This window comes from Ruegeria sp. AD5, from assembly GCF_056542345.1.
In genome coordinates, this window is record NZ_JBQFZR010000001.1 from 615,815 (window position 1) to 673,177 (window position 57,363).

Annotated in this window: 53 protein-coding genes, 1 tRNA gene and 3 pseudogenes (2 of these 57 only partly in view); 33 read left to right on the plus strand and 24 right to left on the minus strand. The window is 54.4% G+C overall.

Annotation, left to right across the window (positions count from 1 at the left end):
* The 5 genes from ACR0JG_RS03135 to ACR0JG_RS03155 form a co-directional block, all read left to right on the plus strand.
* Positions 1-681, plus strand: the 3' portion of a protein-coding gene (locus tag ACR0JG_RS03135) for a ribonuclease E/G (RefSeq protein ID WP_480567488.1). 342 nt of this gene lie to the left of the window's left edge; the window shows 681 of its 1,023 coding nt (coding positions 343-1,023); its start codon lies beyond the left edge, outside the window; its stop codon occupies positions 679-681.
* Positions 678-860, plus strand: a complete 183-nt coding sequence (locus tag ACR0JG_RS03140) for a DNA gyrase inhibitor YacG (protein WP_170402469.1) — start codon at positions 678-680, stop codon at positions 858-860. The genes ACR0JG_RS03135 and ACR0JG_RS03140 overlap by 4 nt, the downstream gene beginning before the upstream one ends.
* Positions 861-939: 79 nt before the next feature.
* Positions 940-1,014, plus strand: a tRNA-Phe gene (locus ACR0JG_RS03145).
* A gap of 345 nt (positions 1,015-1,359) precedes the next feature.
* Positions 1,360-2,961 carry an ATP-binding protein gene (locus ACR0JG_RS03150; RefSeq protein WP_480567490.1) on the plus strand — a complete coding sequence of 534 codons (1,602 nt, stop codon included), beginning with the start codon at positions 1,360-1,362 and terminating at the stop codon, positions 2,959-2,961.
* 466 nt (positions 2,962-3,427) lie between these two features.
* Positions 3,428-3,562: a hypothetical protein gene (locus tag ACR0JG_RS03155; protein ID WP_480537039.1), complete on the plus strand. Its 135-nt coding sequence runs from the start codon at positions 3,428-3,430 to the stop codon at positions 3,560-3,562.
* 473 nt (positions 3,563-4,035) lie between these two features.
* Here ACR0JG_RS03155 and ACR0JG_RS03160 read toward each other — a convergent pair whose 3' ends face one another.
* Both ACR0JG_RS03160 and ACR0JG_RS03165 read right to left on the minus strand, forming a co-directional pair.
* Positions 4,036-4,791, minus strand: a complete 756-nt coding sequence (locus ACR0JG_RS03160; protein ID WP_480569007.1) for a xylulokinase — start codon at positions 4,789-4,791, stop codon at positions 4,036-4,038.
* Positions 4,768-5,472: pseudogene (locus ACR0JG_RS03165) on the minus strand (FGGY family carbohydrate kinase); the annotation flags it as partial. The gene ACR0JG_RS03160 and the pseudogene ACR0JG_RS03165, both read right to left, overlap by 24 nt.
* Before the next feature lie 121 nt (positions 5,473-5,593).
* Between ACR0JG_RS03165 and ACR0JG_RS03170 the strand changes: the two are divergent.
* The 8 genes from ACR0JG_RS03170 (at position 5,594) to ACR0JG_RS03205 (ending at position 14,148) form a co-directional block, all read left to right on the plus strand.
* Entirely contained in the window at positions 5,594-6,619 is a 1,026-nt protein-coding gene (locus ACR0JG_RS03170) for a LacI family DNA-binding transcriptional regulator (protein WP_170565216.1), read from the plus strand.
* A gap of 95 nt (positions 6,620-6,714) precedes the next feature.
* Complete coding sequence (locus ACR0JG_RS03175; RefSeq protein WP_170392705.1) at positions 6,715-8,019, plus strand: ABC transporter substrate-binding protein; 1,305 nt, start codon at positions 6,715-6,717, stop codon at positions 8,017-8,019.
* Positions 8,020-8,128: 109 nt separating this feature from the next.
* On the plus strand, positions 8,129-8,995 hold the full coding sequence (locus ACR0JG_RS03180; protein WP_170392706.1) for a carbohydrate ABC transporter permease: 867 nt from the start codon (positions 8,129-8,131) through the stop codon (positions 8,993-8,995).
* Positions 8,996-9,007: 12 nt separating this feature from the next.
* Positions 9,008-9,838 carry a carbohydrate ABC transporter permease gene (locus ACR0JG_RS03185; protein ID WP_010443328.1) on the plus strand — a complete coding sequence of 277 codons (831 nt, stop codon included), beginning with the start codon at positions 9,008-9,010 and terminating at the stop codon, positions 9,836-9,838.
* Positions 9,839-9,849: 11 nt separating this feature from the next.
* On the plus strand, positions 9,850-10,854 hold the full coding sequence (locus tag ACR0JG_RS03190; protein WP_480567491.1) for an ABC transporter ATP-binding protein: 1,005 nt from the start codon (positions 9,850-9,852) through the stop codon (positions 10,852-10,854).
* Entirely contained in the window at positions 10,851-11,624 is a 774-nt protein-coding gene (locus tag ACR0JG_RS03195) for an L-iditol 2-dehydrogenase (protein WP_170392708.1), read from the plus strand. The genes ACR0JG_RS03190 and ACR0JG_RS03195 overlap by 4 nt, the downstream gene beginning before the upstream one ends.
* Positions 11,624-13,123, plus strand: a complete 1,500-nt coding sequence (locus ACR0JG_RS03200) for a mannitol dehydrogenase family protein (RefSeq protein ID WP_480567492.1) — start codon at positions 11,624-11,626, stop codon at positions 13,121-13,123. The genes ACR0JG_RS03195 and ACR0JG_RS03200 overlap by 1 nt, the downstream gene beginning before the upstream one ends.
* Positions 13,124-13,539: 416 nt before the next feature.
* A complete protein-coding gene (locus ACR0JG_RS03205; protein ID WP_480567493.1) occupies positions 13,540-14,148 on the plus strand; it encodes a histidine phosphatase family protein in 609 nt (202 codons plus the stop codon).
* Positions 14,149-14,578: 430 nt separating this feature from the next.
* Here the strand turns inward: ACR0JG_RS03205 and ACR0JG_RS03210 are convergent, their stop codons facing one another.
* From ACR0JG_RS03210 to ugpB, 5 genes are all read right to left on the minus strand, one after another.
* The gene (locus ACR0JG_RS03210; protein ID WP_480567494.1) at positions 14,579-15,529 is read right to left on the minus strand and encodes a glycerophosphodiester phosphodiesterase family protein; all 951 of its coding nucleotides are present in this window, start codon (positions 15,527-15,529) and stop codon (positions 14,579-14,581) included.
* Positions 15,529-16,584 carry a sn-glycerol-3-phosphate ABC transporter ATP-binding protein UgpC gene (ugpC, locus tag ACR0JG_RS03215; protein ID WP_170392711.1) on the minus strand — a complete coding sequence of 352 codons (1,056 nt, stop codon included), beginning with the start codon at positions 16,582-16,584 and terminating at the stop codon, positions 15,529-15,531. Before ugpC ends, ACR0JG_RS03210 begins: the two co-directional genes overlap by 1 nt.
* 3 nt (positions 16,585-16,587) lie before the next feature.
* Positions 16,588-17,424, minus strand: coding sequence for a sn-glycerol-3-phosphate ABC transporter permease UgpE (ugpE, locus tag ACR0JG_RS03220; RefSeq protein ID WP_155150595.1), 837 nt, complete (start codon positions 17,422-17,424; stop codon positions 16,588-16,590).
* Positions 17,425-17,444: 20 nt separating this feature from the next.
* Complete coding sequence (gene ugpA, locus ACR0JG_RS03225; RefSeq protein WP_155150415.1) at positions 17,445-18,326, minus strand: sn-glycerol-3-phosphate ABC transporter permease UgpA; 882 nt, start codon at positions 18,324-18,326, stop codon at positions 17,445-17,447.
* Between the two features lie 61 nt (positions 18,327-18,387).
* Positions 18,388-19,698 carry a sn-glycerol-3-phosphate ABC transporter substrate-binding protein UgpB gene (gene ugpB, locus ACR0JG_RS03230; protein ID WP_480567495.1) on the minus strand — a complete coding sequence of 437 codons (1,311 nt, stop codon included), beginning with the start codon at positions 19,696-19,698 and terminating at the stop codon, positions 18,388-18,390.
* A 181-nt stretch (positions 19,699-19,879) separates the two neighbouring features.
* On the opposite strand from ugpB, the gene ACR0JG_RS03235 reads away from it, so the two are divergent.
* Entirely contained in the window at positions 19,880-20,782 is a 903-nt protein-coding gene (locus ACR0JG_RS03235) for a LysR substrate-binding domain-containing protein (RefSeq protein WP_480567496.1), read from the plus strand.
* Between the two features lie 505 nt (positions 20,783-21,287).
* Complete coding sequence (locus tag ACR0JG_RS03240; RefSeq protein ID WP_480567497.1) at positions 21,288-22,124, plus strand: TauD/TfdA dioxygenase family protein; 837 nt, start codon at positions 21,288-21,290, stop codon at positions 22,122-22,124.
* A gap of 328 nt (positions 22,125-22,452) precedes the next feature.
* Here the strand turns inward: ACR0JG_RS03240 and ACR0JG_RS03245 are convergent, their stop codons facing one another.
* On the minus strand, positions 22,453-23,208 hold the full coding sequence (locus ACR0JG_RS03245) for an isochorismatase family protein (RefSeq protein ID WP_170597516.1): 756 nt from the start codon (positions 23,206-23,208) through the stop codon (positions 22,453-22,455).
* 27 nt (positions 23,209-23,235) lie between these two features.
* Positions 23,236-23,682, minus strand: coding sequence for a VOC family protein (locus tag ACR0JG_RS03250; protein ID WP_170425024.1), 447 nt, complete (start codon positions 23,680-23,682; stop codon positions 23,236-23,238).
* Between the two features lie 70 nt (positions 23,683-23,752).
* Between ACR0JG_RS03250 and ACR0JG_RS03255 the strand changes: the two genes are divergently transcribed.
* Complete coding sequence (locus tag ACR0JG_RS03255) at positions 23,753-24,649, plus strand: LysR family transcriptional regulator (RefSeq protein ID WP_480567498.1); 897 nt, start codon at positions 23,753-23,755, stop codon at positions 24,647-24,649.
* Between the two features lie 231 nt (positions 24,650-24,880).
* On the opposite strand, the gene ACR0JG_RS03260 is transcribed toward ACR0JG_RS03255, so the two are convergent.
* A complete protein-coding gene (locus tag ACR0JG_RS03260) occupies positions 24,881-25,798 on the minus strand; it encodes a LysR family transcriptional regulator (RefSeq protein ID WP_480567499.1) in 918 nt (305 codons plus the stop codon).
* Between the two features lie 103 nt (positions 25,799-25,901).
* On the opposite strand from ACR0JG_RS03260, the gene ACR0JG_RS03265 reads away from it, so the two are divergent.
* From ACR0JG_RS03265 to ACR0JG_RS03285, 5 genes are all read left to right on the plus strand, one after another.
* A complete protein-coding gene (locus tag ACR0JG_RS03265; protein WP_480567501.1) occupies positions 25,902-26,861 on the plus strand; it encodes a tripartite tricarboxylate transporter substrate binding protein in 960 nt (319 codons plus the stop codon).
* A 69-nt stretch (positions 26,862-26,930) separates the two neighbouring features.
* A complete protein-coding gene (locus tag ACR0JG_RS03270; protein ID WP_480567502.1) occupies positions 26,931-27,398 on the plus strand; it encodes a tripartite tricarboxylate transporter TctB family protein in 468 nt (155 codons plus the stop codon).
* 6 nt (positions 27,399-27,404) lie between these two features.
* A complete protein-coding gene (locus ACR0JG_RS03275) occupies positions 27,405-28,919 on the plus strand; it encodes a tripartite tricarboxylate transporter permease (protein ID WP_480567503.1) in 1,515 nt (504 codons plus the stop codon).
* The gene (locus ACR0JG_RS03280) at positions 28,912-30,027 is read left to right on the plus strand and encodes a lyase family protein (RefSeq protein WP_480567504.1); all 1,116 of its coding nucleotides are present in this window, start codon (positions 28,912-28,914) and stop codon (positions 30,025-30,027) included. The genes ACR0JG_RS03275 and ACR0JG_RS03280 overlap by 8 nt, the downstream gene beginning before the upstream one ends.
* A 56-nt stretch (positions 30,028-30,083) precedes the next feature.
* Entirely contained in the window at positions 30,084-30,965 is an 882-nt protein-coding gene (locus ACR0JG_RS03285) for an SDR family oxidoreductase (protein WP_480567505.1), read from the plus strand.
* Here ACR0JG_RS03285 and ACR0JG_RS03290 read toward each other — a convergent pair.
* From ACR0JG_RS03290 to ACR0JG_RS03300, 3 genes and pseudogenes are all read right to left on the minus strand, one after another.
* Positions 30,962-31,324, minus strand: a complete 363-nt coding sequence (locus ACR0JG_RS03290) for a LysR substrate-binding domain-containing protein (protein ID WP_480567506.1) — start codon at positions 31,322-31,324, stop codon at positions 30,962-30,964. The two genes, ACR0JG_RS03285 and ACR0JG_RS03290, sit on opposite strands and share 4 nt — an antisense overlap.
* On the minus strand, positions 31,260-31,601 hold the full coding sequence (locus ACR0JG_RS03295; protein WP_480567507.1) for a LysR substrate-binding domain-containing protein: 342 nt from the start codon (positions 31,599-31,601) through the stop codon (positions 31,260-31,262). Before ACR0JG_RS03295 ends, ACR0JG_RS03290 begins: the two co-directional genes overlap by 65 nt.
* Positions 31,602-31,604: 3 nt before the next feature.
* A pseudogene (locus ACR0JG_RS03300) lies at positions 31,605-31,781 on the minus strand (LysR family transcriptional regulator); the annotation flags it as partial.
* A 189-nt stretch (positions 31,782-31,970) separates the two neighbouring features.
* Between ACR0JG_RS03300 and ACR0JG_RS03305 the strand changes: the two are divergent.
* Positions 31,971-32,207, plus strand: coding sequence for a chlorhexidine efflux transporter (locus ACR0JG_RS03305; protein WP_480567508.1), 237 nt, complete (start codon positions 31,971-31,973; stop codon positions 32,205-32,207).
* Positions 32,208-32,265: 58 nt separating this feature from the next.
* Here ACR0JG_RS03305 and ACR0JG_RS03310 read toward each other — a convergent pair whose 3' ends face one another.
* Complete coding sequence (locus tag ACR0JG_RS03310; RefSeq protein ID WP_480567509.1) at positions 32,266-33,300, minus strand: hypothetical protein; 1,035 nt, start codon at positions 33,298-33,300, stop codon at positions 32,266-32,268.
* Positions 33,297-33,596, minus strand: coding sequence for a hypothetical protein (locus ACR0JG_RS03315; RefSeq protein ID WP_170402481.1), 300 nt, complete (start codon positions 33,594-33,596; stop codon positions 33,297-33,299). The genes ACR0JG_RS03310 and ACR0JG_RS03315 overlap by 4 nt, the downstream gene beginning before the upstream one ends.
* 374 nt (positions 33,597-33,970) lie before the next feature.
* On the opposite strand from ACR0JG_RS03315, the gene ACR0JG_RS03320 reads away from it, so the two are divergent.
* Positions 33,971-37,063, plus strand: a complete 3,093-nt coding sequence (locus ACR0JG_RS03320) for a hypothetical protein (protein ID WP_480567510.1) — start codon at positions 33,971-33,973, stop codon at positions 37,061-37,063.
* Positions 37,064-37,289: 226 nt separating this feature from the next.
* On the opposite strand, the gene tcuB is transcribed toward ACR0JG_RS03320, so the two are convergent.
* The 3 genes from tcuB to ACR0JG_RS03335 are packed head-to-tail and all read right to left on the minus strand — an operon-like array spanning position 37,290 to position 40,436.
* A complete protein-coding gene (gene tcuB, locus ACR0JG_RS03325; RefSeq protein WP_480567512.1) occupies positions 37,290-38,360 on the minus strand; it encodes a tricarballylate utilization 4Fe-4S protein TcuB in 1,071 nt (356 codons plus the stop codon).
* A complete protein-coding gene (gene tcuA / locus ACR0JG_RS03330; protein WP_170565291.1) occupies positions 38,350-39,744 on the minus strand; it encodes an FAD-dependent tricarballylate dehydrogenase TcuA in 1,395 nt (464 codons plus the stop codon). The genes tcuB and tcuA overlap by 11 nt, the downstream gene beginning before the upstream one ends.
* Before the next feature lie 11 nt (positions 39,745-39,755).
* A complete protein-coding gene (locus ACR0JG_RS03335) occupies positions 39,756-40,436 on the minus strand; it encodes a GntR family transcriptional regulator (RefSeq protein ID WP_170565294.1) in 681 nt (226 codons plus the stop codon).
* Between the two features lie 78 nt (positions 40,437-40,514).
* Here ACR0JG_RS03335 and ACR0JG_RS03340 point away from each other — a divergent pair, with 78 nt between their 5' ends.
* Positions 40,515-41,579, plus strand: a complete 1,065-nt coding sequence (locus ACR0JG_RS03340; RefSeq protein WP_170818921.1) for an AbrB family transcriptional regulator — start codon at positions 40,515-40,517, stop codon at positions 41,577-41,579.
* Here ACR0JG_RS03340 and ACR0JG_RS03345 read toward each other — a convergent pair.
* The 5 genes from ACR0JG_RS03345 to ACR0JG_RS03365 all read right to left on the minus strand — a co-directional run bounded on the left by ACR0JG_RS03345 (position 41,548) and on the right by ACR0JG_RS03365 (position 47,192).
* A complete protein-coding gene (locus tag ACR0JG_RS03345; RefSeq protein WP_480567513.1) occupies positions 41,548-42,528 on the minus strand; it encodes a D-2-hydroxyacid dehydrogenase family protein in 981 nt (326 codons plus the stop codon). The two genes, ACR0JG_RS03340 and ACR0JG_RS03345, sit on opposite strands and share 32 nt — an antisense overlap.
* Positions 42,525-42,761, minus strand: a complete 237-nt coding sequence (locus ACR0JG_RS03350; protein WP_480567514.1) for a hypothetical protein — start codon at positions 42,759-42,761, stop codon at positions 42,525-42,527. The genes ACR0JG_RS03345 and ACR0JG_RS03350 overlap by 4 nt, the downstream gene beginning before the upstream one ends.
* Positions 42,762-42,812: 51 nt before the next feature.
* Positions 42,813-43,901 (minus strand): 4-oxalomesaconate tautomerase, encoded by a 1,089-nt coding sequence (locus tag ACR0JG_RS03355; protein ID WP_480567515.1) that lies wholly within the window; start codon positions 43,899-43,901, stop codon positions 42,813-42,815.
* 92 nt (positions 43,902-43,993) lie between these two features.
* Positions 43,994-46,024 carry a tripartite tricarboxylate transporter permease gene (locus ACR0JG_RS03360; protein WP_480567517.1) on the minus strand — a complete coding sequence of 677 codons (2,031 nt, stop codon included), beginning with the start codon at positions 46,022-46,024 and terminating at the stop codon, positions 43,994-43,996.
* Positions 46,025-46,103: 79 nt separating this feature from the next.
* Positions 46,104-47,192 carry a type 2 periplasmic-binding domain-containing protein gene (locus ACR0JG_RS03365; RefSeq protein ID WP_170402506.1) on the minus strand — a complete coding sequence of 363 codons (1,089 nt, stop codon included), beginning with the start codon at positions 47,190-47,192 and terminating at the stop codon, positions 46,104-46,106.
* Between the two features lie 139 nt (positions 47,193-47,331).
* On the opposite strand from ACR0JG_RS03365, the gene ACR0JG_RS03370 reads away from it, so the two are divergent.
* The 9 genes and pseudogenes from ACR0JG_RS03370 (at position 47,332) to ACR0JG_RS03410 (ending at position 57,031) form a co-directional block, all read left to right on the plus strand.
* Entirely contained in the window at positions 47,332-48,000 is a 669-nt protein-coding gene (locus ACR0JG_RS03370) for a response regulator transcription factor (protein WP_480567518.1), read from the plus strand.
* 53 nt (positions 48,001-48,053) lie between these two features.
* Positions 48,054-49,364 carry a sensor histidine kinase gene (locus ACR0JG_RS03375; RefSeq protein WP_480567519.1) on the plus strand — a complete coding sequence of 437 codons (1,311 nt, stop codon included), beginning with the start codon at positions 48,054-48,056 and terminating at the stop codon, positions 49,362-49,364.
* A 190-nt stretch (positions 49,365-49,554) separates the two neighbouring features.
* Entirely contained in the window at positions 49,555-50,676 is a 1,122-nt protein-coding gene (locus ACR0JG_RS03380; RefSeq protein ID WP_480567520.1) for an aromatic ring-hydroxylating oxygenase subunit alpha, read from the plus strand.
* Positions 50,673-52,199, plus strand: coding sequence for a choline-sulfatase (gene betC / locus ACR0JG_RS03385; RefSeq protein ID WP_480567521.1), 1,527 nt, complete (start codon positions 50,673-50,675; stop codon positions 52,197-52,199). The genes ACR0JG_RS03380 and betC overlap by 4 nt, the downstream gene beginning before the upstream one ends.
* Positions 52,200-52,231: 32 nt before the next feature.
* Positions 52,232-52,999 carry an SDR family NAD(P)-dependent oxidoreductase gene (locus ACR0JG_RS03390; protein ID WP_480567522.1) on the plus strand — a complete coding sequence of 256 codons (768 nt, stop codon included), beginning with the start codon at positions 52,232-52,234 and terminating at the stop codon, positions 52,997-52,999.
* Complete coding sequence (gene kce / locus ACR0JG_RS03395; RefSeq protein ID WP_170395496.1) at positions 52,999-53,931, plus strand: 3,5-dioxohexanoate:acetyl-CoA acetone transferase; 933 nt, start codon at positions 52,999-53,001, stop codon at positions 53,929-53,931. Before ACR0JG_RS03390 ends, kce begins: the two co-directional genes overlap by 1 nt.
* A 40-nt stretch (positions 53,932-53,971) precedes the next feature.
* A pseudogene (locus tag ACR0JG_RS03400) lies at positions 53,972-55,359 on the plus strand (aminobutyraldehyde dehydrogenase).
* Positions 55,359-56,099: an SDR family NAD(P)-dependent oxidoreductase gene (locus tag ACR0JG_RS03405; protein ID WP_480567523.1), complete on the plus strand. Its 741-nt coding sequence runs from the start codon at positions 55,359-55,361 to the stop codon at positions 56,097-56,099. Before ACR0JG_RS03400 ends, ACR0JG_RS03405 begins: the two are co-directional and overlap by 1 nt.
* A complete protein-coding gene (locus ACR0JG_RS03410; RefSeq protein WP_480567524.1) occupies positions 56,099-57,031 on the plus strand; it encodes a 3-hydroxyacyl-CoA dehydrogenase NAD-binding domain-containing protein in 933 nt (310 codons plus the stop codon). Before ACR0JG_RS03405 ends, ACR0JG_RS03410 begins: the two co-directional genes overlap by 1 nt.
* On the opposite strand, the gene ACR0JG_RS03415 is transcribed toward ACR0JG_RS03410, so the two are convergent.
* Positions 57,009-57,363: the 3' portion of a GlxA family transcriptional regulator gene (locus tag ACR0JG_RS03415; RefSeq protein WP_480567525.1), read on the minus strand. Its footprint extends 677 nt past the window's final position; the window shows 355 of its 1,032 coding nt (coding positions 678-1,032); its start codon lies beyond the right edge, outside the window — the gene reads right to left on this strand; it ends in the stop codon at positions 57,009-57,011. The genes ACR0JG_RS03410 and ACR0JG_RS03415 overlap by 23 nt on opposite strands.

Sequence of the window (57,363 nt, forward strand, 5' to 3'; positions counted from 1 at the left end):
AACATCTCGCGCCGTATCCGTGATGAAGATATGCGCGACCAACTTCTCGAAATCGCGCATGAGCAAATGGGAAACAGCACGCACGGCCTGATCCTGCGCTCGTGCTGTCAGATGGCGGATGCAGATGAAATCGCTGAAGATATCTCAGCCATGTTGGCACTTGCCGAGCAGGTATTGGCTGATACGGGCAGTGAACCAGAATTGCTGAGCGAGGGCGATGGTCCGCATATCCTGGCCTGGCGTGATTGGACGGACCCGGCCGAGGTCGTGACCACATCCGGCGGATTTAAGGACCACGGTGTCGTTGATGCGCTCGATACAGCAAAGGGGATTTCCGAAACGCTTCCCGGTGGAGGACACCTCTATATCCAACCGACCCGCGCGCTGGTTGCGGTGGATGTGAACACCGGCGCCGACACATCTCTCGCGGCGGGAACCAAAGCTAACTTCGCCTGCGCCAAAGCCCTGCCGCGCGCCCTGCGCGTGCGCGGGTTGGGGGGGCAGATCACTCTGGACCTTGCACCGATGCCCAAGAAAGACCGGAGGGGTTTCGAATCGGCCTTGCGGGCGGCATTCAAGTCCGATCCTGACGAGACGATCCTGGCCGGTTGGACCCCGCTTGGCCATTTCGAACTACAGCGCAAACGTGGTCGTATCCCATTGACGGAGATCCTGAAATGAGCTGCCCGATCTGCGGAGAAGATACCCAGCAGGCCTTTCGACCATTCTGCTCCAAACGCTGCGCGGATATCGATCTGGCAAAATGGCTAAACGGTTCTTATGCGGTGCCATCGCAACGTGAAGAAGACGCCGAGACGACCTCGGAACCAACCGAAAGCCCCACGTCCCTCCCGCATTGAAAAAATGTCAAAAAGCCTCTGGACACCGCCTGTGGCAAGTCATAGAAGGCCTCCACCCAATGGCAAACGCCATTCCCGTGCCCGGGTAGCTCAGGGGTAGAGCAGTGGATTGAAAATCCTCGTGTCGGTGGTTCGATTCCGCCCCCGGGCACCATTTTATAATTAAATCAATTACTTACAGATTTTGACGTACGTAAGATGACGTAAAGTTCGATTCCTCTCAGTAGAATCGAACCACCGACAAATCTGTATGGAATCCACGCCCAAACAACTTGAAATCTTTAGTGTTAGGCTTGTTTCAAGATTCAATTTCGGTGCGCTCACATCGAGCAAGGACGAGCGCTTTGCAGTCTTCGTCTTCTAGCTTGACCTTTTTGGGTGCCCGAACATTACATATTCCTGTTTTGGAACATGTCGCTACAATCTATGGCTGTGTTTGTATTGAAGTTTGAAAGCTAAAATGGTTTTCTCAGCAAAGTTTTTAGGAGTGATTTGAGAAGTGGCTGACGTATCGCGGAAAGAGTTTTTTGATAGAATTGACGGAACTCCTCAGAAACGCATGTTTCTCTCCATCATGGCAGACTACGACCTGCCAACGGCAATCTGCGAATTGGTCGACAACGCGATTGACCATTGGATCGCTACAGAAAAGTCTGAGGGTACTGCAATTTGGTTGTTCCTTGACACAGAGCGCCAACTAATAACGGTACGCGATAATGCGGGCGGCGTTCCTGTTGATCAGATGAGGTTATTGATCGCGCCAGGAGCTACCCGTTTGTTCGATTCAGGAAACTTGATTGGCAACTTCGGAGTAGGTGGAAAAAGAGCCAGTGTTGCGTTGGGGGAGCAGGTCGCAATCACATCTCGTTTCAAGAAGCAGGGTAGTTACCAACTAGAAATCACGAAGGACTGGTTAGCAGACGAGGACTGGAGAATCGACGTGAGTCGTGTTCCCAACATTGATCCCAACACAACAAACGTCAGAATTTCTGAAGTTCGTCAGGGCTTTTCTCAGCAAGATCTAGATGAATTGTACAACCATTTAGAAGCGACTTACTCTAGGTTCATCAAAGAGGGCTGCCAGATATTCTTGAACGGCACCCCCGTGGGAGCAACGACTTTCGACACTTGGGCTTATCCGCCGGGCCACCCCCCTAGGCAAATGAGTTTTGACGTCGATCTAGCTGACGGTAAGCTTCTTAAAGCCAAGGTGACCGGCGGACTAATCAGAGATAGAATCCCAGAAGCCGACAACTACGGAGTGTATTTCTACTGCAACGGGCGACTAATACTGAAAGAACTTAAGACTAGAGATGTCGGTTATTTCATTACTGCAGAGGCGGGTGTGCCGCACCCAGATGGATCGCTTTGCCGGGTAATCGTAGAACTCGACGGTTCAGCGGAACTAATGCCTTGGAACAGTAGTAAAAACGGAATTAGCTTCAGTCATCCTGCTTTTACGCAAGTCAGACCTAGTATTATTGAGTTGGTGACGTACTTTTCCAAGTTGTCACGACGTTTTAAGAACAATCGGGACGAAGGGGTTTACCAGCACGACTCCGGTGCCGTCGAACCTCTAACGCCAACCACCAAAGCATCTAAAAAGCGTTTGGTTTTACCACCGATTAAGCGGGAACCAAAGCTATCCTACTCGCAGAAGCTATTGCAGCTAAACCAAGGCACTATGGCCAGAAAGCCTTGGACCCTGGGATTGGTTGAAGCTATGGGCATGATCGACGTAGCACTTGATCAAGGTTTTGAGACAAAAAATAGAGCCGCGTTGATACTTCTTGATAGCAATGTCGAAATTGGAATGAAGGAATACATTGTAAACAACACGGCTCTGTTTCCACCTCACAAATACAAAGGGAACACGCTTACGGACATACTCACAAACCGAACCAAAGTCCTGAATGAAGTCAAAGGGCATCTAAGTATTGATACTAATACGGAAGCCAAGCTGAAATATTTCTACGGACTTCGAAACAAATTGATACACGAACGAGCCTCAGTCCAGATTCTGGATCGAGATATAAATGAGTATAGAGGGATCGTAGAAAAACTGCTTCGGGAGATGTTCGGGGTGCGCTTTCCAAGATAGACCCATCGCATCGATGGCAATGCAAACAGAACCTACACACACCAATATCGTCACGTTTGCATATATGCAGAGGTTCCCACTCTCTTACAGCATAGTTTTTGTTCTTGGAAGGCAAGCAAGTTTCAGGCACCGTTCTGCTTTACGTCACCCAAAAGCTTGAGGATCACTGTTCGGCTAAAAAGACGTAAGAACGACGTAAAGCTTGAAATTCCGATGTCTAAGTGCTTGAATTAAAACGTTGCAGATTCCGCCCCCGGGCACCATTCCCAACAGGTAAGCTACTGTTTCCCTTCAGCTTTAACTGGAGCTGACCAAGGGCGTAGTACATGCTGGAGAACAAAACCGTTCCCTTCTCATTTGTGAATGCAGAGGTCTTCTACTTTACACGACGGGTCCCGAAGGACCTCGATCACCACTAGCTGCAGAGAAGTGTTGCTTTCCGGCGGTCTCCGAGCGACTCAATGCGATGGCTGAACTCGTAAGGCTGGGGATTCCCGTCTCGGCGAGGCTGCAGCCGCTTGTACCGGACAACGAAGAAGACGCGGCAAAACTAATTCGCGGATTCGCTGATTGTGGTGCGAAACACGTTTCGGTCGAGTAATTGAAACTGCCTATCGAAAAAAATGCTTCGCAGTCAAAAGTGTTGGAAAGAGTTCTTCCGAGCGCCCGAAAAGACTACCAATCACGGCAAGCGGATCGCGCAGGTAGGGAGTATGTGCTACCGCCTGAGCACAAGATTGAAGGCCACGAGTATCTATCAACAACCGCCAAGAAACATGGATTAATCTATGGCTATGCCGATAACGAGTTTTTGCTTCGCAACCCCTTTCGCTCTTGCTGTAATGGTGCAGATTTGTTCCTGAGGGGCTCTGGGTCTCTAACATCACGCATTTCATTGTGATCAAGATAGCCATAGCTCAGCCCAAAACTCAGATCCGCAGCACCTAATCCTACCGAAAATTGACGGCATGATCTGCACCTCCCATACGTCGATCCATGTCATGCCTATTGCTTCACCGACGCAGGTCCATCTAGCGCGGGGGACGATCTAAATACTGATGATTATTAGTGCGATCAATTTACACCTTTAACCGCAGAATAAAGTCGGCGGAATTTCATCAACCGCTCGGAAAGTGCAGCCATTTCAGCGGGTTCAAACCCTTCGGTTGTGGGCGGGTGATATGCCAAATCGGCTTTCGTCAACGCGCCGAGACCACACGCCGCGAGCCGGGCTGCGCCATATGCCGGACCGGAATCCGCCCCATCAGATCGTACAATGGGTTTTCCAATCACCGTTGCGATCAAACCAAGCAACAATTCTGATCGGCTGCCGCCTCCTATGGCGGCCAATTCGGGCAGGTCGTCAATTGTGTCACCAAAACTGAGCGCTGCATCGGCAAAGCAAAACGCAATTGCCTCAACTACAGAGCGGCAGATGTCAGCACGCGTTGTTGAGTCCTCCAGTCCAAAGAAACTGGCCCGAATACGTGGGTCTCCGTGCGGGCTGCGTTCACCCGTCAGATAGGGCAGAAAAATCGGAACGCGATCACCGTTGACCGTTTCAGCAAGCGCGACAACTTCGGTAGAAGTCAGCCCCAACTGATCCCCAATCCATGAAATGGGCCTTGCCCCGTTCAGCATCGCAGCCATTTGATACCAACGATCGGGCAGCGTGTGTGCCAAAGCATGAACATAGCTTTCAGGGTTAGGCTTATAACTTCGATTAGCCACAAATAGCTGACCGGATGTCCCGAGTGAGATGAACCCACGCCCTGGCTCGGTAGCACCCAATGACACCGCCCCTGTTGCCGCGTCCCCTCCTCCGGTCACGACGGGAATACCGGGTTTCAGCCTTGTCTCTGCCGCAGCTCGCGCGGTCACTTTCCCAACAACCGTTTGACCGTCGAATACTGGCGGTAACCAGTCGGGCTTTACAAATGTGGCTTCGGCGACAGCGGCATTCCATTTGCGCGACGCCTGATCAAGCCACATTGTTCCGGCCGCATCGGACGTATCGGTTGCCAATTCTCCATGCAGGCATAAGCCGATGTAGTCTTTGGGCAGCAGGATATGGGCAAGTCGACCGTAATGTTCGGGCTCATGTTGTCTAAGCCATGCAATCTTAGGTGCGGTAAAGCCTGGCAAGGGCAGGACACCCGCAATCTGTCCAATCTGTGGTTCGGCCGCACGCAGTTCATCACACTCGCGTGCTGATCAGCTGTCATTCCAAAGGATCGCCGGGCGGATCGGACGCAGATCGCGGTCCAGCAAAACGGCACCATGCATTTGACCGGACAATCCGACGGCCTTGATTGCGGACAATCCAATTCGGCCTACAAGTTGGTTCAAAGCGTCTACTGTCGCCTTCCACCAAAGGTCCGGGTGCTGCTCAGACCAGCCGGGCTGGGGTGAAGATGTCTGTATCCCCACCGAAGATGTCGCGAGAATCCGGTCCCTATCCGCGTAGGCAAGCTTGACAGCCGAAGTTCTGATATCGATCCCGAGATACACTCAAACCCCTCGCCCCGTTCAACTACTCGGAGACCGTCTGGCTATTGATTTTTTAGCGCGCGCAAAGAATATGTAAAGATACGATAAAATCAAGGCGGCTATGATCCGCAGGCAGACTAGCATGACCAAGATTAAGAATATGGAAGAGTTCGCGGCCCTCAGCGGCATTTCGCGGCCCACAGTATCCAAATATTTCCATGATCCCGAAAGTGTTCGCCCGACGACAAGGGCGCGCATCGAAGAAGCGCTCGAACGGTTTGATTACCGCCCTAACATTTATGCGGTGAACCAGAACCGAAAGCTGACCAAGAATATCGGCATCGTCGTACCCTATTTGTCTGACCCTTTCTTTGCAGAAATCGCACGGTATCTGGAACAATCCTGCATCGCGGCGGGCTATCGACCGTCTCTCTTCAGCTCACATGGCGAGCAAAAGCTCGAGAACGAAATTCTGGACGGCCTGCAATCCCTGAAACCCGCCGGGGTTTTGCTAGCCCCTTTGGGGCGTATCTCGGACCGATCCGCGATCGAGAAATTCTGTGCCAACGTGCCAACGGTCTTATTTGACAGTAACCTGGATGGTTTGGGGGCTGCCTTTGTTGGATCGGACAATTTCAGTTTTGTGTCACAAACGGTCGAATACATGACCCGCACGGGCGAACCGCCATCTTTCTTTGAAATGCGTACGCCTGCGAATCCGAACGCCAACAAACGTCGAAAAGCCTATGTTGAGGTGATGGAGCGTCTCGGGTTCGAGCCTCATATCATCAAAGTCGACGGCATAGGCTGGGCATTTGAAGAAATCGGTCACCGGGGCGCGTTGAAAGTTCTGGACGAGCGTCAATTGAGGACGAATTCAGTTCTATGCAGCAATGACCGACTCGCAATTGGCTTTCTTGCGGCCTGTTACGAACAGGGGATTCGGGTCGGACGCAAGAACGATTGCACGCTGCGCGTGGCCTCAAATGACGATCATCCGTTCGCAAAATTCACCTGCCCTTCTCTGACCACAGCTGCGCATGACTACGACAACGTGGCCGGAAGAAGTGTCGAAACGCTGTTCGAACTCATTGAAAATGGGGGAGAATTTGAGACACGAACAGAAACCCTTTTCCCTGCGCGGCTCGTATTAAGGAATTCGGCATAACTCGATAATTTTAACGCGCGTAAAGTTTTTATTGACGGCGCGACAATTTACGCTCTACGCTCTCTGCACGACATCCAAGCTCAGGGAGGACAGGGATGTATCTGAAGCACGCACTTCGCGCGGCGACTGCATTGACATTCGTCGCTACGGCCGCAGCCCACGCGCAATCTATCACGATCGCCACCGTGAATAATGGCGACATGATCCGGATGCAGGGCTATACTGACAAATTCACCGAAGCGACCGGTATCGACGTCGAATGGGTAACGCTGGAGGAGAACGTGCTGCGTCAGCGCGTCACCACCGACATCACGACCAAGGGCGGTCAGTTCGACATCATGACCATCGGCATGTACGAGACGCCCATCTGGGGCGCGAATGGCTGGTTGGTTCCGCTAGATGGTTTGTCCGAAGACTACGATGTCGGGGACATTCTGCCCGCAATGGCGGGGGGCCTAAGCCATGAAGGGACGCTGTACGCAGCGCCATTCTATGGTGAAAGCTCGATGATCATGTACCGCACTGACCTGATGGAACAGGCCGGCCTTGAAATGCCCGACGCGCCTACCTGGCAATTCATCCGCGAAGCTGCCGCTGCAATGACGGATCGGGACAATGACATCAACGGTATCTGCCTACGTGGCAAGGCTGGTTGGGGTGAAGGCGGCGCCTTTATCACCGTGACAGGCAATTCCTTCGGCGCGCGCTGGTTTGACGAGGATTGGAAGCCCCAGTTCGATCAGCCGGAATGGAAAGAAGCGCTCACTTTCTTCGTCGACATGATGAATGAATCTGGCCCGGCGGGCTTCGCCACCAATGGGTTCAATGAAAACCTGTCGTTGTTCCAGCAGGGCAAGTGTGGCATGTGGATCGACGCAACCGTCGCGGCATCCTTCGTGACCAATCCTGACGACTCGACAGTGGCAGACAAGGTTGGTTTTGCACTGGCACCGAACTCGGAAGGCGTAGATAAACGCGCCAATTGGTTGTGGGCCTGGGCGCTAGCGATCCCAGCGGGCACGCAGCAAGAGGACGCGGCAAAGCAATTCATCGAATGGGCGACCTCGAAAGACTACATTGAGTTGGTGGCCGAAAATGAAGGCTGGGCCAATGTGCCGCCGGGCGCGCGAACCTCGCTCTATGAGAACCCGAACTACAAGGAAGTTCCCTTTGCGAACATGACCTTGGAGTCGATCCTGATGGCCGACCCACAGAATTGCTGCGCACAGCCGACGCCATACACGGGTATCCAGTTCGTCGCGATCCCCGAGTTTGCCGGTATCGCTACGCAAGTAAGTCAGGAGTTCTCGGCAGTTTATGCCGGACAGCAGTCAGTGGACGAAGCACTCGCCAAAGCGCAGGCCTTCACCACCGAAGAAATGGAAGCCGCAGGCTACTGAGGCATCCCTCCCCGGCGGGCGGGCAGAGGTCTGCCCCCCGCTCTACCCTTCCACAACTCGCGTTTTTCTCGCAGGCTTTGCTTATGCCTGAACAGAGAGGGTTTGCGTCATGGCAACTCAACATTCCCGATCCGTCGCGCGCCTGATGATGGCACCCGCAGTGGTCCTGCTACTTGGCTGGATGCTCGTGCCCCTGACGATGACGCTGTATTTTTCCTTCAAGAAATATCTGCCCCTTCGCGGTGGCGACTTGGGCTGGGTCGGGTTCGACAACTATGTCCGGTTCGTCTCGTCCAGCTCCTTCTGGCCCGCTGTGCAAGCGACGTTGATGATCGTAGGTGGCGTCTTGGTGATCACCGTAATTCTGGGCATTCTACTAGCGATGCTGCTGGATCAACCCATGTGGGGTCAGGGCGTTGTCCGTATCCTCGTGATCGCTCCCTTCTTTGTCATGCCCACCGTGTCTGCGTTGGTGTGGAAGAACATGTTCATGGATCCTGTGAATGGGTTGCTGGCCCATCTATGGCGCTTTTTCGGGGCCGAGCCGATCTCATGGCTATCCGAGGCCTCGATGACTTCGATCATCATGATCGTCTCATGGCAGTGGCTGCCCTTCGCGACGCTGATCCTGCTGACCGCAATTCAGTCACTGGACAGTGAACAGCTGGAAGCAGCCGAAATGGATGGTGCGCCAGTCCTGAAACGCTTTTATCACATCGTCCTGCCACATCTGAGCCGCGCGATAACCATCGTGATCCTGATCCAGACGATCTTTCTTCTGTCGATCTTCGCCGAAATCTTCGTGACCACCGGCGGCGCCTTCGGCACCCGCACCCTCACCTACCTGATCTTCCAGCGTGTGCTGGAAAGCCAGAATGTCGGCCTCGGATCAGCCGGAGGTGTCTACGCCATCATCCTTGCCAATATCGTTGCGATCTTCCTGATGCGCATCGTCGGCAAAAACCTGGACGCGTGAGGAGGAACGACCATGGCCCGCGCCGTCACATCCCGTCGTAAATCGCTGAACACCGCCCTTGCCTGGGCCGTTGGTCTGCTGATCTTTTTCCCGATCCTCTGGACGATCCTGACCAGCTTCAAAACCGAAGCTCAGGCGATCGCCAGCCCACCGCTGTTCCTGAACTTCGATTGGACGCTTGAGAACTATGCAATCGTACAGGAACGCTCGGATTACATGCGGTTCCTGTGGAATTCGGTGATCATCGCAGGTGGATCAACCATTCTGGGCGTGATCATCGCAGTGCCCGCAGCATGGGCCATGGCCTTCGTGCCGTCCAAGCGTACCAAGGACATCCTGCTGTGGATGCTGTCCACCAAGATGCTGCCCGCGGTGGGTGTTCTCTACCCGATCTATCTGCTGTTCATCCGGTTGGGTCTACTGGACACACGCGGAGGGCTGGTCGTGGTGCTGATGCTGATCAACCTGCCGATCATCGTCTGGATGCTTTACACCTATTTCCGTGAAATCCCCGGTGAGATTCTGGAAGCCGCCCGGATGGATGGTGCCACGCTGAAAGAGGAAATCCTCTATGTGTTGACACCCATGGCCGTGCCCGGCATCGCCTCGACCGTGTTACTGAACTTCATTCTTGCCTGGAACGAGGCATTCTGGACGCTCAACCTGACTGCCGTTGACGCAGCGCCGCTTACCGCATTCATCGCCAGCTATTCCAGCCCCGAAGGCCTGTTCTTCGCCAAGCTCAGCGCGGCATCGACCATGGCGATCGCACCAATCCTCATCCTTGGCTGGTTCAGCCAGAAACAACTTGTCCGCGGCCTGACTTTCGGCGCTGTGAAATAAGGAAGACGACTATGGGACGTATCCAACTCAAGTCAGTGACCAAAAGCTTCGGTGACGTAGAGGTCATTCCACCACTAGATTTGACTATCGAGGACGGTGAATTCACCGTCTTCGTCGGGCCCTCTGGTTGTGGCAAGTCCACGCTGTTGCGGCTCATTGCGGGGCTAGAGGACATCACTTCGGGCTCCATCGACATTGATGGCGCGGATGCAACCGACGTACCGCCCGCCAAACGTGGTCTGGCGATGGTGTTCCAGTCTTATGCTTTGTACCCGCATATGAGTGTGCGCAAGAACATCGCCTTTCCCTTGCGTATGGCCAAGCTGGATCAGGCCGAAATCGACAAGCGGGTCGAAGGCGCAGCAAGCGTTCTGAACCTGAGCGATTATCTCGACCGCCGCCCGGGGCAGCTTTCAGGTGGGCAACGCCAGCGCGTTGCCATTGGTCGCGCCATTGTTCGTGAGCCCGCGGCATTCCTGTTCGACGAGCCCCTTTCAAACCTAGACGCGGCGCTGCGCGTCGGCATGCGGCTGGAGATCAGCGAACTGCACGAACGTCTGGCGACAACGATGATTTACGTGACGCACGATCAGGTTGAAGCCATGACAATGGCCGACAAGATCGTCGTGCTTCAGGCCGGTGTGATCGAACAGGTCGGCAGCCCGCTTGAATTATATCGGACGCCGCGCAACTTGTTTGTTGCAGGGTTCATCGGCTCGCCCAAAATGAACTTCATCGAAGGACCAGAGGCGGCGAAACACGGCGCACAAACAATCGGTATTCGCCCGGAACACATCGCGGTTTCGGAAACTGAAGGTGAATGGTCCGGGATCGTTAGCGTTTCAGAACACTTGGGATCGGACACCTTTTTTCACGTCCACGAGACCGGCCTGGCCGAAACCATAACCGTCCGCGCAGATGGTGAGGTCGGCTTCGGCCATGGGGATCGAATTCACCTGACACCGCGTGCAGATGTCATCCATCGGTTTGATGCGAAAGGCTTGCGGATCGAATGACACGCTTGGCAGGCAAAACCGCCCTGATCACCGGGGCTGCGCGAGGCATCGGATTGGCCTTTGCCAAAGCTTATGTTGCAGAAGGCGCGCGTGTTGCCATCGCCGACATCGACATCCAGCGTGCGAAAGACGCCGCCGCAGAATTGGGTCAGGTTGCATTCGCCATCGAGATGGACGTGACAAACCAACAAAGCATAGATGAGGCCGTCGCAAGAGCCGCTACACATTTCGGCCCTATCGACATTCTGATCAACAATGCGGCAATCTTCACCGCCGCCCCAATCGTTGAGATTGAGCGGGAAGACTACAACCGCGTGTTTGACATCAACGTCTCGGGTGCTTTGTTCACGATGCAAGCGGTCGCCCGGCACATGATCGAGCACGGGACCAAAGGTCGGATCATCAACATGGCATCTCAGGCTGGGCGAAGGGGGGAACCTTTGGTCGCGGTTTACTGCGCCAGCAAGGCGGCGATCATATCGCTGACCCAATCGGCAGGGCTGAACCTGATCGCTCATGGGATCAACGTGAACGCAATTGCTCCGGGTGTTGTTGATGGCGAGCATTGGGACGGCGTTGATGCGTTCTTTGCAAAACATGAAGATAAACCGCTCGGCCAAAAGAAACGCGAAGTGGCGGCAGCTGTTCCCTATGGGCGGATGGGTCGCGCAGAGGATCTGACCGGGATGGCTGTGTTTCTGGCCTCTGACGAAGCCAGGTACATTGTCGCCCAGACATATAACGTCGATGGCGGAAACTGGATGAGCTGATGAACCCTGTGGCAAACGCAAATCCTGCAGTACATCTAAGGCGAGATAACCTTTCAAACCTGCCGACAACTGTCAGGACCCCATCTTACAGGTGCTCGGACCTGACGCCCGGCATTGTCCATATCGGTCTCGGGAATTTTCACCGCGCGCATCAGGCTTGGTATATCCACCAGTTGATGCAGCAAGGTCAGGCCCACGACTGGGCAATCATCGGAGCCGGTGTGCGAAGCTACGATTCCGAGATGCGAGGGCGTCTGCTGGCGCAGGACTGCTTGACGACATTGATCGAACTGGACCCGAAAGGGATGTCCGCCCAGGTAATTGGTCCGATGATCGACTATCTTCCGGTCGAGGCAGGCAATGCAGCGTTGATCCGTAAGATGTCCGAGCCTTCCATCAAGATTGTGTCTTTGACAGTGACCGAAGGTGGATATTACCGAGATGCCAACACGGGTGCCCTCGACACAGATCACCAAGAAATTCTTCATGATGCAGCAAATCCAAATCAGCCGCGCACGGCCTTCGGTGCGATCATTGCGGCGCTCAAGCAGCGCAGGGCACAGGGCATCAAACCCTTCACCGCGCTGAGCTGCGATAACCTTAAGGATAATGGCGTGATCCTGAGGAATTGCGTTGTCGGTCTAGCACGCCTGTCTGACCCTGCTCTGGCCGACTGGATAAACCAGAACGGCGCATTCCCCAATTCAATGGTGGATTGCATCGTGCCCGCTACAACAGACCAAGTGATATCACAATGCCACGCACTTGGCGTCGATGACCAAGCACCCGTATCGCACGAGAACTATCGCCAATGGGTGATCGAGGACGATTTCTGCGCGGGGCGCCCACCCCTGGAACAGGTTGGCGTCACGCTGACGCGTGATGTCCAAAGCTATGAAACGATGAAACTGCGCATTTTGAACGGCGGTCACCAGTTGCTTGCTAATGTCGGCGAAATACTTAATGTCCCGACAATTTCGGATTGCATGCAGGACCGGGATATCCTGGCGTTTTTCAGAAAGGTCCAAGAAGAAGAAATTCTGCCTCATGTCGCAGCCGTCCCCGGTGCGACTGCAAATGAATACCTTGAGCAGGTTGAGACCCGATTTGCAAATACGGCCATTCACGACACGACGCGCCGGGTTGCTTTCGATGGATCGGCGCGACACCCCGGGTTCTTGCTGCCGTCACTTCGCGATGCACTTGCGGCAGGCTTTTCCATAAGCGGGCTCGCGCTGGCCGAAGCTTTCTGGTGCCGGATGTGTGCAGGATACCGTGAAGATGGCTCCGAAATCGCCCCCAATGACCCCCAATGGGAGAGTCTACAGAAAGCTTCGCTGGCGTCCAAAGACGATCCAGAACTCTGGGTCGGCCAGCAACACTATAGCGATGCTTGCGCCCTCGGCGCAGACTTTCCCAGAGCTTTTGCCTTCTGGCTAACTACGATCTGGAAACACGGCAGTCGGGCAGCTATCGCGGAATATATCAATCGCGGTTGAGCCCTTTTCTGAACGCGCTTTGCAGAGCAGGGTCAGTCGCCGATACGAATATCGAGCGACACAGTTTCAGCCATCCGGCCTTAGAGAAGCCGTTGATTTTGATACGACCCCAATACCCACTACGCGCAAGTTTTGCGATTTTCGCCTATAAGTTCTTCCATCATGTCCACGCATCCGAGAAGATGTCATTGAATTTAAGCGCAAACCAAGTCGGCGGAGAGCCCTTAAAGGATCAAATTGAGCGACGCCTCATTTAACGCACAGGTCGTGTAGCGGCCCTTCATTCGTGTTATCAATTGTGTCAACCAGAGGATTGGTTGCTTTTTTCGACAATAGTTGCCCGCTTAGACGAGATACTGCTTAAACTAAAAATCAGAATTACTTCGCTTTGCGTCGATGAATAAAGTAGTCAACAAGTGCGAGACCAGAACATCAGCCCAACCTTCTATTTGCTTCGTCACGGCGAGACCGAATGGAACTCCCAAAAACGGAGGCAAGGACGTCGGGACTCGCCGCTGACCGAACGAGGCATTCGTCAAGCATTGGCAAACGCAAGTAAACTACGAAGCCGCCTTTCTTTCGGTCATTCGCTGACAATGTTTTCGAGCCCGCTTGGCCGAGCTGCACAGACAACATCAATCGTGATCAAGGAATTAGGTCTGCCGCCAGAAATTATCGAGTACGAGACCAGTTTGGTGGAATGCAGTTTCGGGCAATGGGAAGGATTGACTGAAAAAGAGATCACTCGACAGTTTCCCAAGGAATGGGAAGCGCGATGCTCTGATCGCTGGAATTATCCACCCCCGGGTGGAGAGTCCTATGCTGACGTGCACAATCGTGTTTCCTCATGGTATTCGAGCAGCTCGTTCGAAGGAACAGTGATAATTGTTGGCCACGGATTAACATCCCGCGTGTTTCGAGGAATCTTCCTGGGCCTATCCGCACAAGAGGTATTTGAATTGAACGAACCTCAAGACGGCTTCATCAGGTTGCAAGACGGACATTCAGCCTACATTGAACACTAAAGCTTCGTTGATTGGGCATTTGTCCCGAGTATCCGGTTTTCCGTTGGTTGCAGGTCCAAATTATTATCTCGATGAAGCGGGGGATATCGGCTCATTCACCGCAAATTCAATACGACACTGAGTTTTCACAAACTGCGCCCCTCTAGTTGAATGCGCCACTTCAAGGATAGATTTGTTTTTCTCGGTATGTTTTTTGTTAGTGTAACACACTGTTCACGCCGACCTCTCCAAGCGAAGCAATTTCTGCTGCACACGGATCTTAATCGCATCCATTGGCCAGCCTTTCGGCATGATCCAATGCGGCTACCTGACAATTGCACGGTACTTTAGACGATTGTTCTTTTGCAAATTTAGGCTAGTTGATGTGTCTGATCCTTCCCAACTGCAACTGAAAAGAACATGAACGGCGTCAGCTTTTGTGGCGCGGTGCTCACCGGCAATCGACACTCCACCTCATGCCCAAATCCGACAGATGCCTTTGAACCCGCCCAGGATAATCAGATACAATTGCATCCACGCGCAGGTCGATCATTCTGCCTATATCTTCGTGCGAATTGACCGTCCACACGGCGACACATAAGCCCAGCTCTTTTGCATGATTCACGTTTGCAGCCGTTACATCCGCATAGTACGGACACCATAGCGAACCGCCTGCTTGTTTAACCAATTGCGGAATTTCATCCCGACGACCGCGAAAATCCGGGCAAACAGCTTTCGAAGAATCTTCGCCAACATCTTCCGCATTCTCTGGAAGCTTGGTCAAGTAAGAGGAAGGCATATCATCAGGAGCCTGCCGCTGACACTCCTCCAACAGGTTCCAATCAAAACTGTGGAGCATCGCGCGCGAAGACAATCCTTTGTCACGTACTTCTTGAAGAACCCGCCCGACAAATTTCTTCCTATAAAGCGCATCGTGAGCCAAATCCGGATCCGACTTCAGTTCGAGCATCAGATAGGCATCGCCGTATTTTGGATCATCAACCAGATCCAGCAAATCCTGCAACTTTGGAACACGGATGCCATCCAGTTGAGCCTGGTCCGGAAACCGTTGGCCATAAGCCGAATGACCATCCAACCGCCCGATGTCAAATTGCTGGATTTGCTCGAACGTCAATGACGAGACCTTCGGCTCTTCTCCGGTCAGAAACAGGCCATTTGCGTCACGAAAGCTGGGAGCGTGCAGCCGATGGTTGTGGGTTATGACCGGTACGTCATCGGCCGTCAGGACAACATCAAACTCAAGCAGCGGGACGCCGATAGAGAGCAAAAAGTCAAAGCCAATCATACTGTTTTCGGGCAGCACACCCCGCGCACCTCGATGCCCCACAACCCGGATCAGGTTTTTGCCACCACGAAAGGCTTCAACCTGTGGAAAGACCATCAGCCTTCCAACCTCTTGCCGGATGAATGGTCAAACAGATGCATGTGCTCTGAGGCAACTGAGAACCGCATGCTCGGATGCCGGCCTTCGATTGGGTGGACACCCGGAAGACTAATCGTAATCGCGTCGCCTGCATCCGTGAGCTGGCCATGCAATAAGGTGTTTGCGCCTAGCGGTTCCGCCATCTGAATAGCGGCTTCCAACGGACCATTGTCGTCCAGAAACAGATGCTCTGGTCGGATTCCAAGCTTTAGTGGGGTATCAGGCCCCGTGGATGGGCCAATCTCTAAGCCCCCTATCTTAACCGTTCCGTTTTCACGCTGAGCATCAAAGATATTCATTGCAGGGCTACCAATAAACTGAGCCGCGAAAAGGGTTCCTGGTGTTTCATATACCTCCAATGGCGTCCCAATCTGCTCAGCGATGCCTCCGTTCATCACGATCATCCTGTCTGCCATCGTCATCGCTTCGACCTGATCGTGAGTCACGTAAAGCGATGTAATTCCAAGCTTTTCCTGAAGCTCGCGAATTTCTAAACGCATCTGAACACGCAGCTTGGCATCAAGATTTGAGAGTGGTTCATCAAACAGGAAAACCGCCGGCTCGCGAACAATTGCCCGCCCCATTGCCACCCTTTGGCGTTGACCGCCTGAAAGCTGCCGGGGTTTGCGGTCCAACAAAGCTTCCAGCTGCAACAGTTTGGCGGCCTCGGTCACCTTCTGGTCAATCTGGTTTTTTGGAAGCCCCGCGATTTTTAGCCCATACCCCATGTTCTGGCGCACCGACATATGTGGGTAGAGCGCATAATTCTGGAACACCATCGCGATATCGCGATCCATCGGCTCTTTGTCGTTGGCTCGTTCTTCTCCAATCCGGATTTCACCGGACGTTACGGTTTCAAGGCCCGCAACCATTCGCAAAAGCGTGGATTTTCCGCAGCCCGAAGGGCCAACAATCACAATGAATTCACCGTCCGCAATATCTATGTCGATGCCATGGATAACGTCCGTCGGGCCAAAGCTCTTTTTGACATTCTCTAAGTTTACTGTTGCCATTTCTTATTTCTCGCTATCGACAAGGCCGCGGACAAAGAGCTTTTGCATAGACACCACTACGATGACCGGCGGGATCATTGCCAAAATCGAAGTGGCCATGATGACCGGCCATTCAGCTACGTCGTCGCCGGATGGGAACATCTGTTTGATACCCATCACGATGGTGTTCATTTCAGGATCGGTAGTGATGAGCAGCGGCCAGAGATATTGGTTCCAACCGTAGATGAACAGGATCACGAATAGCGCTGCGATGTTGGTCCGGCTCATGGGCACCACAATATCAATGAAGAACCGCATCGGACGGGCTCCATCTACTCGAGCAGCTTCGGCCAGTTCATCTGGGATCGTTAGAAAGAACTGACGGAACAGAAACGTCGCCGTGGCAGAGGCGATCAAGGGGAAGATAAGCCCATAGTAGCTGTTGAGCATGCCGAACCCGGCAACAACTTCGAATGTTGGAACAATTCGGACTTCAACCGGAAGCATCAGCGTCAGGAAGATCAGCCAAAAGAACGTCGTCCGCCCGGGAAAGCGAAAGTAGACAATCGCAAAGGCAGAAAGCAGTGAGATCACGATTTTGCCCACCGCAATCCCAATCGCCATCACGAGGCTGTTGAACAGCATGGTGGCGACAGGGACATTCACACCAGAAAACAGCGCGGCCTTGTAGTTTTCCCAGAACTGATCGCCGGGAAGAATTGGCATGGGTGGCGATACGATTTCCGGCTGGGTCACAGTCGACGCCACGAATGCCAGCCAGATCGGGAAAAAGATGATTAATACGCCAAGGATCATCATGGCATGGGTCAGCCAGATGCCCATCCCGCGTTTTTCGACCATTCCGTGTTGTTGGGCTGCCATCAGTAATGCACCCTTTTTTCCACGTATTTGAATTGAATGACGGTCAGCAGGCCGACAACGATCAGCAGGATGACTGATTGTGCCGAAGATGAACCTAGGTCTTGTCCGACGAACCCATCCGAGAAGACCTTGTAGACCAGAATGGTCGTCGCCTGTTGTGGACCACCGCCAGTAATCGTGTGGATCACGCCGAAGGTTTCAAAGAAGGCGTAGACGACATTGACCACCAACAGGAAGAACGCGGTAGGTGACAAAAGCGGCAGCACGATCGTGAAGAACCGGCGCCAGAAGCGCGCACCGTCAATCGCAGCAGCCTCGATTACCGACCTTGGGACCGATTGCAGTGCCGCGAAAAAGAACAGGAAGTTATAGCTAATACGCCCCCAGGCCGATGCAACAACCACCAGACCCATGGCTTCGGTGCCGTTCAGCACGTGGTTCCAGTCATAGCCAAGCTGGCCGAGGTACCATGAAACGACACCAACACGCGTGTTGAACATGAACAGCCACAGGACACCGGCCACGGCGGGGGCAACGGCATAGGGCCATATCAGCAGCGTCCGATAGACCCCCGATCCCTTGATCAGGCGATCCGCAATGACCGCCAGAAACAAAGCCGGTATCATTGAGCACAGCGTTACGAGCGTTGAAAACACTGCAGTTGTCACAAACGATGCGCGGTAAAACTTATCGCTCAGCAGGAACTCAAAGTTGCCGAGCCCCACAAATTGGGACGACAGCCCAAAAGGATCAGGTATGAACAGAGATTGCCAAACAGCCTGCCCAGCCGGATAGAAAAAGAATACAGCGGAAATGATGACCTGCGGGGCGATCAGCGCCAATGGCAAAAGCCAGCCGCGAAAGGTAACGCGTTTTTCCATCCTGATAGTCCACTGAAGAAAGAAAATGCGGGCCCTGAAAAGGCCCGCATCGAATTACGACTTATTGATTGGCGGATTCGAAACGGCGCAGCAGCGCGTCACCGCGCTCTTTCGCGCTGTCCATCGCTTCCTGAGCGGTCTTCTCACCGGACCAGACGGCCTCAAGTTCTTCGTCGATGATGCCACGGATCTGGTCGAACGACCCCAGACGAAGACCCTTCGAGTTGGCGGTTGGTTCTTTCGCCGTCATTTGAATGACCGCGATGTCGGTGCCTGGGTTTTCATCATAAAAACCTGCGGCACGAGTAACCTCACCAGCTTCTGAGGTGATCGGAAGATAACCGGTGTTCTGGTGCCAGGCCGCTTGTACATCAGGTGATGACAGGAAGCTCAGGAACTCCCCGACGCCCTTGTACTCTTCGGGGTCATGACCTTCCATCACCCACAGCGAGGCGCCACCAATTATGGTGTTTTGTGGCTCACTCACGGTCGATTCCCAATATGGCAGCGGGCGTACATCAAAGTCGAACTCCGCTTCTGAGCTGATCCCGGCATAACCCGCCGAGCTTTCGGTGAACAAGGCGCATTCGCCAGCGCGGAAGTTCGCGCCACCTTCGTTTCTGCGACCGGTGTAAATAAACTTGCCGTCTTTGGCCCAGTCACCCATCGCAGTCAGGTGTGCAACTTGGGTCGGACCGTTCAGCATCAGCTCGGTATCCAGTCCGGCAAAACCGTTATCTTGCGACGCAAATGGAACGTCGTGGTAGGCTGACAGGTTCTCAAGGTGGATCCAGCTTTGCCATGCGGTCACCAGCGGACAGTCTTCACCACCGGCTTTCAGCTGTTCAAGTACGTCACCGACTTTTTCCCAAGTGGACAGGTCTGTATCAGGATCGACACCCGCCGCTTCCATAGCATCGCGATTGACCCAGAGAACGGGTGTGGACGAGTTGAAGGGCAGCGACAGCATGTCCCCGTCAGTGGTCGTATAGTAGCCTTTGACGGCACCAATGTAGGCATCAGGATCGAATGATGCACCGCTTTCAGCCATCACTTCATACACTGGTTTGATAGCCCCTTCGGCCGACATCATCGTTGCCGTGCCTACTTCGAAAACCATCAGGATATGTGGTTGTTCACCTGCTCGGAAAGCAGCAATACCCGCATTCAAGGTTTCCGAATAGTTGCCTTTATGGCTTTCTACTACAGTGAACTCATCTTGGCTGGCATTGAACTCTTCAACCTGAGCCTTCACAAGATCGCCTAGTCGACCGGTGAAGGCATGCCAGAACTGAATTTCGGTTTGCGCCATAGCCGCCACCGGCGACAGAGCAGTTGTTAAGGCGAGAGCGCCTAGAAAATTCTTTTTCATGATTCCTCCCATGCATCAGGGGTTGATGCTTCGTTGAATACCGACCGCAACGCGTAATCAGCACACATGACGATTTCACGACGTTAACGTTACAATTTTATAATTCAAGCATTTAATTTTTGAAAAAAACATAACATTACATTATAAACCAGCCAGGGAAACAACGAACCAGGTTCAAAATATGAGTCAAACTTTGCGGATCCGGCAATTGGAAGCGCTCATGGCCGTTTCCACCAATGGGTCGGTCACTGCTGCGGCAACGGATCTTGGGATAAGTCAGCCCGCAGTCAGCAGACTGCTTTCTGATTTGGAAAAATCACTTGGCTTTCAGCTTTTTGATCGCCGCGAGGGTCGCTTGGTGCCCTCGCAGGAGGTACGATATCTGCAACCCAGCGTAGAGCGCGTTCTGGAATTGATGAAGCAAATCTCGGATGTCAGTCAGGACATCACACAGCGCAAAGCGGGTCACATCCGCGTCGCTTGCTTACCGGGATTCGCCACAAGTCATCTTCCTGATGTCGTCGCCAAGTTTTTGCAGGATCGGCCCGGCGTCACCCTGACGATTGAACCAGACCGACCGGAACGGATTCTCGAGTGGATGATAGGTGAGCAGTATGATTTCGGGATCACGGACAGCTTTAACGGTCACCCGGCCGTTGAAAGCAGAAACATCAATGTCCGCACAGTTTGTGTGTTTCCCACCGGACATGAATTGGAAAGCCTCGCTGAGGTGACACCAGCGGATATTAAAGATGCTAAAATTATCCATACACGACGCAACAGCGACTTTTTTGTGCGGCTTTCCAAAGCGTTTCAGAGCGCCAACGTAGAGTTGAATTCCCACATCGAAGTCAGGCAGTTCACCGCAGCTTGTGAGTTGGCACTAAAAGGTGTCGGAGTTTCCGTGGTAAGCGAGTTGGACGCCATCCAGTATTCAACGCGTGGATTGAGCTATAGGCCGTTCAAGCCATTGCTTCCACATACACTATCGCTTGTGCGCCCAATATTGAAACAACCGTCACTGGTGACACTCGAATTCATCGAACAGTTTCAAGAAAGCTTAAAACCGTTCAAAGCCCAATGAGCCCGTCAAAAAACCACGGCACATGAAAGAGCCTTTGCGCTGCCGACAAATCACCTACCCCTTTCTGCATAAGAAACATCAGAGTTTTGAGACCTCTGGGCATCATCCGGATCCAGCACCAAAGCGATCCACACCCATTCAGCCATGATCAGTGAAACAGCCATAAATTTCGCAAAGGAGCATCAATGGCAAGCTTCCTAATCCTTGCTCGCCAAAGTCCATTTGACCGCGCAAATAGCATTCGTCTGACCAACGTGCTAGCGCTGCGGTAAGAGGCAGGCTTATCGTAGTGCAGGTTGATCGAAATGCGGGGACCGATGTTATCGAAGGTTTAGATTGAACAACGTAAACGCACCTATGCTGAACCAGCGCACTGTACACGAAATGATCGAGCCAGTTCAGATGCAGGTTTTACGCAGCACCAACAAAACTGTGTCCAGATAGTTCAGTTTCTCCGATCATTGGCCACCCTTAAACTTCCGCCTCTAGAGCAAGGAGCAGAATAATGGACATAAGACCACTGACAGGCGGTTTGGGAGCTGAGATCATGGATGCTGACATCCGCGACAGTACCCAGTTTGAAGATATTCACGCTGCGTTTGCAAAGTACTCTGTGATCGTCGTCAGAGATCAGCAAGTCAGCCCAGACGATCACCTGGAATTTGCCCGTCGCTTCGGTTCGATCAACGTCAATCGATTCTTCAGACCTGTCGATGGCCATCCTGAGATCGCCATGGTGCTTAAGGAAAAGGATCAAAGAGAAGCGGTCGGCGAAGGATGGCATACCGACCATTCGTACGATCAAGAACCCGCCATGGGTTCTATTCTCCATGCCATCGAAATGCCGCCATACGGCGGGGACACGCTTTTTGTTTCAATGGGCGCAGCCTATGACGCACTGTCCGTGCCGGTGCGCCAGTTTCTGCATGGGCTTACAGCCATTCATTCATCGCGGCATGTCTTTGGTGCAGCTGCGCAAGAAAGCGAGGCTGCAACGAGCGGGCGTCTGAGCAACGCAGAAAACGCCGTTCAAGACGCACGCCATCCAGTAGTCATCACGCATCCCTTGAGTGGGCGTCGCGGATTATTCGTGAACCCGGTGTTTACCACGCATATCGAGGGCCTCTCTCGTGAGGAGTCTGATGCAATCCTTGACATGCTCTATGAACATTGCAAACAACCTGAATTCCAATGCCGCGTCCGATGGCGGACTGGAGACATCACCATGTGGGACAACCGAGCGACATGGCACAAGGCCATCAACGACTATCACGGATTTCGACGCCTGATGCATCGAGTAACTGTGGAAGGCTCAGCTGTTTCCGCCATTCAGCCAACATAGAATACAGCCCCGAGGGTGCGCAAAATTGCCTATGGTGTGAGTTCGGACCATTAAATTGCCAATGTCGCGAATGCCTGATTTGACGGACCCAACCGTCACTATGGCAACCTCAAGCAAATGGTGGGTTCGGGCTGTTCTCGATTTTGGTGTTTGCGCCCGGAAGGACAAGTTGTTGCTGAACCGCAATCAGCAGCGGGGAGCTGTCCCATTCAGGTTCCCCATAGTAACAGACGCCGGCTTTCTAGAAATTGCTCAAGTGCAAACAGGCAAAGCCTGATTTCAAGCAGAATTCGTCGTCAGGGACCGAAGCCCCTGACAGATGTTGAATTTACCAGGTTGAGTCTGGGTCAACTTTGAAAAGATGCTCCATAAAAACGCGAGTGACGGCCTGCAGTTTATCGGTGCGCGCGTGGTCGCGTTGCAGTTCGGCTGGAACCACATTCCATGTTATAGGTTCAACACCAGCCTCGATCATGCGGCGCATGCCGTTTGCGTGGCTGGTCTGAGTGATCGATCCAACAGCATCTTCCGGAACGTAGACGTCATATCCGGCCAACTCGGCCTCAATCGCGGGATAAGCCAGACATACATCCGTCCAAAGACCGCCCATTATCAGCTTCTTTCGGCCCGTTGCTTCAACTGCAGCTACAAATTCAGGCTCTTCCCAAGCGTTCACATTGGTCCGGTCAACAAATACCGCGTTCGGGGCCAGTTCGCGCAAATCTTCGATCATAGGATCATAGCCGTTCAATCCTACGGCTACATGGCTGAATATGATCGGGATGTCGTAGATCACGGCGGTCTTTATCAGACCCGTGGTATTGTTGATCAGCTCTTCGTGGTTGATATTCTTAACCCCAGCCAAAATCGGCGGCTGGTAGTCGATAAGGATCAGCGCCGAGTTGGTCGGTGACAGAAACGGGTCATTATCTGCGGCTCGGACAGGCGTGCCTTGATAGCCGTCTGGGTATGTTGCGACACCATCCACTGTTTTGATCATAGGTATTTCTGCGGTTGCTGGGAGTGCTACGGCGCTGATCGTCAAGCTCAGGGCTGCGGCGAACGGTTTGATGAAAGTGGTCATGGGAGCATCTCCATTAATGATGGGGGTTCAACCGTGCACATGCTCGGCGATCAGTTGCGCGACAGATGGTCCGGGACCAACAAGTTCCAGGACATTACGATCCGGATCGCGGATGAAAATTGTCTTGGTACCGCGAAATTCTCGACGGCCTGTTATGGCTATGCTGCGTTCGGTAACAAAGGCCTCCGTTGCTTCGGCGTCCCTTACCTTGACGGCTAGGTGCGTGATGCCGGGAAACTTCTCGACCTCATCCATCAAGACGTTTTCACCAGCTTTAGCTGTAGCGGGGCCTAACAGGTTGATGTTGATCCCGGACGGATGCAGCATCACCAACGGATGGCCATGGTCATAGCCGCCATCCGCGATCAACTCGAATCCCAGCAACTCATAGAAGGCGACTGATGTATCGCGGTCGCTGATGCGGATGCCAATGTGATCGAAGTTTCTTATATCCAACATGGTTTGGCCTTTCATTACACTGCAACCAATGTAACTATACTTGTGTTGATGCTTAATAGCTCATATGGAAGGTAATTTATTCCAAATGGATCATAATAAGGATTTGTTCGACGGCATGGTTCTGTTCTGCACAGTAGTGGAACAGGAAGGCATGAGTGCCGCCGCAAAACTGCTGGGCCATACGCCTAGCCATGTCAGTAAAGAAATCGGACGGCTTGAGGCCCGGCTTGGCGCCCGGGTATTGAATCGGACCACGCGTCGGATCAGCCTGACGGAATCCGGGCGCATATATTATGAAAACGCCCGCCGGATTGTGGATGACGCCCGCGCCGTACAAAACAGGTTGCATTCCATCGGCAACAGACCCTTTGGAGAGCTTCGGATGAGCGTTCCTGTGGTTTTTGCACATGGATGGCTGAACGATCGGTTGCCCGAATTTCTGCAGCGATACCCCGAAGTTGATCTGAACATTGACATATCCGAGCGCCGGGCCGACATGATCGGTGAAGGCATCGATCTGCTGGTGCGCATCGGTGATTTGCCTCCGTCCGATTTGATTGCACGCGAACTTTTTCGCACACAAGGCCTTACAGTGGCTTCCCCCGCCTATCTGAAACGAAACGGCACGCCCCGCCACCCCGATGACCTAAAGGGGCATCAACTAATTGATTTTTCGTTTCACGGGGCCACCCAAAACTGGACCTACCCAGGACCAGATGGTGAGGCAATCGCGGTTCCAATCGCTCCTCGTATTCGATGCAACGATGGTCATACCGAAAAGGTGCTGGCCCTTGCTGGTCGTGGGATTACACGTCTGCCTCAGCTTTCCTGTCAGGCTGAACTGGATGCCGGGGCATTGGTGGCGATCTTACCCGATTTCAGCCCGCCTTCTATCGGAGTCCATGTGATCTATGCCAGCCGCGACAACCTACCCGCAAAGACCCGCTCTATGATCGATTTTCTGGTCGAAATGAACGGCTGAAGTCAGGTGCTGCCGAAGTTTCAAAGTCCTTCGTTTGCTGTGAGCAGTCTTCTTGCAGACAGTATCGCACCTTGCAGCAATGTCTGATTTGTTCAACCACCTCATAGTTTTAGTTACGCCACGATAGGCAGCAATGAGCTGACTGATGGGAAATAATGGGTAGAAAACTGCAATCATTACATCTTTCCCGTAAGTCCCAATCTGTCGAAACATGGAATCCGGCAGACAGGGTCATTGAACACGTTCAAGCGTCGGGCTTAGTTGAGCCAACGCGTTGACCACGCCAAACAACTCATTTTCGAATGAAAGCAAGGCATCGGACTTCGCATCCACGATCGGGTAAAGCAGGCCAAACGTCATCCAGCGTTCAGGCGTCACCGGTACAAGTGCTAGTTTGTCCGAATTGGTTTGGGCGACGACCAACTCGTCCGCAACAGTAACACCAGCACCCTCTGCAACAAGCGAGCACGCGAGTTGAGATGCTGCCACTTCGCAAGTTTGCTTTGGTGTGACACCAGCAGAGTGAAAAATATCGTCCAACTGGTCGCGCAACAACAGACCGTGCATCAAGCGTATGATAGTTTCTTCCGCGAGATCACTCGCCGTAATTTCTTCTCGGATGGAAAGAGGATGATCCAATGGTAAGACCGCTTGTGCTCTCACTCTCAACAAAGCTTTAGTGACAATGCCTGGATGATCGACGGGCAAAGCACCAATACCGATATCGTATTCTCGTCCGGCCAACCATTTCCCCGCTTCACGTCTTGCCCGGACATCAAGGTTGATATTGGTGCCGGGGCTGGCCTTCATGAAACGCGCTACGGCCGGGGCTGACAGCGACTGCGCAATTCGGGGCATGGTTACAATCCTCAGAGTTTCCGTGCGACCTGCCCGGATTTCGGCAGCGATCCGAGGAACTTCATCAAGGTTGTCCAGGATACGGCCTGCCTCGCGGTAGAACGCCAACCCTTCGGGTGTTGGGGTCAGATTGCGGCCGCTGCGGTCAAACAGCGTCAGCTTGAGTTCGGCCTCGAGCCCCGAAATCAAGCGGCTGATCGCAGGCTGGCTAAGGTGCAGAATCTCGGATGCGGCAACCAGCGAGCCTTCGGACAATGTTGCGCGAAAGGCGCGTAGGGCCTTGATGTTCATCAATCCATACTTTCAATTTTTGCAAGAGTAGATAACATATTTGCATTTTTTACAATTGATGTTTTCGCGTAAATTGATCCCAAGCGAATTTGGGAGGTTACTCATGAAACGCAGAACGCTTCTTGGTGCTGTTATTGCCGCCATAGCCGTCACCACGACTGCCACCGCAACCTTTGCAGCGGATTGGCCAAAACGACCAATCAACCTGGTTGTTCCCTACAAGGCCGGGGGCGGTACTGACGCCTATGCCCGCGCCATCTCGGCCGCGGCGGAAGGCACGCTGGATGTGCCCGTTGTTGTGGTCAACAAGCCGGGGTCGGGCGGCCTGAATGGGGCCAATGCGGTGGTTGGCGCACGGCCCGACGGGTATACTCTGATGATGACATCCGGAGGATCGTTCCTTTTGTCGACGATGACCCGAGATACTGACATTGATGCATTGGAGAGCTTCGATTTTGTCGCTCAGGTAGGACAATTGCAGACATCGCTTATGGTGCCAGTCAACAGTCAGTATCAGACCGTTCAGGATTTAATTGACGCGGCCAAGGCCAATCCCGGCGAGCTGCGTTGGGCACACTCGGGGCGTGGTGGATTCCACCACGTCGGTGGGTTGGGCTTTCTGGCCAGTAACGGGATTGACGCCCAGGATGTGCCGTTCAAAGGCGGCGGGCCGACCCGGGCTGCCCTGATCGGCGAGCAGGCTGATTTCGGGTTCCTTGGCGTTCAGCAACTTGCTGGTTTTCAAGAGCAGTTGAGGGCACTGGCCGTCAACAGTCAGGAGCGGGATGGGATCATGACTGATGTCCCCTCGTTTGGTGAGCTGGGCATTCCATTCGCTGCAGTATCATCCCCAGTGATCGTCTTTGCACCTAAGGGCACACCGGTAGAAGTGATTGCTGCGTTGGAGACCGCGCTGGAAGAAATTGCCGCCAAGCCAGAATTTGCGGAACTCCTTGCCTCACGCGGAACCGGCCCGGTCTACCAGAATGGAGCGGACGCAAAAACAACCCTATCCGCAATGAAAGAGGACGCCACTCCCTTGGTCCAAAGCCTGACCAACTAATGTCCTCATGGTCGGGTGAACAATGGTCACCCGACCCCCTTGTTCATGTTGATATCTCGGAGGAAAGACATGCGTGCCTATGCAGAAGGTCTGGTGCTTGCCCTCATCTCAATCTTTGCAATCTGGGGGGCCTGGCAAGTACCGGCCGCATCTCCGGGCGATACATGGGCCGGGATTGTGCCATTCTCCGCCGCTCTCGCTCTACTTGCTCTGTCCGGTGTTATGGTGTTGAGCGCAACGCGCCAGACGACGGGTGATACAAGTGACGATCAAGACAGCAACGCGACTTTACAGATCATAGGTCTGTTTATCATCGCTATGCTGTACCAGCAGTCGTTCCGCTGGTTCGGCTACCTGCTGCCGACTGCGATCGTGACGCCGATCGTCCTCTACATTTTCGGCGTACGCAGTCGGATCGGATTGGTTTTGTCGATCGTTCTTTGCCCGCTGGTCTTCCATCTCATCTTTTTTGTCCTGCTGGGTGTGTACCCGCCACATGGCGAAGTTTTCGACCTTCTCAGCTGGATTCAGGGGTAAAACATCATGGAGATCTTTCCTGCACTTCTGTCGGTGGTGACTGACCCTACATTGCTCTTTGCCATCGTACTTGCAGCGGCGGTTGGGATGGTGGTTGGTGCGACACCTGGCCTGACTGCCTCTGCGGCTATCGCGATGTTGCTTCCAATCACCTTTTATATGTCGCCGATCTTTGCGTTGGCATTTCTGTATGTGATCGGCAAGTCCGGTCGGTACGGCGGCTCGATCGCAGCAATCCTGTTCAACACACCCGGAACAGCGGCCAGTGCAGCGACTCAGATCGATGGCTATCCGTTGGCACGAGCGGGCAAAGCAGGAAAAGCTATGAAAGTGGCGACAATCTCGTCCGTCATCGGCGACCTGATGGGGGATGTCCTGCTGGTCATCGGTGTAGGTTTCATCGCGGCCATCGCACTGAAACTCGGCCCGCCTGAAACTTTCGCCATCTACTTTGCCGCTTTTGTCGTAATCGGTTCTGTCATTGGCACTTCCATCGTCAAGGGTCTGGCATCGGCCTTGATGGGCATCCTGATCGCCATGGTCGGGCTGGACCCGATTTCGAGCGAAGAGCGCTATACATTCGGATCGTTCGATCTATCCAATGGCATCGGCTTGGTACCCCTGATGATAGGTGTTTTTGTATTGGGCGAAGTATTCGCGCAGCTAGAATCCCGCCGCAAGGCTACCGGAGAGACCAAAGAGAATGAAACCACAGCGGATGGCAACAGTCTGACCTGGGCGGAATACAAACCCTGTCTTCCGCACGCATTGCGTGGTGGGTTCATCGGCGCAGGCATCGGAGTATTGCCCGGCCTGGGATCGGCGATCGCGGCGTTCATCTCTTATGGAGAAGGCAAACGCCGCGCAAACAACTCCGAGATGTGGGGCAAGGGGGCACTAGAAGGCGTTGCCGCACCTGAGGCTGCCAATAATGCTGTGTCCGGTCCATCAATGGCTCCATTGCTGACGCTGGGCATTCCAGGTTCGACCATCGGGGCAATATTGCTGGGCGTTTTCCTGATCCACGGCATTCAGGTTGGTCCGACCTTATTCCTGACGGATAAGGAGCTGGTGTACAAACTTTTTGCATGCGGCATGCTGGGTATTCTGGCTTATGGCTTGATCGGTTACTTCGGCGCCACACGAGTTGCCCGCCTGATCCTGAAGATTCCGACCAATGTGCTGTATCCACTGATCTTCCTAACCGCGTTTGTGGCGGCCTATTCAGCCCGTGGATCGATGTTTGACGTAACCGTCATGACCGTAGCGGGGTTCTCCGGCTGGCTGATGCGGAAATGCGACTTCAACGTTGCAGCGTTCGTAATTTCCTTTGTGCTGGCTAAGGGTGCCGAGGAAACCTTTCGCCAATCCCTACTGATGTCCGAAGGCGGCGCACTGATATTTGTCGAACGCCCCATAGCTCTTGTGTTCATCATCGTCGGCTTTGCTGCCATCGCGTTCCGAATCCGAGGTATCGTCAAAGAACGCCGCATCTCTCGTGGAGGGCTCGAAGATGCTTGAATACAGTATCTACCGAGATTGCTTTTCCAGCGCCGATATGCGGTCGATCTGGTCTGAGCACGCCACGATATCCGCCTGGCTTAAGGTCGAACAGGTTCTTGCGGCGCATCAAGCTGCGGCTGGTCTAATCCCGATTGAGGCTGCTGAGGCAATTGAGGAGATTTCGATCTGCGATCTGAACCATGAAGAATTGCGGAAAGAGATGATGTTTGTTGGCCGCCCCATCGTAGGACTGGCCAAACAGTTGCACCAACTATTGCCAGAACACTCGGCCCATGTGCACTATCGTACGACCACGCAGGATGTGATGGACACGGCGTTGGCGATGCAGATGAAACTGGGGCTTGAGCAAATACAAAGCACCCTCGGCGATGTCATGGCTGCGATCGCTCATCATGTTTCCGCCCATCCAGACACAATGATGATGGGAAGAACCAATGGTCAGCATGCTGTGCCCATTCGCCTTGCGACGAAGCTTGAAGTCTGGAGATCTGAACTGGGTCGGCGGTCTGAGGCACTTCAAGAGGCAGCAAAACGTGGATTGAATGTTCAGATTGGTGGCCCCGTCGGAGACTTGCGCGGATATGAAAATGGCATTGGTCGCCAGATTAAACAGGATGTTGCTCATTCACTCGGTCTGAACGTCGTCGAACCGCACTGGCAGAACGCTCGTGACGGTATCGCTGACATCGTCACCGCCCTTGGCTCGCTTTGCGGGACGCTGTGCAAAATCGCCCACAACGTCAATCAACTGTCATCATCCGACATCGGTGAATTCGCCGAAGTTCATGAACCTGGCAAAGGATCGTCTTCAGCGATGGCCCACAAACGAAATCAACGTGCATCAGAATTTGGGGAGGCCGTCGCTCGGCTGGGACGCCAACGGGCCGGACAAATAGGTGAACTGACCCATCATGAGCATGAACGATCCGGTGGCGTCTGGATTGGGGAATGGATCGTTGTTCCCGAGGTCTTTCTTTTGACTTCCGGCGCGCTGCATTGGTCGGAACGGATGTTCAAGAGTTTAGTGACCGATACTAACGCGATGGCGCTGCTGGTTTCGTCTTATCGCCCTGTGAATAGTATCTATCATCTAGATAGATCATAACTAAACACATCGCATCCTGACTTGTAGAAGCGTGGCAGAACACATGAGATGCCACTATGACCAAGAAGATCACAATCATCGGTGCCACAGGCCATTTGGGGCATCGCGTGACCGCGAAACTTGTTGAGAAAGGTGCAGAAGTAACTGCCATCGTGCGTGATCCTGAGGCGGCAAAATCAATGCTTCCCACGCAGGTTCGGCTTATCCAGGGCGACGTGTCGGACTTGGCCAGCCTGAGATCAGCCCTTCACGGCACTGAGACGCTGTACATTACGCTGAATACCGAATCTCTGGACACCACCGCACCATTCCACACAGAGCGGGAAGGCGTAATCAACATTATCGCGGCAGCAAAAGAGGTCGATGTTCAGCACATCATGCAAATTGCAGGGGTCGACTACGCTTATCCGCAGTTTTCGACCGAGGGCATGGCCTATGGCACCAACGCGATACGCACGGGCGGGATCAATGCCATCAAAGCATCTGGCATTCCTTATACTTTTTTCTTTTGCTCCTTCTTTTTGGATTCATTGCCCAAGCTATTGATGGACAATCAATTGGCCGTAATCGGAAATCACATTCATCCAATCTGGTTCACCAATCCCAGCGATCTTGCAGAACTCGTCCACAATGCCATCGGTAACGATGCTGCCAAAAACATGGAATTTGCCGTGCAGGGTCAACAGGCCGTCACGTATACCGAAGCGGCCAAAGAATTCCTCGCTTCTTTCGCCCCCGAGGCGGAGGTGGTTGAGTTACCCATGGATGCTCTTGATGAAATGGGGCTGCCGGAAGAGCAGGCCGTTTTCATCGAACACGTTTTGACGTTTGTGCAACAGTTGCGGGAAGAGCAAGTGGACAGAGAAACCCGTGGGATTTTTGGAGCGCCAAAACACACCATTACCTCATTCGCCGAGGAGCTTCGAAATGAGGCTTAAGTCACGTTGGAATTTTGAATAACGGCTTTTTCAGCGAGCAACTCCTTAAGCCTTACCGTCGCTCGACCTATAGGCCTTTCGAAAGACCAGATCATATCCACCGAGCGTTCGGCGTAGTTCTTGGTCTCGAATTGCAGTGGCAGGATTTTTAACGCTCCGGTCTGAACAAAGACGTCCACCGCGTGCAATGGCAGCGCCGACCACCCTAGGCCGGCCTGCACAAGATCAATGGCTTCCGATGCAGTGCTGACCTGCCAAATAGACGACGATGCCTTAAGGATAGCGCTGTTGGGATTATCGGCTTCCTTCAATAATATCTGAAGATGTAGTCGCAATTCTTCCCAGGAGACTGACGACATTTGAGCAAGCGGACCTTCGGGATGGCTGACACACACCAGCCTGAGAGTGCCCAATGAGCAAAAAGTCTAGTGCCTGGGGGATGCCCTCAGGTTCCAGAATAACCCCCAAATCCACCACACCATCGACGATCAATTGCTGAATCTCAGCGGTAGTAAAGGCACGTATCTGCACATCGACAGAAGGAAATTCTTCACTGAAGCTGCGAATGATCTCTCCCAGATTGGCCAGTTTGATGTGCGGCGCCATGGCGAGGGTAACGCGGTTTTCCAATGTCATGGACTAGGCATCTGCAACCGCTAGAAAACGGCTGCGCCGTTCCAACAGAATTTCGGCCGGCGAGATCAACGCCTCTCCTGCTTTGGTAAGCGAGGGATATCTTAAGCTGCGATCTAAAAGCTCGACATCCAGATCGACCTCCAGATTGGCGACCAAAGTGCTGATCACCGATTGTGCTTTGTTACATTTTTCTGGCTGCGGCGGAAAAGGATCCTTCGTTGTGGGTGGTAACGAACGCCTCCAACTGCTCGAATGACGCGCGCATCAGAACCCTCTTTCCATCTATCTATCATCAGTATGGTAATCAGCTTTATGGATCGCAACAACAGACCGTTACTTGCCCAACGACATGAATTGAGGAGAACTTTCATGAGCTTTGCCGGTCGGATTGTGCACGCGGTGTTGTTCGAGATCTTTGCGCTTATAAGTATTGCCCTACTACTTTCGCTATTCACATATATCGACGCGCAGAAATCATTGATGCTTGGGGTGTTCTTCTCCTTGGCAGCGATGCTTTGGAACGTTGTCTTTAATATCACGTTTGATTGGTCGCATTTCAAACTGGTCAATCAGTCCAATTCTTCTGTTTCGAGCTATCGCAACTGACCAGTGATTACGCCCAATGCGTATGCCTTTATGCTGATGATGGGATTCTCATCATCCGCTAAAGGAACAGATATGGGGAACCATTGGGCCAGTGATCTTCGATCCTGGTCCGTTGAGCGTCGTCAAAGTTCAGGTGTGCGACCTGAGCATTTGTGAACTCTTCTCGCATGGCATGGATTAATCCTGCGGGTTTTATGGCATCGGGAATCTTTGCCGCCTTTTCAACACGGGGCTCGACTGCTATTTCGCCCAATTTGATCGCCGGTCCGAGCAGTGCGAAGGCAGGATTGATGGACAGAGCTGCGATCGCACCAATGAATTCAGCGATGCCCGCGCCCCATTTCAATCTGACTGGTATTTTGGTGGCTGCAACAGCCTTTGCGTAGGCCTTAACCAGCGTCTCCATGCGCTCGCGCGCCTCTTGTTTGCTGGTTCCTCTCAAAGCTTCGACCGATGTCCAGGCACGCAAGGCGTTGCGGTGTTCCTGCACCTCAGGCATTGCGCAAAGATCAAGCGCGGCCTTGATCTGATCTTGATGAGAGCGTGTCTTGCCCTCAGCAGTTTCGTGATGTGGAACCAGAAATTCCCAACCAAACGCGCGCAGCAAAGGTTCCTGCTCTGGAGTGTCATCAAGGAAAGCCTGAGGGCCATCATAGGCCGGGATAACTGCGACCTCGGTGAGAGGTATTCCCTTGATTAGCGCCCGGTTCCGTTTGGCATCCACGAAATCCTGAAGAACCCGACGGGTCAGGTGAAACGCAGGCGCATCGAAATCCTCTTCCTTTTGCGCTGCTTCGAATCCGGGCTGTTGCTGAAGATCGACCACATCCATTTCGGCGTCCGTAGCGATCTTTCGTTTTTTCCACTCCATGTGGTGCGCGTTGTCCCAGGAAACCTCCATCAAACGATCTCTGGGAATCCAGCTTAGTATCTTGTCCTGGCGCACCGGGTTCCATTTTGCAGGCCAAGTCGCTCCTTGCGGTGGCCGGGGGATCACCAGTGTCTCGAAAAGCACCAACTCGGCGACGAAAGCGCTCGGTCGAAGATGATCGCGCACTGACATGGTGCCCCAAAGCTGCGACGAATTGTTCATGGCATTTCTCCTGCAATCGTCTTGCAGATCAGGTTACCATCTTTGTGCACCAACCCAAGATGGTTGCTTGGGTATGCCCAAACAAAGCTGATGTAGCTTATGCAACAGGAATGCGGAAAACTCATCTCGCCGCGCTCGCAATTCCGCGCCACCATTTCTAATAGCGCCCAAAATGCCAAGCGTTGTCGCGAACGACTGGTCAGGCAATGCAGCGGTGCGATAGGACGGTATTTCCCGAAAATCCGGTCGCACCATTCTAGGCCATCAATGTGAATGTCCGCGTAGAGGATATTCATGGCTTCCTAGTCTGATGACCCTCTTCTTCAGCAACACAGTGATTACATCCGCAATGGCTTTGCAAATTCGATGCCAGTTGTTAGGCGCTAACCGTTGCATACCTGCACCTACAGCTCCGCATTGACCGAGAGCCTCGGGTGAGCGGCGATAGCAAAACAAAGGTGATCGCGCCTTCCGGCTTAGCTGGCAGATTTTTGCGGGAATCGGCAATAAATGCTACGATAGCTTTGTTGGCAGGATCGCCGCTGGGTCTCTCCGGCCATCGCGCTTCGTTATTCTTTTTTTATTACAACAAGTTCTTTTTTTGCCGTTCGGCCGGGCGATCCGGGGCCTCTGGGCCAGCGTTTCAGAATGCTTTTGAACGGAGGCAGACATGCCGGAAACAGTATTTGAACGCGCGCCAGACGGCGCAATCATTGGACTTCAGCATCATGGCGACCCTCTTCGAGGGCGTTCTAAAGGAACCAGTGCGCTGGATGTGGCGCAGGCTTATGCCGCCGAAGTGGCGGGGCTTTACCGGATAAAGCCCGATTTTCTTGACAGGCTCGGCGAGAGTGTTTCAGGCAAGTATAATCGCGAGGAGGGCAGCAAGCTGCGGCTGGAAGAAGCCAAGGCAGTACAGTCCTTTCTGGTCTACACATTTCGTCAGACACATCACGGCATCCCGGTCTGGGAGCGAGGTCTGACACTACGCATGGCCGGCCCAGACAATGTGGTCACCGGTTCGTCCTCAAGTGTTGCTGCCGATATCGAACTCAGCAACGCCCCTACTCCGCCTGCTGGCCGCGACAAACAAGCTGGCGCGATTCTGCGCGAAGCTGTGAAAGGGGCCAAGTTTACAAAATTTAAGGTTAATGACACCCGGGACTTTGTCTATCGCTACGACGCAGAACATCGCCTGCCACACAAAGAACCGGGCGAGATCGAAGGGGCCGAGTTAACCCCGCTGCCAGAGATCGGTCGTGTACCAAAGGGCATCAAGGACGGCGAATGGCGTTTCGTAAGCCTTGTGCATTTTGGCTGCAAAATTCCCGACTACGGAGAGCTGAACTGGCGAGCATTGGTCGATTGGGAGACCGGCGCGGTGCTTTACATCCGGCCATTGGTGGGGTGTGTTTCGGGTTACGTCTTCACAGACGACCCGATATCACTTTCAGGAGATTCAGAGCTTGATCCGACGGCCCCGGTTGCGCTTTTGGATGCGCAACGCGAACTGGTGGCGCTGGAACGGTTGATATTACCGGGCGGAGGCGCACCGGTGGAACTAAGCGGCGAATTGGTGGCGGTACGTGATCTCGATACACCGAACATCGCCCCACCGACTGAAAACGCCGGTGCCGCATCGATCTTTGATTATCCCGCCGACAGCGACGATTTCGCGGCGATCTGTGCGTACTACAACCATGATTTCCTGTATCGCTTCGTCCAGTCTTTGGGCTTCGATCTGCCCAGCTATTTCGACGGGGTGACCTTCCCGGTGGATGTTGATCACCGCTGGTTCAATCCCATTGCAGGACCGGTGAATGCTCAGGCGCCAGGCAATGCCATAGGCAATGGTGTACTACGCTTTCGTTATGCGCTTGCGGCAAATGGCTCCACAGTCGGCATGGCCACAGACTCGCGCGTATCGGCGCATGAATTCGGGCACGCGGTGCTATGGGATCATCTCAATTGGCCCAATTTCGGCTTTTGTCATGGCTTTGGTGACGCGCTGGCGGCAATACTTTACGATCCTCAAGGTATTGCGCCGGATCGTTTCCGTACCTTCCCCTTCAGCAACCTAATCACCCGGCGATGGGATCGGTCGGTCGCCTCGGGTTGGGGCTGGGGTGGCACGATGGACGTGGGCGGATATCGGTCGACCGAGATCAATGCCACTACTTTGGGCCGAATCTATCGATCTCTCGGAGGTGATTCCACAGAACTGGACGACAGGCTGCATGCCAGCCGCTACACGATCTATCTGATCCTGCAGGCGGTGCCGCTTTTGGCCGGGATCGTGCCCAACACAGTCGAAGGTTTTTCCCGCGCCTTGCAGGAATCAGACGAGAACACTGCTCAATTCGACGGTGCAGCCGGAGGCTGGGCACACAAAGTGGTACGCTGGGGCTTTGAGAAACAGGCGCTCTACAACGGATCCCCGCCTGATGTTGACGTCTTCATTGATGACGGACGACAGGGTGAATACCCTTGGCACCAACCGGGCAACAATGCTCCCGGCATCTGGAATCGGCACCGCCCTGACGGCGGCACCGACCACGAGACTCCGCGCCGCTGCGTCGAGAATTATCTGTATGTCCGGATCGGCAATCGCGGCAACTCCCCAGCCCAATCAGTGACTTTGTCATTAGCCCGCGCGATGGAAGGCAAGGGCACCACATGGCCCGATGACTGGAATCCGCTGATCGTAGGCGAACCTATCGGCCAGTCAGTGCATTATGGCGACGAAGTGATCGTCGGCCCGATCCCATGGTGCCCCGAGGACCTGTGCGAGGAATACATTCTTGCCAGCGTGGATACGCCAGAAGACCGCAGCAATGTCGAGACGATTGCAGGCAGTCTGCCTGTCGATCGACTGGCGCTTGGTGACAACAACGTCGCCCTTCGCCGAATGGAGGTGAACCGCGACGAAGATGACACCCCTTGCTGCGAGGAGGAAGAAACGAAGATGACCTATCGTTACGCCGTCAAGTTCGTCTGCGGCTGTTCCAAGGGCCGCATTTTGTCCCAGGGCCGCTATCACACAGCAATCAACATCGGAAACGGCAGCGGCGATGCTGTGCGTTTTCGTAAACGGGTGTCGTCGGCCTTGCCAAACGAAAAACCGGGCAATGTCTCGGCCAGAACGAAGAACAAACTCGGTCCCTGGGAATCGATGGAGATCGATTGCGAAGATGTGGCACGACACCTACGGGTGGCCGAATGCTGTTTCTTAAAAGGGTTTGTCTTTATCGACAGCGAAACACCGCTGGACGTGGTCGCGGTCTACACCGCCGCCCATGGTGAAGGCGAAGTGGAAACCATCGATGTCGAACCGGTCGTGCCTCGGCTGATCAAAAAGGTACCGCCCCCGCCACCGCCACCTCCGCCGCCGCCCCCACCCGAGGACAAGCCGGACCTAATCCCGGTGCAGCCCTTCCCGCCCGGCCCGCCGCCCTTCCCGGCTTGGTATTGTGAGGAGCCGCGCAAGTTGAGGATCATCGTGCGTAACATTGGTGCAGGGGCTGCCGGGCCTTCGACCACGCGGGTCGATTTCTTCCAGAGCGGCGTGGTGGTCGATCTGCCGACACCAGCACTGGGGCCAAACGGGGATGAGACCACGCTATCGCTCGAATTCCCGGACGAGGTCAAAGGTGGCGAGCAGATCCCCTTCAAGATCACCGTCAATGCCAATCCGGCCGATGGTGTGACGGAAACAGACACCACCAACAACAGCGACTCTTCCTCCTGCGGCCTGGCCAGCTAAAGCAAACTGGGGGTGGCCCGGGCCATTATCGGCCCGGGCTGCGCGATCTAGAGGTGCCGGTCGCTAGGCTGAATCATGATCGTGATTGCGCTCTACATTCAGGAGGGCAATTTGCTTCAACGACACCAAGGTGGGACCGCCCTGTCTGATCCCAAAGTCAGACCTCAAGCTGCGATTTAAGTATACTTTTCTACCGCTTCCCAAGGGGCGACAGGGTCGCCGCAGCCTAGTAACTATCTCTTTTCCGTTGCGCATCTTTGATAAGAGCAGCAAGCCGATAGAAACCGTGGGCCATCTTGGTGTAGGGCGTTAGCAGGAAGAATGTCAGGACCGATCCAAGATGAATAGCAAGCAACGCGGGCATCAAAGCCGTTGATCCGAAAGCGTAAAGAGCAAGTCCGCTAAAACCGACGAATCCCAGCAACAGGATGAAACCGATATCGCCGCCCCATGCCGAAGCATCACCGAGATTGCGATCGGACCTTTGCTTGAGAATTGCCATGGCGCAACAACCCACTGTCAACAACACACCGCCGGAGATTCCGAATAGTTTGGGCAAAGACCAGAACCCGTACGGCGCATGCATTCCAAAGCCATAATGCATAACCGTTGCAATCGAGGTCGACGCGAAGCAAAGCAGGAAGCCATACATGATCGCGTGGTGAATATGACGTCGCGCCTGACTGAACCGGTCTTCGTCTTCAAAATTACAGCCTTCACCATGACCTGCGGCAAGATCCTGCATTTTACCCGCTCGTTTGAAGGCGGCCAGCAGGTCCGCCATTTTGATGGGTTTTCCCCCCACCTCGGCCCAATAGCGCCTTAGGCTGATGGCAATGCTAAAGAGTGGCAGCAAGAATGCCGGAGCAAAAATCGCAACCATCGCATTATGCGACAGAACGGCATAAAACCCGTCCCCTCCGCTGGAACCTATCGCGCGAATTGCCCAGAACAACAGGGCAAATCCGACCACAAGTGCCAGCGCAATCGCCCCGCCATGGGTGTGAAATCGGCGCGCCAGCGGCTGCGGCCATGCGAAGCTTTCCCAGCTATCCCTCCGTACCTCGGCCAGAGCCTTCGGCAAATTCAGGTCGAACTCGTGCGGGGCTGTGTACTGGCAGGCGTAGTAGCAGCCGCGGCAGTTGTGGCACAGGTTGGCAAGTTGCGTGACGTCCCCATCCGAGAACGCGCGTTCCGCATGAAGCGACGGAAAGACCGAGCAATAGCCCTCGCAATAGCGGCAGGCGTTGCAAATTTCAGCCTGACGGCGGGCTTCCTGTATCAATTCAATTTGCATAAGCGGCGGCCTCACGTCCTGCGATGCGTCCAAAGACGGTTCCGATGGTCATGCCGAAACCGGCTAGATAGCCTTGCCCAAGGATCGAGCCCGCCATGGTTTCGCCAGCCGCCCACATGTTTTTGATCTTGCCGTCGGCGCTCGAACATTGCGCGGCATCGTCGACTTTGAGACCCAAATAGGTGAAGGTTACGCCCGTACGCAGCGAATAACCGTAAAATGGCGGCTCGGTGATCGGACGCGCCCAGTTGGTCTTGGGCGGGTTCAAGCCAGATGTTGAAACGCCGTCCAGCTCTGTCGGATGAAAGGCGCTGGTGTCTCCGCAGGCGGCGTTGAATTCAGCGATTGTTGCGGTCAACTTTTCGGCAGGCAGGCCCATCATCCCGGCCAGTTCTTCCAACGTATCTGCCTTCAGCGGTGGAAACACCGACGGCATGAAAAGATTCAACGAATTGGCGTCGATGATCACATAGCCAACTTGATCCGGTTGGGCTGCCACCAAGCGCCCCCAGATTGCATAGCGCTTGGGCCAGACATCCTCGCCCTCATCGTAGAAGCGCTCGGCATCCTTGTTCACGACGATCGAAAACGGCACACAATCCAGACGGGTCACAATACCACCGTCAAATTTCGGTGCACGCCCATCGATAGCAACGGCGTGGCATTGGGTCGGGTCGCCAACACTCTCGACGCCTTGATCCAGAAGATCAGCCAGGACCACGCCTCGGTTATAAGGGGTGCCTCGGATCAGAAAGTTTTTTGCTGGCTCACCCCATGCACGGGTCAGCCAATCCGTATCGGCCTGAAACCCGCCCGAGGCGACGATGACTGCTTTTGGCATTATCCGGTGGTTTTGACCTTCATAGGTATAGTCGACCCATTCGATCCGATCCCCGTTCAACTCCAAATGCGTGACGGCGGCTTCATACAAAACATCGATACCCAAACCCGCCGCAGTTCGGTAATAAGCATTCACCAGAGACTTCCCGCCTCCCATAAAAAAGGCATTTGTCCGTGCCAAAGAAAGTGTTCCGGAAAGAGAGGGTTGAAACCTGACACCGTGCTCTTCCATCCATGGCAGGCATTCCTCGGAAGTGCGGATCGCAAGGCGTGCCAGATGCTCATCAGTTTTGCCGCCGGTGACCTTCATCAAGTCCGCGAGATATTCGTCTTCGCTATACTCCTCGATCAACGGGCCCAAAGGACCACCATGCATGCAGCGAAAATTGCGCGTATGGCGCGAGTTTCCTCCGCGATAGGGTTTTGGCGCGGTTTCCAGTATCAGAACGCGGGCACCGGCTTCGGCGGCGGTCATCGCGGCGCATAGAGCAGCGTTCCCGCCACCGATCACAGCGATATCGTAAGCTTCCTTTTGGGTGGCCATATCCTGTCTACCTAGTGATTTTCGTCGGTTGTCCGATCGCGTTCCTGCAACGCCCGGATACGCATTCGTTGTGCGGCCTGAATATGCCCGCGCATTTCTGTCTCGGCCGCCGCGCCGTCACGGGCCTTCAGCGCGGCCATAATACGCCGATGTTCAGCGACTGCCGCTTCGGCCCGATCTCCGTCCAACAATTGCGACGGCCCAAGGATCAGCAGCGCCTTCTGCAAGGACAACATGGATTTCGCGAGAAAACGGTTCTTGGCTGCATCCAAAAGTGTGGCATGAAATATCCGGTTGATCCGAGCCGCGTCTGGACCTGTGCCAGCCTCGGCCAAGCGATCATTCAAAACATCCAACTCGTCCAATTCGACATCCGACGCCGCACGCGCTGCTAGACGGGCCGCAGTGCCCTCGAGCACTGCGCGCATCTCATAGAGTTCCATCACCTCGGCGTAATCCAGACTGCGGACGGTCGCGCCCTGCCGCGGTACATGCGTGACCAGGCCGTCGGCCTCCAGCTGCCGGATCGCCTCGCGCACCGGGGTTCGGCTGACACCCAACCGTTCAGACAGCTCAATCTCGCGCAGGCGCTCGCCGGGCAGAAGGGTGCCCTCGCGAATCTCATCCAACAGGCGTTGATACGCCGAATTGCCTTGCGGGCCAGGCTGTAAGGGGTCGTCCTGAATGGTCATCGCGTGCTCACTTGTCTTCTTGCGTCCATTTGTATACATTTGGATACATTGTGAGTCAATATTGTCGGAAGCTGCACTTTGCCCACCCAGAACAAAACACCTTCTCTCCTCGCAAAGCGGGCCCTAACACTGGGCTTGGCACTTCTTGGCACAGGGCTATTCTGGGCGTTGGATCTGCCATTGCCTTTTCTGTTCGGCCCGATGAGCGCGTGTCTGGTCGCGGCTCTGGCTCATGCTCCAATGGAAGGCTTTGGTCAGGTCTCGATTGCGGCGCGCACCATACTCGGCGTGGCCGTAGGGGCTTCGATTACCCCAGCCCTATTTGCAGAACTGCCGAAGATGGCAGCGTCGATTGCACTGATCCCGTTCTTTATCCTGCTGATCGCGCTGGTCGGAGTGCCATTCTTCCGCAAGGTCTGGGGCTTTGATACAACGACCGCGTTTTACGCGGCCATGCCCGGCGGATTGCAGGATATGATCATCTTCGGGGCCGAGGCTGGCGCTAACCCGCGAACGCTGTCCCTGATCCACGGAACCCGCGTTCTGATTATTGTAACGCTGGCCCCTCTGTTTCTTACGGTGTTTTACGACGCCCAACTCACCAACCCAATCGGAGAGCCCGCGCGCAACCTGCCGATACATGAATTGGCGCTGATGGTTCTTGCTGCCTTTGTCGGCTGGAAAGGTGGTGAGCGGATCGGCTTGTTCGGGGCGTCGATTCTAGGGCCAATGATCCTGACGGCTGCGTTGTCACTGGGCGACTTCATTCACACCCGACCGCCTCGCGAGGCCATCCTTGCAGCTCAGTTCTTTATCGGCTGCGGTATCGGCGTGAAATTCGTAGGTGTCACATGGGTCGAACTACGCCGTGTGGTAGCGGCGGGATTCGCCTATGTCATTGTCCTCGCCGTTCTGGCAGCCGCTTTCACCGCCGTTGTCACCACCTTGGGGCTGGGGCAACCGGTCGAGGCATTTTTGGCCTTTGCCCCCGGCGGGCAGGCAGAAATGACAGTTCTGGCCATCGTCTCAGGCGCGGATCTGGGCTTTGTGATCACGCATCATCTGACAAGGATCGTGTTGGTAATCATCGGTGCGCCGATAGCGGCCAACCTTATCCTGCGCTGGTCCAAACCTCGGGGTTGATCATGTGAACCGGAGCGCCTGCAGCGTAGGCGTTCACTTGATCGAAAATGTCCGAAAATTGCAGATCGAACTCATCCTCGGTCACAAAGCCGATATGCGGCGTCGCAATCAGATTTGGATGCGAAAGCAAGGGGTCTTTCGGATCATTGAGGGGTTCGGAATCGAAGACATCGATTGCGGCCTTCCCGGGATGGCCGGCATTCAGCGCCCCAAGCAATGCCCCTTTTGCAATAAGGCCAGCACGAGATGTATTCACAAACAGTGATCCCGGCTTCATGTGCGCGAAGTCTGACGCAGTAATGATGCCGTTTGTGCCTGGCTTCAGGCGAACATGGATCGAGACAACATCGCTGTTGGCAAAGAAAGCTTCGCGGTTCGCGGCGACCTGAACACCATCTGCCTGCGCTCGAACCCGGCCTTCATCTGAGGACCACCAGACTACATTCATTCCAAATGCCTCGGCGTAGCCCGCGACAACGCGTGCGATACGGCCATAGCCGTACAGTCCCAGCTGCCGCCCTCTCAGCGTCTTGCCAACTCCGGCCTGCCACCGCCCCGCTTTGACCGAGGCCATCTGCGCCGGTAAATCGCGCATCCCGGCCATGATCAGCGCCCAAGTGAGTTCGGCTGCAGCATATGAAGGCGTTCCACCATGCATGTTCGAACACAGCAGAACACCGTTGTCCGAGCATGCCTGCACATCAACGTGCGGATACACGCTGCGCTGACTTATCAATCTCAGGTTCGGCAGCGTTTCGATCAACTCGCGGGTTACCTTGGTGCGTTCGCGAAACAAAACCAACGCCTCGGCCTCCTGCAACCGTGCCGCCAATTCATCGGTATCCTCGACATGATCTGTCCAGATCTTCACTTCGTGGTCAGATAGCTTTCCAAAACAAGGCAAGCCCTGCAGTGTATCAAACCAATCATCCAGAATGTGAACCTTCATCGACTTTCCACACCCTGCCCGGTGTTCAGTTTTCTTGGCGTCGGCACAAAATGCAGCGTATCGAGTGCTGCAAGCGCATTGCGGACCCGCTCGCTTTGATCCAGCAAATGGTTGAACTGCTCATCGCACCCGGCGATCGGTGTCGGGTATTCCGCAATGTCCCGCCGCAGGGCCGACTGCGCCAGCCTTAGTTCCTGACGCGCAATATCGAGGCATTCAGAATAATTGTTCATCGTGGCACCTTCATATTGTATACCTTAGTATACATAACGGAGATCCCAGTTTCAACTGCCACTCCACACAGATCCGGGTATATAGACATGCCCATCTGCAAGCTTTCGCGCAGTCCGCACCAGACCAGCAGAGTTTACGTTGAAGTCCCCGTCATTCGAGAAGTCCACCAGCACATCAATCTTCCCAGAAGCGTGTTCCAGCACAACTTCAGCCGGGCTTGCCTTAGGTCGGTCCAACAACCCTTCAGCGACGGTTCCGGGCGTCAAAGCACAAGACGCCATGCACTGCGCACCCGTAACGGCCATTGTCGGGTGAGTTTTCCATGGCATGAAATACCGAACTGCAAGGGTTCCGCCCTCTTTGGCTGGTGCCAACAGCCCGAATTTGGGGGTTACCGATTTCGATACATCCCCCATACCCATCAGTTCCCCGGCTTCGATCCGAACTGCCTCCATCCGGGCAAAGAAAGAGCGGTTGGCGTCCAGTTCTTCTGCGCTTTCATACCCAGTTAGTCCAAAATCGGTGGCGCGGGCCATAGCCATAGGCATGGCGACATCCATACAGGTCAGTTCGACCCCTTGCACCGTATCGCGCAGATTTCCGGTGGGCAGAAATGCACCTGTTGCCGAACCCACAACTCCCATAAAACTCAGTTGTACCGGTGCAGATTGCCCAGGAACTCCGGCAATCTCGGCATCGCCCTCATAGGCCAGTTCACCACCCGGGGTCTGCACTTTGGCAACCACTCGCGCACCCGTATTAACTGCGCGTATCCGAACCACGGTCTCATCGCCTTGAGGCTGAAACAAACCCATTTCAATTGCGGCCGGAGCGACGCCGGAAAGAATGTTTCCGCAAGTTGGCTTGAAGTCGACCAGCTTTTCCTCAACCGAAACCTGCGCGAAGAAATAATCGATATCGGCCCATTCATCATCGCTGACAGATAACATGGCTACCTTGGTCGTCACAGCAGTACCGCCACCGATTCCGTCAATGTTAAACGCCTGCCCGGCCCCTAGGGCAGCGACCAGCACATCAGCCAACGTGTCCATATCCACGGGCAGGTCAGAGCGACGAAAATAGGGCCCCCGCGAAGTGCCCCCACGCATGAAAATATACGGGATTGCTGTCTGGGTCATCTCGAACCCCTCCTCTACAAACCGTCAAAAACTGTTGTGTTTTCAGCTTTGTCCGACCTGCCTGCTTCGCAGGCCGGACCTCAGTGGAGCATTCATTTCAGTGGCCATGGCAGGCTCACCATGTCTTGCAACAGTCCCGGTGGGAAATCCCGGTTCAGAGCGCCTGCCATGACGCACATGAAACCGATGCCGCAGGCTGTCAGGATCAGCGTCATCTGCCAGCTTGAACCGGCTCGAATGCGGAAGAAGGCAATCAGAAACCCGATCAGGGCTAGGATGAAACCAACAACCCACGTTGCCGCGATAAGACTTGCAAACCACGCCAACGTCGACCAAAGCCCATGCGGAGCGCTCGCATCTTCACCGGCAATTTCCTTATCGGCAAAGATTGCATCACCCTCGGGTCTCCGCATCATCTGGATCAGCAGGATCACGCAGCAGAACAAGGACACACTGCCGATCACCAACGGGATGATCTTGTCGGTCATGTTGTAGTCTGGGATCATGTTGGCGTTGATCAATGCCGCGATTAGGTAGGCCATGATCACCAGCAGGAAGATCAACGGCGCGCGCTTGCTGCCAGACTGGACTTCACCTTCGGCCATGATCATCTTAGCCTGCCGAATTCCTAAAATGACCGAAGCCACAGTGACCAAGATCAGAACAATCACGATCGGGCTGAAGACATACTCCATGCCCTCACCAAAGCTTTTGCGGAACCGGAATGAGGCAATCTGGAACGCCTGATTGGTAAACTTCTCAACCGGGTTCGACAGCACGAACCCAATAAGAAAGGCAGGGCGCGACCAATCGAACCGGCGCAGGAAGATCCCGATCAGGCCGATCACGAACAGCGCCAGAAGGTCTTCGAAGTTCTGACCGGACTGGAAGGCTGCAAAGCTGATCAGCATAAACAGGAAAGGTGCCAGATAGGTGAAGCGGATCGTTGTCAGCTTGGCGATGCCTCCGGAAGCCGCGATGCACAGGATGGTGCCCACGACGTTAGCAAGCGCCAAAAGCCAAACGATCGAATAGGTGATGTCGAGATTGTCCTTGAGCATGCTTGGACCGACCTCGATGTCGCCAGACCCCAACAGAGCCACTGCGCCGATGAAGATCGCCATCGAGCCCGAGCCGGGAATGCCGAACAGTAGCGTAGGCACCAGCCCGCCGCCTTCCTTGGCGTTGTTTGAGCTTTCCGGCCCGATGACGCCACGCACTTCGCCCTTGCCGAAGTTGCTTTTATCTTTGGTCGATTGAACCGAATGGCCGTAAGCGATCCAGTCGACGACCGAACCGCCTAGGCCGGGAATGACGCCAACGACCACCCCGATGATCGAGCAGCGAACAGACAGCCAGATATTCGCGGCCCAGTCTTTGACGCCGTCCAGCCAACCCGCCCCCAGCGAAGCCCCTTTGGCAATCGATCGATCCTGCCGCAGCAGCGAGACGATTTCGGGAACGGCAAAGATGCCCAATCCAACGATGACCAGCTTCAAACCATCTGTCAGATACGGAATATCATAGGTTGCCATACGGAGCGAACCGCCAGCGTCCGCCTCACCAATTGTGCCAACCATCAACCCAAGCCCAGCAGCTGCGACGCCCTTTAAGGGGATACGCCCAGCCAGAATGGCAACCATGGAAAGGCCGAGGATGGTGATCATCAGCATCTCTGGTAGACCAAACGCCAGAACGATGGGCCGCGCGACCAGAATGAACATTGTTAGGAAGGTTGCGCCGACCAAACCGCCAAACAGCGATGAAGCGAACGCGGCAGATAGTGCCCGCGCAGCCTCACCCTTCTTCGCCATTGGGAAGCCGTCCAGGACAGTTGCCTGAGAGGCGGAACTGCCGGGGATCCCCATAAGAACAGAAGCAAACGTGTCAGAGGTCGGAACAACGGCGACCATCCCGATCATCAGCGCCAAACCAAGGATTGGGTCCATCCCGAACATGAAAGGCAGCAACAGGGACAAACCGGCAATACCGCCAAGTCCCGGGAAAACACCTACGGCCAGTCCCATAACGACACCGAGAACAAGATACCCCAGCACGATAGGTTGCAGGATCAAACCCCACGCATCATTGAGCGCAGGAAGAGCGGTGGCGAAAACCTCCATAGCGGCCGCCTTTCATATACTGTCTTGTGTTTAAAAAAGCGCGCACCCGACATTGGGGTGCGCGCTGTGGTGTGTGGGCTTAGTTCAGCTCGACACCGTAGGCTTCTTTGAGCCAGTTCAGAACGTAGCCTTTGGCATTGTCGTCGACGTTTGTCGCGGTTTGCAGCGCCGCCTTGGAACCGTCGCCCACAAATACCGGGTACTTACCGACGCGTTTGGACGAAATATCAGCAAAGTCGCCGCGCTCGGTCACAGCCTGAAACGCTGCGGTGTAGGCGTCGACCACTTCCTGTGGTGTATCACCAGGCAGAAAAGCCAACTTCTGAACCGGGAAACCCGCGACAAAGAACGCTTTCCAAGCGTCCCACGCCTCGCCACTGGTTTCACAGCCATCCGTTGCCTCGCAAACCTCTTTGAAGGTTGGAATATCAGGGAATGTCGGATCACGAACAATGTTTCCATCGGCATCCAGCGCCCCCCAGGTCATCATCGGCACAGCCTGACCGGCCTCAACCAGCGGGGCCGATCCACCCAAGTAGCCGGATGAGGTCTGATAGTCGATGTTAGCTTCGCCACGTTCGAACATCAGACGACCATCGCCACGGCCTTTGATGCCAAAGACTGGCTCAACGTTCATACCCAGCATTTGCCATGCCAACAGCGGCACGAGATCCAGACGCGTTGCGCCCTGCGAGCCGTAGATGAAGTTCGTGTCTTTCAACGCATTTGCGGAGCCATCAAACTTGGCACCATCTTCGGCGTTCAGATAGGCGACACCTCCTGTCCCGGACGCCATAACCGGGATCCAGTCGTTGTATTCATAACGCACGCGCGGATCGCTCAGTAGATAAGGGAATTGAGTTGAACCGGAAGTGCCGAACAACAAGGTTCCATCATCGTGGCTTTGTTCCTGGAACCAGTTTGCGCCTTTGGTCGAACCAGCACCTGGCATGAATTTCACGACCACGGTCGGTTGACCCGGAAGAGCTTCGGACAGAAGCGGCGCAAAGAAGTTGGCCCATTTCGCCGAACCACCCGTTTCCGAGAACGGGATGACCCATTCGATGGTCTTGCCCGAGAAATCAACCTCGGCAGCGGCAGGTGCAGCGATACCGGCGGCGGCGATCAGCCCCACGACGGCGCGACGGGTGAAGTTGGAAATGGTCATTGGTTCCTCCCTGTTGACCAGACAATCACGTCATCGCCCCCGGCGCTACCGTGATCGCAAATAGAACTGTGGGGTTGATTCCCCCTCCCATCTGGCAATCATGGAGCGCCAACCTTGCGCGAAACTTGCGGGAGACCCGATGCGGATCGTCATAGTCGAGGACAATGAGCCACTCGCCAATGCCATTGCTTATCGCCTTCGTGACCGAGGTCATGCGGCAGATATACTGACTGACGGAGATGCGGCTGACCTGTACCTTCAACAAGAAGGCGCGGATTTGATCGTTCTGGATATCAACCTACCCGGCCGGTCAGGGTTGGACATCCTGAGGTCGCTTCGCGAACGTGGTGACAGTGCGCCCGTGATCCTGCTAACAGCGCGCACCGAAACAAGCGACCGGGTGACCGGTTTGGATATGGGCGCAGACGACTATCTGGTCAAACCCTTCGAAATGGACGAGTTAGAAGCACGCGTCCGAGCACTTTCTCGGCGCAAAGAACTTGACTACGGAGCGCGGGAGAGCATCGGTAGCCTCGAATTCGACCGCGCATCGCGTCAGGTTAGTGTTCAGGGCCAAGTCATGGATATACCACGGCGGGAAATAGCGGTGCTTGAATGCCTGTTGGAGCGTCGGGGCAGAATTGTTCCTAAAAGCCAACTCACAGATTATGTCTATGGCGTTGGGGCCGATGTCGATGACTCAGCTGTTGAACCTCATGTGTCGCGGTTACGAAAACGCCTTCAGAATCTCGGCATTAAGATCAAGACAGCGCGCGGTCTGGGGTACCTTCTTGAGGTGCAGAAGTGATCAGGCACGGCTCCCTCAGGCTACGACTCTTCATTCTTATCCTGACACCCTTGGTGTTGCTTGCGATCCTTCTTGGGCTTTGGCGCTTTATGATTGCCCAGGAAACGGCTCAGGAGCTGTTTGACGACAGCCTGCTATCTGCCGGTCTTGCAATTTCACGAGATGTTGCGATTTCAGGAGGTGACGCACTTTCGCCCACCACGCGCAGCTTGATCCGCGACGCGTCGGGCGGAGAGATCTTTTATCATGTTACGGGCCCGGGTGGCATCTACGTGACTGGCTATGCATACCCTCCGGCACCCGCGAACCCGTCTGCACAAGAGGCGAACAGGCCGCAGTTTTTCGAAGCACTCTATCGCGACGAGCCGGTGCGAGTTCTTAAGCTGACAGAACGTGTGACCATAGAAAATCTCATAGGAGATGCGACGGTCACCGTTTGGCAACGTATGGCGGATCGCAACGCGTTTGCAAATGAGCTGTCAATCCGCGCAGGAATTCTCATGGGAATCCTACTTGCCACTCTGGCATTTGTGGTATGGTTCGGAGTTGCTCGCGGGCTGCGGCCCCTCCTGGATTTACAGGACGCAATCGACCTGCGCTCACCAGATGACCTGAGTGAGATCAAACGCCCGGTACCGGTCGAGGTTCAAGGTGTCGTCAAAACCTTGAATCGACTCTTTGGACAGGTGGAAAAAAGTATCAATGCCCATCAGGTGTTCATATCCGAAGCGGCACATCAGCTACGTAACCCTGCGGCCGCCGTTCAGTCGATGGCCGAAGCGCTTCGAGATGCGAAAACCGATGAAGACCGCGATAAACGCATCATCGAGCTCGTTGCAGCGGCAAAGAACTCAGCAACAGTCGCTGAACAACTGCTATCACTTGAACGGCTCAGGCAACCGACGCACCAAGATCAAATGGTTGAAATTGATTTCCGCTCGGTTGTCGAAGAAGCCTGCGCAGAAATGGGAGTTCACATTCTTGCAAAAGGCATCGAGTTTGATGTCACGATGCCCGAGACGGCGGTCATAGTATCAGGTGATCAGGTGTTTCTAACTGAAGCTCTAAAGAACCTGTTAGACAATGCTGTTAAGCACGGTGGCGCTAAACTGAGCCGCATTTCAGTCGTCCTGCGTTCTGACGGCGGAAACGTTAGGCTTACTGTCGCTGATGACGGCGCTGGCCTTTCGCCCGACCAAAGCGATGCTGCATTTAGTCGGTTCTCCCAGTTGGAATATTCCGAAGGCAGTGGCCTGGGTTTGTCAATCGTCTCTGCGGTGGCGCAGCGCCACGAAGGATCAGTCTTAATCAACCAAGTCGAAAGAGGAGCGAGCGTTACGCTTGAGCTTCCGATAATCCTCTGAATTGTTTCGTTTTTGACAAGTCCGACACCTATAAGGGTTGAATTTCTCCTCGACTAAATCCGGCGCTCGAGAGATTGAAACAGAGTCCCCGCAGGTCAAATAACTGTCGAAAATGATCAAACTAGCGGCCGATTAAGCATATCCCCGAATCTCACTTGAAATAGGTTTAAGTTTAACGGGAGAGGGCAGCATGACCGATTCAGAAACAATTTCCTTGGGCTATCACGTCGATCCATCACGCTCTAGCTCGTTACAGGCTGCGGCATACACACAGGACAAGTGGTTTGACGCAGACCTTCGCTCCATCCTCTCCAAAACTTGGCAATGGGTGTGTCATGTCGAGAAAACACGAGAGCCGGGGTCCTTTGTAACGGTGGATGTTGCCGGTCAACCTATTGCGGTTGTGCGCGACAAAGAGGGTAAGCTTCGCGCCTTTTACAATGTATGCAAACACCGTGCCCATGAACTGCTATCAGGCGAAGGCAATACCACACGGATTATGTGCCCCTATCATGCCTGGGTCTATAAGCTTGACGGGCAATTGGCGCGTGCGCCACATACTGAAAACCTCGAAGACTTCAACAAGAATGAGATTTGCCTCGACGAAGTGCAGGTCGAAGAGTTTTGCGGCTTTGTTTTTGTCAATTTGGATCCGACGGCTGCCTCTTTGTCAGAGCAATCCGGAAACCTGGAAACCGAGGTGCGCCATTGGGCTCCGGATGTGGATCAACTCACTTTTGGCCACCGTCTGACCTACGACATCAAGTCGAATTGGAAGAACGTCGTGGACAATTTCCTTGAGTGCTATCATTGCCCTACGGCCCATAAGGATTTTTGTGACCTCGTGGATATGGATACCTACAAGGTTACGACCTACGGCATTTACTCCAGCCATATGGCTGACGCAGGCAAAGGTCCAAATACCGCCTATGACGTCTCGAACGCCACGGTAAAAACCCACGCGGTTTGGTGGCTCTATCCTACCACTTGCCTAATGCGATATCCGGGACGGTCCAGCATGATCGTGTTGAACATCATCCCTGTTGGGCCAGATCGGACGCTTGAAACTTACGACTTCTTCCTTGAGACGCCCGAACCCGACGCCATGGAGCTGGATGCAATTCGCTATCTGGACGAGGTACTTCAGGTCGAAGATATCAGCCTCGTCGAAAGCGTACAGCGCGGGATGAAAACGCCTGCGTTCACCCAAGGTCGGATCGTCAATGACCCGGATGGGTCTGGCAAGTCCGAGCACGCCGTTCATCACTTCCATGGCTTAGTCTTGGACGCTTACGCAAGAGGTGCCACGTGACGCGGCCAAACATCCTTGTGGTCATGGCGGACCAATTGGCTCCGCATTTCACAGGGGCGTACGGGCATAAGGTCGCCAAGACGCCACATCTTGACGCGTTGGCCGCGCGCGGCATGCGCTTCGATGCAGCTTACTGCAATTCCCCTCTCTGCGCGCCTTCACGGTTTTCCTTTATGTCGGGTCAGCACATCAGTCGCATCGCAGCTTACGACAATGCATCCGAGTTCAAGGCTTCGGTGCCGACATTTGCGCATTATCTGAAATCGCTGGGCTATCGTACATGTTTGGCAGGCAAGATGCATTTTGTCGGACCGGATCAGATGCATGGATTTGAGGATCGTGTGACAACCGACATCTATCCTGCTGATTTTGCGTGGACCCCGGATTGGGAGGCCCCGGACGAGCGGATCGACAAGTGGTATCACAACATGCAAACGGTCAAGGAAAGCGGCGTTGCCCACGCTACCTTCCAGATCGCCTATGACGACGAAGTTGGCTTTGTCGCCAATCGCTGGCTCTTCGATGTTGCCCGAGACAAAGCGCTTGGCAATGACGCGCCTTTTGCGATGGTTGCAAGCTTCATTCACCCGCACGATCCATATGTAGCCCGACCAGAATGGTGGAACCTGTATGCGGATGATGAAATTGACTTGCCCGCGTTTGTGCCCGCGTTGGAAGATCAAGACCCCTTTTCACGACGTTTATTGGATGGGATCGAAGCGTCTTATGTGCCACTGACCGAGGAAGAAATCCTGCGCGCGCGCCATGCCTACCTGGCAAACGTCAGTTACTTCGACAGCAAAATCGGAGAGCTGGTTCAAACACTCGAAGAAACGGGCGAGTTGGACAGCACCATTGTGATTGTCACAGCCGACCATGGCGACATGCTGGGTGAACGTGGGCTGTGGTACAAAATGAACTTCTTCGAACACTCCGCACGCGTTCCACTGGTCATGGCCGGGCCAGGCATCTCAGTTGGGGCCGCTCAAAATGCAGTGTCACTGATCGATCTTTTGCCGACATTTATCGACATCGGTGGCGGTGATGAGACGATGATCGGAGAGCCGATCGACGGTCGTAGCCTTATGCCTTTGGCTCGGGGTGAAGAAGATCCAGTTGATGAGGCGATCGGAGAATATTGTGCCGAGATGACGGGCTATCCTGTGATCATGATCCGGCGCGGGCCCTTAAAATATATTCATTGTGATAGCGACCCACCGCAGCTCTATGACCTGAGTGCTGACCCGATGGAAACGAAGAATTTAGCTTCGGACCCAAGCTACTCCGACGCGAAAACTCGTTTTGCAGCCGAAGTCGCCGAACGGTGGGACGGCAGTGCTTTGCGAAAGAAGATAATCGCCACGCAAAAATCGCGCCGTGCATTACATGCCGCGATGGAGGCCGGTGCCAGCGAGCCTTGGGACTACAACCCGCCGTCCGATGCAAGTCAGCAGTATGTACGTAACAATATGGATTGGACAGTGGCTGCACGCCGCTACCGCTATCCGCCATTGAAGGATTGAAACCAATGATGCTGAACGGAAAAGTTGCTCTCGTGACTGGTGCCCGCGGTGGAATCGGGCGCGCGATTGTCGCTCGGTTTCTAAGAGAAGGCGCAACGGTATTTGCCGCTGATCTCACACCGGAAGGGTCGTTAGATCAACACGACGACGACGGCAGTCATTTTGTTAAGCTGGATGTGACTCAAGAAGCAGACTCGGTTGCGGCGATGGATCATGTGCGCGCCGCACACGGAAAGTTGGACATCCTAGTGAACGCGGCGGGGATCGAGATCGAAAAAACGGTTGAGGAGACTACGCTGGAGGAATGGAACCAAAGCTTTGCCGTAAACTCCACAGGCACTTTCCTGACCTCGAAATACGCCCTCCCCCTAATGCGCGAAGCGGCGAAGACAGGGAATAGCGCAAGCCTTATCAACTTTGGCTCCTACGACGGGTTCATCGCAGATCCAGGGCTTGCGGCCTATTGCGCGACCAAGGGTGCAGTTCACGCTTTGACCCGCGCAATGGCTTGCGATCATGGCTCTGAAGGCATCCGGGTTAATGCCATCTGCCCTGGCTATATCGACACTCCAATGCTGCAGAGCTTCTTCAACGGCGATGGATCCGGCGGAGGAGGTGGCAACATTGAAACGCTGCAAAAGGCCGTGCGCGATGTTCATCCAATGCGGACCTACGGGACGCCCGAGGATATTGCAAATTTGGTCAACTGGCTTGCCTCGGACGAGGCGCGCTATGCCTCTGGCCAGTTGTGGGTTCTGGACGGGGGGCTGTCTGCACAAGTGCAGCAGATGAAACTCTGATGCCCAAGCCAGTCATTATCACTTGCGCGCCGACCGGAGGCATCCATACGCCGTCAATGTCACCGCATCTGCCGATAACACCGGCCGAGATTGCGACGGCCAGTATTGAGGCGGCCCAGGCAGGGGCATCAATCATTCACCTGCACGCACGGCACCCGGAGACAGGAAAACCCGATCCCCGACCTGAGCTGTTCAAGCAGTTTCTACCCGTAATCAAGCAGTCCACCGATGTTGTGATGAATGTCTCGACCGGCGGCGGCTTGGGGATGTCGATGGATGAGCGGCTGCTGGCGGCGACATCTACCAGCCCAGAGATGGCATCGCTCAACATGGGATCCATGAACTTTGGTATCTTTCCGATGCTGCAGAAATACACCGAGTTTCAGCACGACTGGGAACGGCCATTTTTGGAGATGACGGAAGACTTTATCTTTCCCAACACTTTCAAAACAATTCGTTACGCCATCGAAAAACTTGGTGGAGATCACGGCACCAAGTTCGAGTTCGAATGCTATGATCTTGGACATCTCTACAACGTCAAATGGTTCGTGGATCAGGGCCTGATCAAACCGCCATTTTTCATTCAGATGGTATTTGGCATCTTGGGTGGCGTTGGCGCAGATGCCGACCATCTGACCCACATGCACAACACAGCCGATAAGCTGTTCGGAGCAGAGAATTACGAATGGTCGGTCCTTGCCGCTGGTCGTCACCAAATGCCATTTGCGACCCAAAGCGCCATGCGGGGCGGTAACCTGCGTGTCGGTCTCGAAGACAGCCTGTTCATCGGCAAGGGTGAATTGGCAAAATCTAACGCGGAACAGGTCACGCGCATCCGATCAATCGTTGAAAACCTTGGCCTTACGGTCGCGACGCCAGCAGAAGCGCGCATGCGGCTCGCACTAAAAGGCGGCGATCAGGTTGGCTTCTGAGGAGACGCATATGCAGACGAACATGTTGATCAACGGCGAAATGGTTGAAGGCACCGGCGACGCCTTGAACATCCTGAACCCTGCAACAGGAGAGGTTATTGGTACCGCAATAGAAGCCAGCGATGCACAGATCGAGGCGGCGGTGCGCGGCTCAGCAGAGGCATTTGAGACCTTTTCGGCTACGACCCCTGCAGAACGCGCTGCAATCTTGCTTCAGATAGCTGATGTTATCGAGGCGAACAGCCAGGAGTTGGCAGAACTTGAGAGCCTAGATGTGGGAAAACCCTGGCCATCGGCTCATGATGATGAAATGCCGCTGACGATTGATGTCTTTCGCTTTTTCGCCGGGGCTGCGCGCACCATGATGGGGTCTGCCTCTGGAGAGTATGTCGCGGGTCATACGTCGATGATCCGGCGCGACCCCATTGGCCCTGTCGCCGCCATCGCCCCTTGGAACTACCCGCTGATGATGGCGTCCTGGAAGATTGCTGCACCAATTGCGGCAGGATGTTCGGTGGTGTTGAAACCGTCCGAGATCACGCCGCTATCTACTCTGCGACTTGCAGAACTGTTACAAGATGTTCTGCCAAAAGGCGTGCTAAATTGATCCATGGTCGCGGGCCCGGCGTGGGGAATGCCCTGATGAACAGCCCACAGATGGAAGGGATCAGTGTTACGGGTTCTCCGGCGACAGGCATGGCTGCAATGCGGGCTGCTTCCCAGAAAATTAAACACGTTCATCTGGAATTGGGCGGCAAGGCGCCAGTCATTGTCTTTGATGATGCTGATCTCGATGCTGTGGCCGAGACGATCCGATATGGCAGCTACTTCAATGCCGGTCAGGACTGCGCACAGCCTTGCCGCGTGATGGTTGCAGACAGAGTTTACGACAAACTTGTGGCCGCGATTGCCGGTCAGGTTGGCCAGATCCAAATCGGTGCACCGAAAGCTGAAGGAACGGAAATGGGCCCGCTTGTCTCTGCGGCTCAGCGGGATCGTGTAGCGGGTTTTGTTGATCGCGCACGCAGCAGCTCTGAAATCGTTTCCGGTGGGGCCTCTGGCGAAGAAGACGGCTTTTTCTACCAGCCGACTGTCATCGCCAATGTCGACAACACTGCAGAGATTGCCTGCAATGAGGTTTTTGGACCCGTTGTAACTGTCTCTCGGTTTTCTGAGGCAGAAGATGCGTTGAAGATCGCCAACACCGGAGCTTACGGTTTGGCCTCTTCGGTCTGGACACGAGATGTTGGGAGAGCAATGCAAATGACGTCCAAGTTGCGCTATGGATTCACCTGGGTAAACACGCATGGGGTTGCGACCCCCGAGATGCCATGGGCCGCGATGAAGGGCTCAGGCACGGGCAGCGATATGTCGGTCTATGCGCTGGATGCTTACACCGCAGTCCGTCACGTTATGGTGGCACACTGATGCGGTTAGCTGGGAAACGCGCCTTTGTTACAGGCGGCAAACAGGGCATTGGTCGCGGCATCGTTGAGGCCTTCGCAGCCGAAGGTGCGGCTGTCGCCACCTGCGGGCGCGGCCCTCAACCAGATGATCTACCTGATCAAGTAACCTGGTACACGCTGGATGTATCCAATCCCGAAGCGGTTGCACGTACTGCCCGAACAATCGGCCTGGTAGATATCCTGGTAAACAACGCCGGCGTTCAGGTCGAAAAAACAGTGACCGGAAGCACAGACGCGGATTGGGATTTGGTGATGGGAGTAAACGCACGAGGCGTTTTTAACTGTTGCCGCGCCTTTATTCCGAAAATGTCTCAGGGTGGTTCGATCATCAACATTGGTTCTATCTCGGGCAATGCCGCTGACCCATCGATGGCGCTCTACAATGCTTCAAAAGCGTTTGTGCATGGGCTTACACGCTCTATCGCGGTGGACCATGGACCTGCGGTGCGCTGCAATGCAATCTGCCCGGGATGGATTGAGACGGGCATGCTGGACGCAGCATTCGAACTCGCCCATGACCCGGAAAAGGCTAGAACAGACGCGCTGGCACGCCATGCGGTCAAACGCTTTGGTAAGCCCGCAGACATTGCTGCGATGGCTGTTTGGCTAGCTTCTGACGAGTCGTCTTTTGCGACTGGCCAACTGTTCACTGTAGACGGTGGTATGACTGCGGCATCCCCCCTGAATCCGGGACTGTTCTGATGTCGGAAATCGAAAGAACCGCCATTCTCGGAGCCGGTGTTATCGGGGCAAGCTGGGCAGCGCTGTTCCTCGCGTCGGGTCGCAGTGTGACCGTATTTGATCCCGATCCGAACGCTGAGGCATCCGTCCGTAAATACATTGAAAAGGCGTGGCCTGCGTTGGAAGAATTGGGCCAAGTTGGCCACGCCACCCGAGATGCGATCACCTTTGCACCGACCGCAGCTGAGGCCGTGCGAAACGCGCAGTTCATTCAGGAGAATGTGCCGGAGCGGTTGCCGATCAAACATTCCATCTATGCGGAAGTTGAGCCAGAGTTGAGCGCTGATGCAATATTTTCAAGCTCAACATCCGGCCTAACACTCGATGCTCTCCAACAGGGATGGCGCAATCCGAGTAAGCTCATCTTAGGTCATCCGTTCAACCCGCCACATCTCATTCCGCTGGTCGAGTTGACGGCGAACGACGCCACCGGTTCAGATGTTCTGAACCGAACAGAGACGTTCTACGAAGACCTGGGCAAAGTCACGATCCGGATCAAGAAGGGCATGCCCGGACACGTCGCAAACCGCTTACAAGCTGCAGTATGGCGCGAGGCCGTCCATATGGCGATTGAAGGCGTTGCCAGTGTCGAAGACATCGATAAAGCGATGTGGGCCGGCCCCGGATTGCGGTGGGCCGCGATGGGTCCGACGACGCTTTTCCACCTGGGTGCAGGCGACGGCGGTCTGCGGGCCTTCTGTGACCATTTCAAGGATACATTCAATGGCTGGTGGGACGACCTGGGCAACCCTCGTCTTGATGAGGATGTCATCAATAAACTGGTAGATGGCATTAACGATCAAACTCAGGGGCAAAGTACCGAAGAGTTATCAGCGCAACGCGACAAGATGCTTATGGCGATGCAAAAAGCTACCCAACACCTTCGGACTTAATATCAGGCTTGAACATTGGCCAAGCGCGGAACTCGAATGGCGTGCGGCCTTCAATACGGTCTGCAGTTGGTGTGAGGCCAAAACGGCTTCGATATGCCCGGCTGAAATGAACTTGCCCGTTAAATCCTGATGCTTCTGCAATCTCGCTGAATTTCAGCTCTGTTTGGGTTACTAGTCCACGCGCGCGATCAAGGCGTATGTCACGGTAGTACTCGATCGGCGACTTCTGGACATATTGCTGAAACAATCTGCTAAGTTGTCGTTGCGAAATCTTCAACCTCGCTGATATTTCAGGGATCGACAAAGTGGCTTCCAAATGTGCCTCCATCAAG

What these genes read in the sequence shown, in the direction of transcription:
- ACR0JG_RS03140 (WP_170402469.1), top strand. Translation starts at nt 678, where the DNA reads ATGAGCTGCCCGATCTGCGGAGAAGATACCCAGCAGGCCTTTCGACCA.
- ACR0JG_RS03155 (WP_480537039.1), top strand. Translation starts at nt 3,428, where the DNA reads ATGGCTGAACTCGTAAGGCTGGGGATTCCCGTCTCGGCGAGGCTGCAG.
- ACR0JG_RS03170 (WP_170565216.1), top strand. Translation starts at nt 5,594, where the DNA reads ATGACCAAGATTAAGAATATGGAAGAGTTCGCGGCCCTCAGCGGCATT.
- ACR0JG_RS03175 (WP_170392705.1), top strand. Translation starts at nt 6,715, where the DNA reads ATGTATCTGAAGCACGCACTTCGCGCGGCGACTGCATTGACATTCGTC.
- ACR0JG_RS03180 (WP_170392706.1), top strand. Translation starts at nt 8,129, where the DNA reads ATGGCAACTCAACATTCCCGATCCGTCGCGCGCCTGATGATGGCACCC.
- ACR0JG_RS03185 (WP_010443328.1), top strand. Translation starts at nt 9,008, where the DNA reads ATGGCCCGCGCCGTCACATCCCGTCGTAAATCGCTGAACACCGCCCTT.
- ACR0JG_RS03190 (WP_480567491.1), top strand. Translation starts at nt 9,850, where the DNA reads ATGGGACGTATCCAACTCAAGTCAGTGACCAAAAGCTTCGGTGACGTA.
- ACR0JG_RS03195 (WP_170392708.1), top strand. Translation starts at nt 10,851, where the DNA reads ATGACACGCTTGGCAGGCAAAACCGCCCTGATCACCGGGGCTGCGCGA.
- ACR0JG_RS03200 (WP_480567492.1), top strand. Translation starts at nt 11,624, where the DNA reads ATGAACCCTGTGGCAAACGCAAATCCTGCAGTACATCTAAGGCGAGAT.
- ACR0JG_RS03210 (WP_480567494.1), bottom strand. Translation starts at nt 15,529, where the DNA reads ATGGTCTTTCCACAGGTTGAAGCCTTTCGTGGTGGCAAAAACCTGATC.
- ugpC (WP_170392711.1), bottom strand. Translation starts at nt 16,584, where the DNA reads ATGGCAACAGTAAACTTAGAGAATGTCAAAAAGAGCTTTGGCCCGACG.
- ugpE (WP_155150595.1), bottom strand. Translation starts at nt 17,424, where the DNA reads ATGGTCGAAAAACGCGGGATGGGCATCTGGCTGACCCATGCCATGATG.
- ugpA (WP_155150415.1), bottom strand. Translation starts at nt 18,326, where the DNA reads ATGGAAAAACGCGTTACCTTTCGCGGCTGGCTTTTGCCATTGGCGCTG.
- ugpB (WP_480567495.1), bottom strand. Translation starts at nt 19,698, where the DNA reads ATGAAAAAGAATTTTCTAGGCGCTCTCGCCTTAACAACTGCTCTGTCG.
- ACR0JG_RS03235 (WP_480567496.1), top strand. Translation starts at nt 19,880, where the DNA reads ATGAGTCAAACTTTGCGGATCCGGCAATTGGAAGCGCTCATGGCCGTT.
- ACR0JG_RS03240 (WP_480567497.1), top strand. Translation starts at nt 21,288, where the DNA reads ATGGACATAAGACCACTGACAGGCGGTTTGGGAGCTGAGATCATGGAT.
- ACR0JG_RS03245 (WP_170597516.1), bottom strand. Translation starts at nt 23,208, where the DNA reads ATGACCACTTTCATCAAACCGTTCGCCGCAGCCCTGAGCTTGACGATC.
- ACR0JG_RS03250 (WP_170425024.1), bottom strand. Translation starts at nt 23,682, where the DNA reads ATGAAAGGCCAAACCATGTTGGATATAAGAAACTTCGATCACATTGGC.
- ACR0JG_RS03255 (WP_480567498.1), top strand. Translation starts at nt 23,753, where the DNA reads ATGGATCATAATAAGGATTTGTTCGACGGCATGGTTCTGTTCTGCACA.
- ACR0JG_RS03260 (WP_480567499.1), bottom strand. Translation starts at nt 25,798, where the DNA reads ATGAACATCAAGGCCCTACGCGCCTTTCGCGCAACATTGTCCGAAGGC.
- ACR0JG_RS03265 (WP_480567501.1), top strand. Translation starts at nt 25,902, where the DNA reads ATGAAACGCAGAACGCTTCTTGGTGCTGTTATTGCCGCCATAGCCGTC.
- ACR0JG_RS03270 (WP_480567502.1), top strand. Translation starts at nt 26,931, where the DNA reads ATGCGTGCCTATGCAGAAGGTCTGGTGCTTGCCCTCATCTCAATCTTT.
- ACR0JG_RS03275 (WP_480567503.1), top strand. Translation starts at nt 27,405, where the DNA reads ATGGAGATCTTTCCTGCACTTCTGTCGGTGGTGACTGACCCTACATTG.
- ACR0JG_RS03280 (WP_480567504.1), top strand. Translation starts at nt 28,912, where the DNA reads ATGCTTGAATACAGTATCTACCGAGATTGCTTTTCCAGCGCCGATATG.
- ACR0JG_RS03285 (WP_480567505.1), top strand. Translation starts at nt 30,084, where the DNA reads ATGACCAAGAAGATCACAATCATCGGTGCCACAGGCCATTTGGGGCAT.
- ACR0JG_RS03290 (WP_480567506.1), bottom strand. Translation starts at nt 31,324, where the DNA reads ATGTCGTCAGTCTCCTGGGAAGAATTGCGACTACATCTTCAGATATTA.
- ACR0JG_RS03295 (WP_480567507.1), bottom strand. Translation starts at nt 31,601, where the DNA reads ATGACATTGGAAAACCGCGTTACCCTCGCCATGGCGCCGCACATCAAA.
- ACR0JG_RS03305 (WP_480567508.1), top strand. Translation starts at nt 31,971, where the DNA reads ATGAGCTTTGCCGGTCGGATTGTGCACGCGGTGTTGTTCGAGATCTTT.
- ACR0JG_RS03310 (WP_480567509.1), bottom strand. Translation starts at nt 33,300, where the DNA reads ATGAACAATTCGTCGCAGCTTTGGGGCACCATGTCAGTGCGCGATCAT.
- ACR0JG_RS03315 (WP_170402481.1), bottom strand. Translation starts at nt 33,596, where the DNA reads ATGAATATCCTCTACGCGGACATTCACATTGATGGCCTAGAATGGTGC.
- ACR0JG_RS03320 (WP_480567510.1), top strand. Translation starts at nt 33,971, where the DNA reads ATGCCGGAAACAGTATTTGAACGCGCGCCAGACGGCGCAATCATTGGA.
- tcuB (WP_480567512.1), bottom strand. Translation starts at nt 38,360, where the DNA reads ATGCAAATTGAATTGATACAGGAAGCCCGCCGTCAGGCTGAAATTTGC.
- tcuA (WP_170565291.1), bottom strand. Translation starts at nt 39,744, where the DNA reads ATGGCCACCCAAAAGGAAGCTTACGATATCGCTGTGATCGGTGGCGGG.
- ACR0JG_RS03335 (WP_170565294.1), bottom strand. Translation starts at nt 40,436, where the DNA reads ATGACCATTCAGGACGACCCCTTACAGCCTGGCCCGCAAGGCAATTCG.
- ACR0JG_RS03345 (WP_480567513.1), bottom strand. Translation starts at nt 42,528, where the DNA reads ATGAAGGTTCACATTCTGGATGATTGGTTTGATACACTGCAGGGCTTG.
- ACR0JG_RS03350 (WP_480567514.1), bottom strand. Translation starts at nt 42,761, where the DNA reads ATGAACAATTATTCTGAATGCCTCGATATTGCGCGTCAGGAACTAAGG.
- ACR0JG_RS03355 (WP_480567515.1), bottom strand. Translation starts at nt 43,901, where the DNA reads ATGACCCAGACAGCAATCCCGTATATTTTCATGCGTGGGGGCACTTCG.
- ACR0JG_RS03360 (WP_480567517.1), bottom strand. Translation starts at nt 46,024, where the DNA reads ATGGAGGTTTTCGCCACCGCTCTTCCTGCGCTCAATGATGCGTGGGGT.
- ACR0JG_RS03365 (WP_170402506.1), bottom strand. Translation starts at nt 47,192, where the DNA reads ATGACCATTTCCAACTTCACCCGTCGCGCCGTCGTGGGGCTGATCGCC.
- ACR0JG_RS03370 (WP_480567518.1), top strand. Translation starts at nt 47,332, where the DNA reads ATGCGGATCGTCATAGTCGAGGACAATGAGCCACTCGCCAATGCCATT.
- ACR0JG_RS03380 (WP_480567520.1), top strand. Translation starts at nt 49,555, where the DNA reads ATGACCGATTCAGAAACAATTTCCTTGGGCTATCACGTCGATCCATCA.
- kce (WP_170395496.1), top strand. Translation starts at nt 52,999, where the DNA reads ATGCCCAAGCCAGTCATTATCACTTGCGCGCCGACCGGAGGCATCCAT.
- ACR0JG_RS03405 (WP_480567523.1), top strand. Translation starts at nt 55,359, where the DNA reads ATGCGGTTAGCTGGGAAACGCGCCTTTGTTACAGGCGGCAAACAGGGC.
- ACR0JG_RS03410 (WP_480567524.1), top strand. Translation starts at nt 56,099, where the DNA reads ATGTCGGAAATCGAAAGAACCGCCATTCTCGGAGCCGGTGTTATCGGG.